Raw genomic sequence first — 55,662 nt, forward strand, 5'->3', positions numbered from 1 at the left:
CAGCGACAGCCTGCAGTCGCGCGTGCGCGACTGGCAGACCGATGGCCACACCCAGGCATCGGACCACCAGCCGGTCGTGCTGACGCTGGGCTGAGGCCATGGAGCAGCTCAAGCGCGCGTGGCGCGCGGCGGCATTGTGGTGCCTGGCGTGCATGGCCGCCCCCGCGGCCTGGGCCGTTCCCAGTTATGACGAAGTGCGCGCTGCCCACCGCCCCTCCGAGACGCTGGTGCTGTCGCGCGAGGGCGAAGTGCTGCAGCGGCTGCGCACCGACGCCAGCGTGCGCCGCGGCGAATGGGTCGCGCTGCAGGATGTTTCGCCGGCGCTGCGCAATGCGCTGGTGCTCAGCGAGGACCACCGCTTCTACGAACACAGCGGCGTCGACTGGTCGGCGGTGTCGTCGGCCGCCTGGGGCCGGCTGTGGCACCAGCGCACGCGCGGCGCAAGCACCATCACGATGCAGCTCGCGGGCCTGGTCGACGGCGACTGGCGCCGCGGCCCGGGCGGGCGCACCCTGGTGCAGAAGGTCGGCCAGACCGTGGCCGCGCAGGTGCTTGACCGGCGCTGGCGCAAGGACCAGATTCTCGAGGCCTATCTGAACATGGTGCCGTTTCGCGGCGAGCTGGTGGGCATAGACGCGCTGGCGCGCACGCTGTTCGGCAAGGCCGCCCATGGGCTGGACGCGCGCGAAGCCGCCGTTGCCGCGGTGCTGGTGCGCGCGCCCAATGCCGCGCCGCAGCGTGTCGCGCAGCGCGCCTGCGATCTGCTCGAAAAGCTGCAGGCGCGCAAGATCGATTGCGCGGCGCTGCAGCTGTTCACCGAAAGCAGCCTGCAGCAGCGCCAATGGCCCGCGGCCGAAGGCGTGGCGCCGCATTTCGCGCGGCGCGTGCTCGCGCAGGCCGTCCAATCTTCGACAGGCTCGGGACGAACCGACGCCGGCCAGGAGCTGCCCGCGCGCCTGCGCAGCACGCTCAGCGCGCCGCTGCAGCGCCAGGCGATGCGCAGCCTGCAGCAGCATCTGCGCGAGCTCCAGGGCCGCAATGTCGAGGACGGCGCGGTGCTGGTGCTCGACAACGCCAGCGGCGAAGTGCTGGCCTGGGTGGGTTCATCTGGCGCGCTGAGCCAGGCGGGCGAAGTCGACGGCGTGCTCGCCCTGCGCCAGCCCGGCTCCACGCTCAAGCCGTTTCTCTATGGCCAGGCGCTGGCCGAGCGCCGGCTCACGGCGGCCTCGCTGATCGAGGACTCCTCGGCCCACATTCCGACGGCCGGCGGCCTCTACATTCCGCAGAACTACGACCGGCGCTTCAAGGGCTGGGTCTCGGTGCGCACGGCGCTCGCGGCCTCGCTCAACGTGCCGGCGGTGCGCACGCTGGCCATGGTCTCGCCCGACGCGTTCTTTGCCCAGATGGGCGCGCTGGGCATGCCGCTGCGCGAAAGCGGCAGCTACTACGGCTACAGCCTGGCGCTGGGCAGCGCCGAAGTGCCGCTGCTGCAGCTGACCAATGCCTATCGCGCGCTGGCCAACGGCGGCTGCTGGCGGCCCGTGGCCGAGGCGACGCTGCCGGCAGCGCCACGGCCTGCGCCGGCCTGCAGGAGCGCGCTCGATGCGCGTGCGGCGTTCATCGTCGGCGACATCCTGTCCGACGGCAACGCGCGCGCGCCCACGTTCGGCACCGACAGCGTGCTGGCCACGCGCTTCTGGACGGCGGTGAAGACCGGCACCAGCAAGGACATGCGCGACAACTGGGCCGTGGGCTGGTCGCAGCATTACACCGTGGGTGTCTGGGTCGGCAACGCGGGCGGCGAAGCCATGCATGGCGTCAGCGGCAGCAGCGGCGCCGCGCCCATCTGGGCCGAGCTGATGGGGCTGCTGCATGCGCAGCGGCCCAGCCGCGCGCCCCAGCCGCCGGCTGCTTCTGCCAGGCAGCCCGCGCTGCTGCGCGCCGATGTGCGCTACGGCCCCGATCCGGCCAGCGGCGAGCCGCTGGCCGCGGCGCGCAGCGAATGGTTTCTGCCGGGAACGCAGCAGGCGCTGTTTGCGCTCGAGCAGGGCGCTGCCCCCTCGCTGGCGGCCGTAGCGCAAGGCCGGATCGCGCGGCCCGCGCCCGGCACCATCATCGCGCTAGACCCCGACATTCCGCCCGATCGCCAGCGCCTGCAGTTCGCCGCCCGGCTCGCGGCCGGCGACACGCGCGCGCTGCGCTGGTGGCTCGACGGCAAGGAGGTCGCGCGCGGCGCGCACTGGGCCTGGCTGCCATGGCCGGGGCGCCACCGCATGGAGTTGCGCGATGCCAAGGGGGTGGTGCTCGACAGCGTGGCATTCGAGGTGCGCGGGGCCGGGGTGCGGTAGGTCTGGCTGAGGGCGGGCCGTTCATGGTTCGACGGGCTCACCACGAACGGGCTGCAGACATTGCGCTCAACGGGCCTCCCCGTTGGGCCTGAGCTTGTGGCCCTTCCCCGTTCGCCCTGAGCTTGTGGCCCTTCCCCGTTCGCCCTGAGCTTGTCGAAGGGTGAACGGCGGACGCAAACAACGGCCGCCGCAAACAACAGTCCCGTCCTTTGTTCGAGCACGGGCCGCTCATGCCGCGATGGGCTCAATACGAAGCTGGCGGCGGAGAAAATTTCACGTCCCCAGAAATCCTTTCAGCACCCCAGCCCCCACGGCGGCGGCGCCGCGCATTACGATGCAGCCTGATTAAAAAAGGGGGCACAGTGGCATCCGATCTTTCCAAAATCACCTGCATAGAAGACCTGCGCGCCGTGGCCCAGCGCCGCGTGCCGCGCATGTTCTACGACTATGCGGATTCAGGCTCGTACACCCAGGGCACCTACCACGCCAACGAAGACGACTTCCGGCGCATCCTGCTGCGCCAGCGCGTCGCCGTGAACCTCAGCGGCCGCAGCACGCGCAGCACCATGCTGGGCCAGGACGTGGCCATGCCGGTGGCGATCGCGCCCACGGGGCTCACGGGCATGCAGCATGCCGACGGCGAGATCCTGGGCGCGCGCGCGGCCAAGGCCTTCGGCATTCCGTTCACGCTGTCGACCATGAGCATCTGCTCGCTCGAGGACGTGGCCCAGGCCACTGACCGCCACCCGTTCTGGTTCCAGCTGTATGTGATGCGCGACCGCGAATACATAGAGAACCTGATCGATCGCGCCAAGGCCGCCAACTGCTCGGCGCTGCAGATCACGCTCGATCTGCAGATCCTGGGCCAGCGCCACAAGGACATCAAGAACGGCCTGTCGACGCCGCCGCGGCCCACGCTGCGCAACCTGATCAATCTCGCGACCAAGCCGCACTGGTGCCTGGGCATGCTGGGCACGCAGCGGCGCACTTTCGGCAACATCGTGGGCCATGCGAAAGGCGTGTCCGACCTGTCGTCGCTGTCGGCGTGGACCGCCGAGCAGTTCGACCCGCAACTGAGCTGGGCCGATGTCGAATGGATCAAGAAGCGCTGGGGCGGCAAGATCATTCTCAAGGGCATCATGGATGCGGAAGACGCGCGCCATGCGGTCGACAGCGGCGCCGACGCGCTGGTGGTGAGCAACCACGGCGGGCGCCAGCTCGACGGCGCGCCCTCGTCGATTGCGGCGCTGCCCTCGATCGTGGAGGCTGTGGGCAGGAACATCGAAGTCTGGCTGGACGGCGGCATTCGCAGCGGCCAGGACGTGCTCAAGGCCCGCGCTCTGGGCGCGCAGGGCACGCTGATCGGGCGCAGCTTTCTCTACGGCCTGGGCGCCTACGGCCAGCCCGGAGTGACGCGCGCGCTGGAGATCATCCAGCGCGAACTCGACATCAGCATGGCGTTCTGCGGCCGCACGCAGATCGACCAGGTGGACCGCTCCATCCTGGTGCCGGGCAGCTATCCCTTGCCCTTTCCCGCGGCTTGATCGGCGCCGTCGCAGCAATCGCTGATCGCTGCGGCGCGCCTCGCCAAAAGCGCAGCCGCGCGCAGGCGGCGGGCGCTATGCTCGGCGCAGGGGCATTCGGCCCCATCTTCTGGTCCGCCGCATGTCCTCCTCTCTGATCGATTTCTCCTGGCTCTGGGTTCCCATGGTGCTGTTCGCGGCCCTGGCCCAGACCGCGCGCAACGCGGCCCAGCGCTCGCTGACCCAGGCCATAGGCACTCTGCCCGCGACGCTGGTGCGCTTTCTCTACGGCCTGCCGTTCGCGCTGCTATGGCTGGGCCTGCTCTATCTGCTGACGCCGCGCGCCTTGCCGCATTTCAGCCTGGCCTATCTGGCCTGGATCGCGCTGGGCGCGCTGTTCCAGGTGGGCGGCACGGCGATGCTGCTGCTGGCAATGAAAGAGCGCAACTTCGCGGTGGCGGTGACGCTGTCCAAGACCGAAGTGCTGCAGGTCGCCTTGTTTGCCAGCGTGTTCCTGCACGAACTGCCGACGACGCTGGCCGTGGTCGCCATGGTCATCGCCACCATAGGCGTGTTCACGCTGTCGCTGCCGGCGCGCGACAAGCGCTGGTCGATGTCGGCCTGGTTCAGCCGCTCGGCGCTCTACGGCCTGGCCTGCGGCGCCTGCTTTGCAATTGCCTCGGTGGGCTTTCGCGGCGCCGCGCTGGCGCTGGGCGAATCGTCGCCCTGGATCAACGGCGCCTGGGGCGTGACGCTGGCCCAGACGCTGCAGTCGCTGGTGCTGGGCGCCTGGGTCGCCTGGCGCCATCCCGGCGGCATTGCGCCCGTGTGGCGCGCCTGGCGCGTGTCGCTGGTCGCGGGCAGCATGGGCGCGGCCGCGTCGCTCGCCTGGTTCAGCGCCTATGCGATGCAGGGCGCGGCCCAGGTGCGCACGCTGGGCATGGTCGAGGTGGTGTTCAGCTACCTGGTCTCGCGCCGCGTGCTGCGCGAGCCGCTGAGCTGGCCGGAAAAGATCGGCATGCTGCTGATGCTTTGCGGATTGGTCATGGTCACGCTGGAGTATTGATGGCCTGCCGGCGCGCCCGCGCCGCTGCCCGCACAATCCCTGGGTGACTGCCGAAACGCCCCTGCCGCGCCGCATTGCCCATCTCGACATGGATGCGTTCTACGCTTCCGTCGAACTGCTGCGCTACCCGCAGCTCAAGGGCCTGCCGCTGGTGATAGGCGGCGGCCGGCGCGCACCCGACAACGCGCTGCTGCAGCGCTATGCCGGCCAGCCGCTGTCGTCCATTCCGGTCGAGGAGTTTCCGCTGCTCAAGGACTACACCGGCCGCGGCGTGATCACCACCGCGACCTATGCGGCGCGCCAGTTCGGCATAGGCTCGGCCATGGGCCTGATGAAGGCCGCGCGCCTGTGCCCGCAGGCCATCCTGCTGCCCGTGGACTTCGCCGAATACCGGCGCTATTCGCGCTGGTTCAAGGAGATCGTGCTGTCGATGGCGCCGCTGATGGAGGACCGCGGCGTCGACGAGGTCTACATCGACTTCACCCACGTGCCCGGCGGCCAGCGCCAGGGCGGGCGTTCGCTGGCCAAACTGATGCAGGGCGCGATCGCCGATGCCACGGGGCTGAGCTGCTCGATCGGCGTCGCGCCCAACAAGCTGCTGGCCAAGATGGCCAGCGAATTCAACAAGCCCCAGGGCATTTCCATTGTCCAGGCCGAAGACCTGCAGGCGCTGATCTGGCCGCTGGCCTGTCGCAAGATCAACGGCATAGGCCCCAAGTCCGAGGCCAAGCTGCAGGCACTGGGCATAGAGACCATCGCCGATCTCGCGGCGCGCCCGCGCGCCTGGCTGCTGCAGCATTTCGGCAAGGCTTATGGCGCCTGGCTGCACGAAGCCGCCTGGGGCCGCGACGACCGCCCCGTGGTCACCGAAAGCGAGCCCGTGAGCATGAGTCGCGAGACCACGTTCGAGCGCGATCTGCATGCGCGCGAAGACCGCGCGGAACTCGCCCAGGTCTTCACCGCGCTGTGCGAACAGGTCGCTGCCGACCTGCAGCGCAAAGGCTATTCGGGCCGCACCATAGGCATCAAGCTGCGCTACGCCGACTTCAAGACCGCGACGCGCGACATGACGCTGGAGCTGCCGATTGCCGATGCCGCGGCGATTCGCCGCGCGGCCGGCCAATGCCTCAAGCGCGTGCCGCTGAGCCAGCGCCTGCGGCTGCTGGGCGTGCGCGTGGGCGCGCTGGTCAAGGCGGGCGAGCAGGCCGCTCCGCTCAAAGCCCCTGCCCGGCGCACGCGCCCGGAAGCCGACCCTTTTACTGCGTCGCTGTTCTAGCCGGGGAAAGCCGGGCGCGCTATGCGATGATCGTGGGTTAGACCCTCGAGAGGGGCTGGGCGCGGCCAGGTCGTGCCTGTACAACACATAAAACAAGTCATCCCGAGGAGTACTGCGCATGCGTGTCAATTTGCCCGTCAGCCAAAACAACCATGATTTTTCTGACGGTGAGCTTTTGGTGTCTACCACCAATACCAAGGGCGAAATCACCCATTGCAACGCCGCTTTCGTGCGCGTCAGCGGTTATTCCTATGAAGAACTGATGGGCCAGCCGCACAACCTGGTGCGCCACCCCGACATGCCGGCCGCGGCTTTCAAGGACATGTGGCGCACCATCGCCCATGGCTATCCCTGGACCGGCCTGGTCAAGAACCGCCGCAAGAACGGCGATCACTACTGGGTGCGCGCCAACGTCACGCCGATCATGCAGAACGGCAAGCCCAACGGCTATATGTCGGTGCGCAGCAAGCCTGGGGCCAACGAAGTGCGCGAAGCCGAGGCGCTGTATGCGCGCATGCGCGCCGAGGAGGCCGCGGGTCAGGCGACACTGCGGCTGCGCGGCGGCGAGGTGCGCTACCTGGGCTGGCGCTCCATTGCGGGTCTGTGGCATGACCTGGGGCTCACGGCGCGCATGGCGCTGATGCTGGCCGTCGTGGCCTTGCTGACGCTGCTGCCCGATGTTCTCGGCTGGTCCGGGCCCCTGGCCTGGGGCACGCGCCTGCTGGTGCTGGCGCTGGGCTCGGCCTGGGTGCTGTGGCGTTTTCAATCGCGCTGTGCCTCGGGCCTCGAAGCCGCGGGGCAGTTTGCCTCCGACCTTGCGGGCTGCAACCTCATGACCGCCCCTGACAACCGCTACGCGGGCGAAATGGGCAACCTGCTGCGGCGCATGCAGCAGATCCAGATCAATCTGCGCGCCGTGCTCGGCGATCTGCTGCACGATGTGCAGAGCTTTGCCCAGACTTCGCAGGAAATTGCCCAGGGCAGCGCCGACCTTGCCAACCGCACCGAATCGCAGGCCACGAGCCTGCAGCAGACCGCGGCGTCGATGGAGGAACTGTCGGGCACCGTGAGCCAGACCGCCGAGACCGCGCAGCGCATGGCCGGTGAAAGCGAGCAGAGCACCCAGGTGGCCAGCCGCAGCGGCGCGGCCATCCAGGAAGTCGGCGCAGCCATGGAGCGCATTCGCGGCTCTTCGACGCGCATGCGAGAAATCATTGGCGTGATCGAAAGCATTGCCTTCCAGACCAATCTGCTGGCGCTCAACGCGGCCGTCGAAGCCGCGCGTGCGGGCGAGCAGGGCCGTGGCTTTGCGGTGGTGGCCGGCGAAGTGCGTGCGCTGGCGCAGCGCAGCGCGGCTTCGGCTAAGGAAATCGGCACGCTGATCAACAGCACCGTCGAAGGCATCAACGACGGCAATGCGCGCATGGCCCAGGCCGGCGACACCATCCAGGGCATGGTCACGGCCGTGGATCGCGTGGGCAGCCTGGTGCACCAGATCAGCATTGCCACGCGCGAGCAGTCGGCGGGCATAGGCCAGGTCAACGAAGCCGTGGCGCGGCTTGACGCGGTGACGCAGCAGAACGCCGCGCTGGTCGAGCAGTCGGCCGCATCGGCCGCTTCGCTGGGCAACCGCGCGCAGATGCTGCGCCGGTCGGTGGCGGTGTTCAGGCTGGATTGAGGTTTTTCACCGGGGGGCTGAGCGCCCCGGAGCGAGCTACGCGTAGTGAGCCAGCGTGGGGGTCAGACAAGCCGCCGCCGGGCCGCCCAGACAAAACGCATCTGGGGGGCTTCGCCCCCCCAGCGCAGCTACGCGAAGCGAGCCAGCGTGGGGGTCATATTCATTGTCTTGCGTTGCGGACGTTCGCCGGCAGCGCCTGCGGATGGCTGGTGCGCAGCGGGTTGATGTCCAGGCCGCCGCGGCGCGTGTAGCGCGCGTAGACCGACAGCTTGAGCGGAGCGCAGCGCCGCCAGATGTCCATGAAGATGCGTTCCACGCACTGCTCGTGGAATTCGTTGTGGTTGCGAAAGCTCACGATGTACTGCAGCAGGCCTTCCTCGTCTATTTTCGCGCCCGTATAGCGGATCTGCACGCTGCCCCAGTCGGGCTGGCCCGTGACCAGGCAATTGCTCTTGAGCAGGTTGCTGGTCAGCGTTTCGGTCACTGCGGGCTGGCTGTCGTCGGCGCGCAGCAGTTCGGGCGCGGGCTGGTAGTGCGTGCATTCGACGTCGAGGCGGTCGAGGCTGATGCCGTCGAATTCATGCACCTGCTGGCGGTCGAACATCTCGGGCGACAACAGCGTCACGCCCACGCTGGAGCCTTGGTCGCTGCCGCGCCAGGCGGCTTCTCCCAGGTCGGCGCGCAGCCGCGCCAGCACTTCCGAGGCATCGGCGAAGCGCGCATTGTTGAAGCTGTTGAGATAGAGCTTGAACGACTTGCTCTCGATGATATTGGGCGTCTCGCAGGGAATGGTCACATGCGCGAGCGCGACCTGGGGCTTGCCGCGCAGGTTGAGCCACGACAGCTCGAACGCGGTCCATAGGTCGGCGCCGAAGAACGGCGGCTGCGCGTCCAGTCCCAGCTCGGCGCGCTTGGTTTGGCGCGGCAGCGGAAACAGCAGGCTGGCGTCGTACTGGTCGATATACGCAGAGGTCTTGCCCAGCTGCGAGTGTTCAGGGGTGTTCATTCGGAAAATCTTTGGAGATGCGGCGCCGAGGCGCCGAAGTGGGCCGGCCAGCCCGGCAGTAGCGGCCAGATCCCGGGCGCAAGGCCCGGCTTAATCAAATCTGCCTTCGCGCAGCCATTTGGTGGCAATCCATTTTTCGCCCTTGATCACGGGCGCGCCGCCGTGCAGCGTGCGCGTGCCGGGATCGGGCTGGTCGTAGCTGAAGAACACCGCATGGCCGCGCTGGGGCACGACCTGCAGCGCCGATTCGGGGAAGATCGTCGCGCCGCCCTGCTCGGGTTCGTTGAGGTAGATGATCAGGGTGCCCACGCGCTGGCCGCCGCGGCGCAGGATGGTCGCCGTGCCGGGCTCGTCGGGCGCGAAATAGTCGTGGTGCGGCTTGTACTCGGCGCCCGGGCCGTAGCGCAGCACCTGCAGGCCTTCGCCATTTTCAATCGGCCAGTTGAGCAGCCGCGCAATGCGCTCCTCGAGCTGCTGCACCAGCGGCAGCTCGCCGCGCTGGAAGAACATGCCGTCGCTGGTGCGGTCAGCGTTGATTTCCTCGCCGCCCGACGTGGTTTCAACGGTCAGCGAGCGCGAAAGCCTGGGCTTGGCGGCATCGATCAGCGCCGCGCATTCGGCATCGGACAGGATCTGGCCGAACAGCACCACGCGCGGCGCCTTCATGCTCATCAGCACGCGCACCTGGCGATCGCCGACATCGATCATGCCGGGCTCGCCCGCGAGGTTGGGTTCGGGCAGGCCCGAGGTGGGCGCGGCGCGCTGGGCCGGCCCCTGCAGGGCTTCACGCGCCACGGCTTCATTCCAGCCCGCGGCGGTCATCGCCGTGAGCATGGTGGCGTCGAGCACGCCGATGCGGCGCTGCTCGTCTATCCATTGGAGCAGTTGCGGGGAGGCGCCGGCAACAGCCTGGCCTTGCGCTGACGAGGAGGAAGTCATGGATTGGGACATGGCAATCAGGGGGGATGCGGCCTGGGCCTGACCGCCTATTTTCACCTGAGCGAAAAAAAGCGGGTCCGGTGTGGATGCGATCAGTCGGCCCGGCGACGGAACACCAGCCGTTCGGGCGTCGAGACCGCATCGGCAAAAGCATAGCCTTCGGCCGCAAAACCCTGCAACTGCGCGGGCCGCGTGAGGCGCTCGCGCACCGCGTGGCGCGCCATCATGCCGCGCGCGCGCTTGGCGTGGAAGCTGATGATCTTGTACTTGCCGGCCTTGAAGTCCTCGAACACGCACTCGACCACGCGCGCGCGCAGGTGCTTGCGGTCCACCGACTTGAAGTATTCCTGCGACGCGAGATTGACGACGACCGGATCGGTCTGGTCCTTCTGGCGCTCGTTCAGGTGCTCGGCAATCTGCCGGCCCCAGAACGCATAGAGGTTGCTGCCCGCGGGCGTCGCCAGGCGCGTGCCCATCTCGAGCCGGTAGGGCTGCATGCGGTCCAGCGGGCGCAGCACCCCATAGAGGCCGCTGAGCATCGCCAGGTGATCCTGGGCCCAGGCGATGTCGGGCTTGGACAGCGTGCCCGCCTGCAGGCCTTCATAGACGTCGCCGTTGAACGCAAACAGCGCCTGGCGCGCGTTCTCGGCGGTGAACTCGGGACTCCAGGCCGCATAGCGCGCCACATTCAAGGCCGCGAGCTTGTCGCTCAGTCCCATCAGTTCGGCCAGCGACTGCGGCGTCTGCAGGCGCAGCACATCGATGAGTTCGCTCGATTGCGCGATGAACGGGGGCAGCGTGTGTTTGAGGCCCGCGGGCAGCGGGGTTTCGTAGTCGAGCGATTTGGCGGGGGACAGCAGCAGCAGCATGGACGGAAAGCGGAATCAATGGAAACAACAGGCCCAGAAACAACCAGGGGCCCTGAAGGCCCCTGGTTTCAGCGCATTTAAGCGTTGCTGGACTGCTCGAACGGCAGAGTCATGTCGCGCAGGTCACGACGGGTCTCGACCAGCACCAGCGGGCCTTCGTCGAGCACCACGGGCGCGGGGCGCTCGCGCGGCACATGCACGGGCTTGGGTTCGGCGGCGATCGCTGCCTGGACGGCGGCAATCTTCGCGGCGTCCGAGTTCACCCATTCCAGGCCCGATTCACGCGCAATGCCATGCAGCGCATCGACGGGCAGCGTGAAGCTGGCGATCTGCGGCAGACCGGCGGCGACGGGCGCTGCAGCCTGAGGAGCTGCTACGGGAGCTGCTACGGGAGCTGCTACGGGAGCTGCGACCGGGGCGATCTCGACCGGCGCGAGCACCGGAGCTTGTGCCACGGGAGCGGCGACCGGTGCGGCCACGTCGGCCTCTACAGGCGCTGGCGCCACGGGCGCGGCTGCGACCGGTGCCGCAACTGCGGGCGCTGCGACCACGGGCGCGACTGCTGGCTGGGCTGCAGGTGCTGCGGTTTCGGCGGGGGTGGCGCTGAAGTAGCTGCGGCGCGCGGGCTCGGCGTCGTTCTGCTCGGGCACAAACACCTGGGCCTGGCCTTCGGCGGGCTCGGCGGCATCGAATGCCGGCTGGGCAGCGGCGTCACGCGCGGGGCGCTCGCCGCGCTCGCGGCGATCACGGCCGTAGCGGTCGCGCGAACGGCGCTGGCGGGGTTCGCCTTCGGCATTCGTGGCCTGGGGCAAGCCTTCGCCTTCGACCACAGCCGCTTCGAGCACGGGAGCGTTCAGGTCCTGGGGCTGGCCTTCGGCCGCTGGGGCCTCGGCAGGGCGGGGAGCGCGTTCACGGCGCTCGCCACGTTCACGGCGGGCGTTGCCTTCGGGGCGCTCTGCGCGCTCGCCGCGTTCGCGACGGGGTGCGCGTTCGCCGCGGCCATCGGCCTCGAGCGAGACTTCGCCGTCCACCGCACCGACTTGCGCCAGATGTGCGGCGGCTTCCAGCGGCTGGCGTGCTTCCTGTTCACGGCCTGTGCGGTCACCACGTTCGCCGCGGTTGCGGCCGTTGCGCTCGCCTTCGGGGCGGCTGTTGCGTTCGCCTTCAGGGCGGTCGTTGCGGCTGTTGCGGCCTTCGGCGCGTTCGCCGTCGCGGCCCGGGCCGTTGCGACCGTCGGCGCGCTCGCCACGGCGACCACGGCCTTCACCGGCGTTGCTGCCATCACGGCCGCCATCGCGGCCACCTTCACGGCCGCCTTCGCGCGGGCCGTTGCGCTCGCCGGGGCGGCCCTCGCCGCGGCGACCGCGGTTCTCGCCAGGGCGACCGTCGCGGCGGGTTTCACGCGCTTCGCGCGCTGCCGGCGTTTCGGGTGCGGGCGTGACCGGCGCGGCTTCCACTGGAGCGGTGCCAAAGCCGAACAGGTTCTTGAGCCAGGCGAAGAAGCCTTGCTCGCGCGGTGCGGCGGCCGTAGCGCGGGGCGCGGCCGCCGGGCGGGCCGCAGCGCCTGCAGGGCGCGCAGCGGCGCCCGCGGGTGCGGCAGCGCGCGGCGCGGCTTCGGGACGCGGCTCGGCGACGGGAGCGGGCGTATCGCGCAGCACGCCCTTGATGAGCGGCGTCTGCTTGTTGGTCGGCTCCTGCGAGCGGCGCGTCACGGCGGTGTTGGCTTCGACTTCGTCGGCGAGCTTGTAGCTGGCGTCGAGGTTCTCGAGGCGCGGGTCGTCGTGCTTGAGGCGCTCGAGCTTGTAGTGCGGGGTTTCCAGCGACTTGTTGGGCACCATCAGCACCGACACGCGCTGCTTGAGTTCGATCTTGGCGATCTCGGTGCGCTTTTCATTGAGCAGGAACGAAGCCACTTCGACCGGCACCTGGCAGTGCACGGCGGCCGTGTTGTCCTTCATGGACTCTTCCTGGATGATGCGCAGGATCTGCAGCGCCGAGCTCTCGGTGTCGCGGATATGGCCCGAACCGCCGCAGCGTGGGCAGTTGATGTGCGCGCCTTCGGATAGCGCGGGCTTGAGCCGCTGGCGGCTCATTTCCATCAGGCCGAACTTGCTGATGCTGCCGAACTGCACGCGGGCGCGGTCCTGGCGCAGCGCATCGCGCAGGCGGTTCTCGACTTCGCGGCGGTTCTTCGACTCTTCCATGTCGATGAAGTCGATCACGATCAGGCCGCCCAGATCGCGCAGGCGCATCTGGCGCGCGACTTCGTCGGCGGCTTCGAGATTGGTGCGCGTGGCCGTTTCCTCGATGTCGCCGCCCTTGATGGCGCGCGCCGAGTTCACGTCCACCGAGACCAGGGCTTCGGTGTGGTCGATCACCACCGCGCCGCCCGAGGGCAGGGTCACGGTGCGCGAGTAGGCCGACTCGATCTGGTGTTCGATCTGGAAGCGGCTGAACAGCGGGGCGTCGTCGCGGTAGCGCTTGACCCGGGCAGTGTGCTCGGGCATCACGTGCGCCATGAACTGCTGGGCCTGTTCGTAGATGTCGTCGGTATCGATGAGGATGTCACCGATCTCGTTGTTGAAGTAATCGCGGATGGCGCGTATCACCAGGCTCGATTCCTGATAGATCAGGAACGCGCCCTTGCCCTTGGTCGCGCTGTCGATGGCGCTCCAGAGCTTGAGCAGATAGTTCAGATCCCATTGCAGTTCGGGAGCGCTGCGGCCTATGCCTGCGGTGCGCGCGATGATGCTCATACCCTTGGGGTATTCGAGCTGGTCCATCGCTTCCTTGAGTTCGGCCCGGTCTTCGCCTTCGATGCGGCGCGAGACGCCACCGCCGCGCGGGTTGTTGGGCATCAGCACCACATAGCGGCCGGCCAGCGAGATGAACGTGGTCAGGGCCGCGCCCTTGTTGCCGCGTTCTTCCTTTTCGACCTGGACCAGCATTTCCTGGCCTTCGCGGATCACGTCATTGATGCGCGCCTGGCTGGCGGGAACGCCTTCGGCGAAATACTGGCGCGAGATTTCCTTGAAGGGCAGGAAACCGTGGCGGTCTTCGCCGTAGTCGACAAAGCAGGCTTCGAGCGATGGCTCGACGCGTGTCACGACTGCCTTGTAGATGTTTCCCTTGCGCTGTTCGCGGCCTTCGATTTCGATTTCGTAGTCGAGGAGTTTTTGACCGTCGACGATGGCCAGGCGGCGTTCTTCGGCCTGCGTAGCGTTGATAAGCATCCGTTTCATGATGCGTTTCCTTTATTCGTTATAAGACGCGCCTATCGGCAGCCATACGCTGTCGTAGCGGCACGTCTGTGACTCTCAATCAAAGACGGGCTCTGTCGGAGCCGATGATGCCGGACTGACGTCTTGAAACGAAAAGGAATGGCCGGGGATGCCGCGGGTTGCTGACCATCATTGAGTTATGTCAGCAAAGGGGGCAAAGGCGCGTGGATGGGAGCGAGTAAATGCGCGCGCAGTTTCACCATGGTGCGTGAAAGTGGCAACGCCGGGGAGGCGGGAGTCCTGAGAGCGCGGACGGCCGAGTGCGGAGGTGAAGACCTCCGACCCATAAAGACCATCCATGCATAAAAGATCCACATGCTCGCTTTGATCCGTTGGCAGGTTGCGAACGCTTGAGGTTCGCCGAAAGCCGCCAACTGTGAGATTCCGTTGTTTCAATTCGTCAGAATGCCCGGTGTGACACAGGCCAATACAGGCATCTGGCCTGCAATCTGCGTGTGCGAAACCGGCTGGCATCGACCTGCCTGCGCAGCGGGAAATGGCTGGGTGGACTAAACTCCATGCAAATCAACCACTTACACTAGTATCGCGCAGGTGAAACACATTATAGAGGGCAAACCGGCGATGGACCGAGCCCAAGGCATTGCAATTCCCGCTGCACGCCTCATCGCAGTCGACGCCGATTCCGCTGGCCAGCGCCTGGACAACTTCCTGATACGGCACCTCAAGGGCGTGCCCAAAACCCATGTCTACCGCATCATTCGCAGCGGCGAAGTGCGCATCAACAAAGGCCGCGCCAGCGCCGACACGCGCGTGGCCGAAGGCGACAGCGTGCGCCTGCCGCCGGTGCGCATTTCCGAGAAAGTCGCTGAAAAGGCGGCCCATCCGGCACCGGCACGCGAATTCCCGCAGCTGCTCGAGGACGACCATGTTCTGGCCATAGACAAGCCCGCGGGCGTCGCCGTGCACGGCGGCAGCGGCGTGAGCTTCGGCGTGATCGAGCAGCTGCGCCAGGCGCGTCCCGAGGCCAAGTTTCTCGAACTCGTGCACCGGCTCGATAGGGAAACCTCGGGTATCTTGCTGGTCGCGAAGAAGCGCTCGGCGCTCACCGGCCTGCAGGACCAGTTCCGCGAGCGCGAGACCGGCAAGACCTATCTGGCGCTGGTGCAGGGCAGTTGGCCCGCGAACAAGAAGGTCATAGACACGCCGCTGCACAAATATCTGCTGCCCGACGGCGAGCGCCGCGTGCGCGTGACCACGCCCGACGACCCCGACGGCATGCGCTCGGTGACGCTGGTCAAGGTGCGCAGCCAGATTGCCGCGCGGCCGCTGCAGGGCCTGCCCGCGATGAGCCTGCTCGAAGTCACGATCAAGACCGGGCGCACGCACCAGATCCGCGTGCACCTGTCGTCGCAGGGCCATGGCATTGTGGGCGACGACAAGTATGGCGATTTCGATCTGAATCGCCGCGTGCAAAAGCACGGGCTCAAGCGCATGTTCCTGCATGCGTGGCGTTTACAGTTCAACCATCCGGCTTCGGGCGAGCGCGTCGAACTGCGCGCCGAGTTGCCCGCCGAGCTCGCCAGCTTTGTGGCCTGAAGGCCTTGTTGATTTCCGACGGAACTGCCATGTCTTTTGTTTCCCCCCGCCGCTTTGACCTGATTGCCTTTGACTGGGACGGCACGCTCTACGACTCGACGGCCGCCATCACCAAGAGCATCCAGGAAGCGGTGCGCGATGTCGGCGGCCAGGTGCCTACCCAGGAGGCCGCTTCCTATGTGATCGGCATGGCGCTGACCCAGGCCCTGGCCCATGCGGCGCCCGATGTACCGCCCGAGAAGTACGCCGAACTGGGCAACCGCTACCGCTACCACTACCTGCAGCACCAGAACGACCTGACGCTGTTCGACGGCGTGGTGCCGCTGCTCGAGACGCTGCGCGAGCGCGGCTATCTGCTCACCGTGGCCACGGGCAAGAGCCGGCGCGGGCTCAATGAAGTGCTGGCCAGCGTCGCGCTCAAGGGCCTGTTTGACGGCTCGCGCACCGCCGAGGAGACCGCGGGCAAGCCGCATCCGCTGATGCTGCAGGAATTGATGGCCGAATTCGGCGTCGAGCCCGAACGCGTGCTGATGATTGGCGACACCACGCACGATCTGCTGATGGCGCGCAACGCGGGCTGCGCGCGCGTGGGCGTGTCGTACGGCGCGCATGCGACCGGCGGCTTTGGCGAGTTCGAGCCGCTGTACGTGGCGGAATCGGTGGCCGGGCTGCACCAGTGGCTGCTGGCCAACGGCTGAGCCTGCAATGCCGGCGGTCTTCCTGTGTCGCAGCGAGGATTTGGCCGAGGGCGGCCTGGCCCAGCCCTTCGATGTGCTTTACGCCGGCCAGCGCTGCCGGGCCTTCGCGGTGCGCTTCCAGGGCGGCGTGCACGCCTATCTGAACCGCTGCACCCATGTGCCCATGGAACTGGACTGGCAGCCCAACCGGATATTCGACGATTCCGGTCAATGGCTGTTGTGCGCAACCCACGGTGCGGCCTACGCGCCCGACACCGGTGCCTGTGCGGGCGGACCCTGCCGCGGCGGTCTGGTGAAAATAGTAGTGTGCGAAGCTCAGGGTGTGGTGCACTGGCATACTTCCCAAGACCTGCACCCTGTCGAGCTCTGACATGACCACCCCTTTGCCTCCTGGAACCCCTGGCTCCGAACCCGTCCACCCCGCAGCCCCCGATCTGTGGGCGCAGGCGCGGCCCGAAAGCGCCGCCCCCGCATCCGCGTCCTCCGCTGCGCAGTCGCCGGGCTGGGAGCGCGAGGTGCTTGAAAACCTGGTCATGGCGACCATTCGCGAGCAGCGCGCCGCGCGCCGCTGGCGGCTGTTCGGCCGCATGTCGTGGCTGCTGGTGCTGCTGGCGCTGGGCTGGATGATGTTTGGCCGCGACGTGGCCACCACAACTGTCAGTGGCCCGCACACGGCCGTGGTCGACATCAAGGGCGAGATCGCCACCGGCGCCGAAGCCAGCGCCGAGTTCGTGGTCGCCGCGATGCGCAGCGCCTTTGAAGACTCGGGATCGCGCGCCGTGGTGCTGCTGATCAACTCGCCGGGCGGCAGCCCGGTGCAGGCCGGCATCATCTACGATGAGATCCAGCGCCTCAAGGCCAAGCACAGCAAGCCGGTCTATGCGGTGGTCGAGGAAACCTGCGCTTCGGCCGCCTATTACATTGCCGCCGCGGCCGACGACATCTTTGTCGACAAGGCCAGCATTGTCGGCAGCATAGGCGTGCTGATGGACGGCTTCGGCTTCACGGGCACGATGGAAAAGCTCGGCGTCGAGCGCCGTCTGCTCACCGCCGGCGAGAACAAGGGCTTTCTCGACCCGTTCAGCCCGCAGACCGAGGCCCAGCGCCTGCACGCGCAGTCGATGCTCAATCAGATCCACCAGCAGTTCATCAACGCCGTGAAGACCGGCCGCGGCGAACGCCTGAAGATCGACTCCGACACCTTCAGCGGTCTGTTCTGGACCGGCCAGCAGGCCGTGGAGATGGGCCTGGCCGACAAGCTCGGCAACCTCGACTACGTGGCGCGCGAAATCGTCAAGGTCGAGGAAGTGATCGACTACACGCGCCGCGACAACGTCGCCGAGCGCCTGGCCAAGAAGTTCGGCGCGGCCATCGGCGGGGGAGCAGTGCAGACCATGCGCTCGGCCCTGCCGGTCTTGCGCTGAGCCTACCCGCCCCCGTTCGCCCTGAGCCTACCCGCTGCGTTCGCCCTGAGCCTACCCCCCCCCGTTCGTGCTGAGCTTGTCGAAGCATGAACGGCCAGCGCTCATGGCATTGGGGCGTGCCCGACCACCACCTCCGCCGCGTCGTGCATCTTGGCGAATTCGCGCGCGGGAATCGGAATCTCCCCGCGCGCCATGCGCATCAGCAGCGCATGCAGCATTTCCGACGACAGCCCGTGCAGCACCAGGCGGTAGGCCGCATACAAGGTGGTCATCGGCACCAGCGGGTGCTTGTTGTTGAGCAGCACCAGGTGCTCGGGTGAAGCCAGGATCTTGGCGCAGTAGATCGCCACGGTCTCGTCGAGCTGCAGCGAATTGCTCGCGCGCCAGAAGTCGTTGTCGGTCAGCAGCAGCTGGTAGACCGGCGTATAGATCTCGATGGCGCTTTGCAGGTCCAGCAGGTTGAACCGGCCGCGCGGCATGTCCTCGAGCCGCAGTTCTGGCTCGTGCAGCATCGAGAAGTCGGGCTCGGGCACGGGCACCAGCTCCTTGTTTTCCGCGCGCAAGGCCTTGTTCAGGCGGATCACGAAATTGAACAGGTTCAGGTCATGGCGCAGGAACAGCTCGTCCTTGACCTCGTCTATGGTCATGGGCTTGAGCGGCGCGGTGCTGACCGGCACGGGCGAATTCGCCGAGACAAAGGACAGCACCTGCGAGCCCAGGTGGAAGTGCCGCATGATCAGCCAGTTGGCCTCGGGCGAGACAAAGCGGTTCATGCTGAACGCCAGCAGCCGGTGCAGCAGCATGGAATGCGACCAGCGCTTGGGCAGGAAGATCTTCAGCAGCTGGATGATGATCATCGACACGCGCGCCATGGGGCGCACCAGCGGCAGGAAGAACTGGCGCGAGCTGCCGCTGCAGTCGCGCAGCCACGCGGCCTTGACGTCGTCGGGAAGGGGCGTGCTCTGGTCGAGGTACAGCGCCAGCCAGGGGCTGGGATCGCGCTCGTCCCAGTGATGATCGGTGTATTCGTTCTTCATGGGATCTTCCTCACTGTTCGAGCACATGCTGGAACTGCATCAGATACATCGCCGCCGTGTGGCGCGCGGTCTGCAATATCGCCTGCTGGGCCGTGCCTGTGCTGTCGAGCTCCAGCGTCATCTGCACCGCCATCAGCCAGCGCTCGAGATGGTGCTCGTCGTTGGCGCCGTGGTATTCGAGGAAGCGAAAGGCGTCGGGCGGCAGGGCCAGCGCGGCGCGCAGCAGCGGCAGCAGGCTGGGAACGATGCGCTGGCCCGTGCCTTCAATGATGTAGATCGCGCCCAGCAGGCCTATGGGGTTGGGTGTCGCCGCCAAGCTGTGCAGATAGGCATTGAGTGCCTCGCCGCCGGGATTGCGTCGCAGCGCGGTGATGTCGGTCTGCGTGCCGCCGGTCTTGAGGTAGTCGCTGTACAGGATCTTGAAGTCGTTCTGTTCCTCGCCCGCATGCAGGTCGATCAGCGAAGCCAGCGCTGCATAGTCGCCGGTCAGCGAGGCCGCGCCTTCGCGCATCCACAGGCTGCCTTCGCGCACCTGCGGAATCCACTGGCTCATCCAGCGCACATAGTCGCCGGTGTGCAGCTGGCGCGTGCGTATGCGCTGCAGCAGCGGCGTGCGCCAGACGCTGGAGCGGTAGTCCTGCCAGATGCTGGCAAGTTCGGTCAGCAGCGGGGCCAGCGCCTTGGGGGCCGCTGCCGGGTCATGCGGCGGCGCAATGGTGCTGACATCGGGCAGGGCGTCATGGGCAATGGCGTCGCCGGCCTGGGCGGGCGGGCACGGATAGGCGGCCAGGGCGGGAGCCGGGGTGTCCGCCTCTACCTCCCACAGCATGTAGCCGGCCGTGAAGCGGCCGGACTCGGGAATGAAGCACAGCACGCTGTCGCCGGCTTTCAGGCTGGAGCCCTTTTGCTGCAGGAACTCCGACAGCATGATGAAGATCGACGCCGCGCCGGTGTTGCCGCGCCAGGCCAGATTGCTCCACCAGCGATCGCGCGGAATGCTCAGCTGGGCCTTGCCCAGCAGGTCATCGACCACGGGTATGAAGCGCTCGGACGAGTAGTGGCACAGGAAGTGGTCTATGCCGCGCTCTGGCACCCAGCCCTTGTGCGCGAGATCGGCGTATTCGTGGATGCAGACGTCGAACAGGTGCGGCAGCAGGCGTATGTCCTGGCGCAGCGCCAGCGCGCCCGCGGCCTCGGCATCGCCCCAGGCAGGGAAATCGAGGTGGCTCTGGCTGCGGTCGGCCGTGAGGCCCAGCTGCATGCACACCGGGTAGTCGCCGGCAAAGCTGCGCAGGTGGGTCCACTTGAGTTTCAGCCGCAGGCCGTTGACCTGCGGCAGGGCCTGGGGGCCGCCCAGCAGCACCGCGCCCGCGCCGTCCGACAGCATCCAGCGCAGGAAGTGGGCGTCGAAGTCGGTGTCGTAGCCCTGGGCCGCGAAGCGCGAGCGCTTGAACAGCCGCGAAGGCATTTCGCTGGCCACCGACAGCGCCAGGGAATGGGCGCCGCTTTCCACGGCCATGGCCGCGGCCTGCAGCGCGCCCACGCTGGCCGCGCAGACGCCGTGCACCGACAGCGTCTCCATCGGCGGCGCGGCCATCTCGCCCTGGATCATGCTCGCAAAGCCGGGCATCAGCGCATCGCCGCCCGACGAACCGCTGGACAGAAAGCCGATATCGGCCAGCGACCGGCCCGCGCCCGCCAGCGTCGCTTCGATCGCGCCGGCGGCCATCTGCGCGTTGCTGAACACGGTCGCGCCCGCGCCGTCGATCGCGTAGTGGCGCGTCAGGATGCCGTTCTCGGCCAGGATGCGGCGCTTGAGGCGCTCGGAGATGCGATTGAGCGGAGCGACAAACGCATCCATGCCCGCGTTGTCCACGGGTGCGCCGGGCAGGAACATTCCCGCGGATTGAAGATAGACGTTGGAATAGGCGACAGGCATGGCGTATTGGTTGTTGATTATTGGATGGCGTTGGCAGGCATCTGCGCCCGGGTGCGCGCCGCGGGCCAGACCAGGCCCAGCACGAACACCCGGCCCATATAGGGCAGCAGGCCGCGTTCGTTGAGATCCGGGTGCACGCGTGTGCGGTAGTGGTCGGCATGCAGCCGCGTCAGCTGCGACCAGTGGGCCTGGGGGTGCTCATGGTGGGCCGTGTGCAGGCCGATGTTGAACAGCAGCGGATTGACCCAGCCTTCGAAATTGCGCGCGTAGTTCAGCGGCGTGCCGGGCATCTTGCGCTGCGCGCGCGTCAGCGGCCGGCCGTCGGCATGCGCATGCTGCAGGTAGTTGGTCGCGAGCAGCCAATGCAGGCCGTGCAGTTGCGGCACGATCACCAGCAGCAGCGCCTTTTGCCAGTCGAGCGCCAAGAGGATGGCCCAGCTTCCCAGCCACAGCGCGTATTGGCCCATGCAGTAGCGGAAGGCGCCGGGCGAATGCCGCCGCAGGCGCGCCAGCCAGCGCAGGAACATCGGGTAGAGCACCAGGCCCGCCTGCAGCGGGTGGATCAGATAGCCCCACAGGTGGTTGGTATCGCCGCCGAATTCGGGCCGGTAGGTGCGCGCGATATCGCGCGGGCCATGGCGAAAACGGTGGTGGTTGCCCACATGCGCGGGCCAGAACACGAACGTCGGGTGGCCTTGCAGCAGCGTGAGCCAGTAATCGGTCAGGCGGTTGGCGCGGCGGCCATGCCACATGCGCAGGTGCGTATGGTTGTGGTGGATCACGCCCGTGCCCAGCGTCAGGAACAGCGTCAGGCCGTAGAGCAGCCAGTGGAAGCCATGGGTCCATTGCCACCAGACCAGCAGCGGCAGCGCAAGCATGTAGGCCACCGATTGCCAGTCGCGCCCATGGCGCAGCCGGGGAAGGCGCCGCGCCATCTAGCGCGCGCCCGGCGCGGTCTTGACCTGGGTGCGCATGAGCCGGTCCATGAATGCGAGTGCAAAGCCGTAGTTGCCGGCCGGGCGCGCATGGTGCAGATGGTGGCGCCGGCTCGCGGCCAGCGGGTGGGTGTCGGAGACTGATGGAAAGAAATCGTAATTAGCGTGACCAATTACATTGAGCAGCAGGCTCAGCACGGGCACGCTGGCCAGCGACCAGAACGAGAAGTCATGCACCAGCATGGGCAGCAGGATGATGTTGCCCAGCATCATGGCTTCTATGGGGTGGAAACTGTAGGTCGACCAGGGCGTGGTGACCACCGAGCGGTGGTGGTCGCCGTGAAAGCGCACCAGCCGGCGCGTGTGCAGCAGCCGGTGGTTGATCCAGAAGTGCACGTCGTTCCATATCAGCAGCACCACGATTTCGAGCGCAATGCGCCCGGCGCTGGCGTCGGGCGTCAGGCGCGCCCAGCCCAGCTGCAGAAAACCCCAGGGCACGATCATTCCCAGACCGAACACCAGCACCGAGTGAAACGACTGGCGCCATTCGCGCCGCAGCTGGTCGGGCTTGAGTGCGCGGGTATCGAGCGGCCGGCCTATGCCCAGCCGGGCCAGGGTGCGCGTCAGCGCCGACATGCCCCAGCCGCCGAGGCAATACAGGCCGCCGAAAAACACCAGCCCCAGCGCCATGACCTGCCAGGCTGAGAGTTGGATGAACCAGGTACCAGTGTCCATGAAGTCTCCGTGACGTGAGCGCCTCCCGGCCGGGCGCGATGAGGGCGGACAGGACGGTCAGCGCGTCAGCGTCCTATCGCGAACACCACGGGAGTGCGGTTGTCGGCGGGCATGGGCAGCTGCTTCCAGTCGCGCACCAGCCGGCTCTCGATGCGCGCCGTCGCCAGCGTCAGGCCCGCGGCCAGCGCCAGGCGGCTGTTGGGCTGCAGCGTCTGCAGCAGCGCCTGCCACAGCGCGGGGTTGCGGTAGGGCGTCTCGATGAACAGCTGGGTCTGGCCCTGGCGCAGCGCCAGCGCCTCGAGCTCGCGAATGCGCTGGCCGCGCGCCGCGCTGTCCTGGGGCAGATAGCCGACAAACGCGAAGTTCTGGCCGTTGAGGCCGCTGGCGGCCAGCGTCAGCAGCAGCGACACCGGACCGACCAGCGGTACCACCGCCAGGCCCAGGTCATGCGCGGCGCGCACGATGGAGCTGCCCGGGTCGGCAATTGCCGGCATGCCGGCTTCGCTGACCAGGCCGATGTCGTGGCCGGCGAGCGCGGGCGCGAGCAGCTGCTTGGCGTCGAACACCGCGCTGCCCTTGTCGCCGTGGTCGCCCTTCTTGTGCGCTTCACGCGGCAGCTCGACGATGGACTGCTCCTGCAGCGTTGCCGCGAGCGGGAAGAGGGGAGCGATGCGGTTCAGGTAGCCGCGCGTGCTCTTGGCGTTCTCGCAGATCCAGTGCGTGAGGCCGGCGGCGCGGCGCAGCGTGGCTTCGGGCAGCACATCGGTCAATGGGGACTGGCTGTCGCAGCCGAAGTCCAGCGGCGCGGGAACGAGGTACAGCGTGCCGCGCCCAGGCTTGGTGGAAGTGTTCATGGCAATTGCATTCCTGCGGCGCGCAGCAGCGCGGTGGTGCGGATCAGCGGCAGGCCGATCAGCGCGGTCGGGTCGTCGTTGAGGATGCGCGTCAGCAGGCTGATGCCCAGGCCTTCGCTTTTGGCGCTGCCCGCGCAGTCGTAGGGCTGCTCGGCGCGCAGATAGCGCTCGATCTCGTCGTCCGTCAGGTCGCGAAACTGCACTTCGACGGTGGCCAGCTCGGTCTGCGCAAAGCCGCTGGCCTGGCACACCACGCTCACGGCGGTCTCGAACAGCACCGTCTGGCCGCGCATGGCCTGCAGCTGGCGCACCGCGCGCTCGTGGGTCAGCGGCTTGCCCAGCGGCTGGCCCGCGAGGTCGGCCACCTGATCGGAGCCGATCACGATGGCTTCAGGGTGCAGCGCGGCCACGGCGCGGGCCTTGGCTTGTGCCAGGCGCAATGCAAGCGCGCGCGGCGCTTCGCCGGGCAGCGGCGTTTCGTCGACTTCGGGCGAAGCGGTCTCGAAAGGCAGGCCCAGACGGGTCAGCAGCTCGCGGCGATAGCGCGAGGTCGAGCCCAGAATCAAGGGACGCTGGCGCAAAGGGTTCGGAGTGGCAGGGGATTCAAGCATGGGCCGATTCTCTTACACTGGCCGCCATGACCAAGGAATTTTCCCCGGAACGGCTCGATGTCAAGGCGTTTGCGCAAGCGCAGGCGCACATCGAAGGCCAGGAACCGCTCTCGCAATTCAATCGCCTGGCGCTCGAAGCCCAGGGCCCGCACGACGGTGTGCAAGTACGCTGGGCCGCCGAGGGCGAGCTGCGCGCCGAAGCCGGCGCCGAGCCCCAGATCTGGCTGCACCTGCAGGGCGAGACCGACCTGCCGATGATCTGCCAGCGCTGCCTCACGCCCGCGCCTATCGCCCTCGACGTGGAGCGGTCTTTCCGCTTTGTCGCCGATGAGGCCACGGCCGAAGCGCTCGACGACGAAAGCGAAGAGGACCTGCTCGCGCTGAGCAAGGAATTCAACCTGCTCGAACTGCTCGAGGACGAACTGTTGATGGAGCTGCCCGTGGTTCCGTTGCATGATGAGTGCCCCGAAGCTGTGCCCCTGGCTTCGAGCGACGAGGATTTCGAGCAGGCCAACAGCGAGAAGCCCAATCCTTTTGCGGCGCTTGCCGGCCTGCGCATTTCCAAGCCCAAGCCATAATTTCCCGCTGCACGCACACCTAAAACAAGACACAGGAGCCGCCTGCGGCGAAGCCGCTTCGGGGGTTATTTACGCTTTCTTCATGTTTGCGTTATACTCTTAGGCTTCTCGCGAATCCCCTCGTGTCTTCAATGGGCTGATCGCGTTTTTTACCAACCCCTTCAAGACTCAGGAGCCATCATGGCTGTTCAGCAAAACAAAAAATCCCCTTCCAAGCGCGGCATGCACCGTTCGCACAACGCTCTGAACGTGCCCGGCATCGCTGTCGAGCCGACAACGGGTGAAACCCACCTGCGTCACCACATCAGCCCTACCGGTGTCTACCGCGGCCGTCAGGTGCTGAAGAACAAGTCTGAAGCCTGATCTTCGACCGCTCCCACAGGGCCCGCGGCTACAAAAAAAGTAGCGCGGGCTTTTGTGTTTTTGAACGCATGATTTTTTCTTTGAGACCTCAATGCAGGTCCGCAAGTCGCCCATGATCACACTGGCTGTTGACTGCATGGGGGGCGATCACGGCCCCCGCGTCACGCTCGCGGCGTGCCGTCAGTTTCTCGACAAACATCCTAAGGCGCGGCTGCTGCTGGTAGGCAAACCTGAAAGCCTGGAGTCGTTCCAGCATGAGCGCGTCACCCTGGTGGCGGCGTCCGAAGTCGTCGGCATGGATGACCCCGTCGAGGTCGCGCTGCGGCGCAAAAAAGACTCTTCCATGCGTGTGGCCATTGAGCAGGTCAAGTCGGGCGCCGCGGCCGCTGCCGTCTCGGCCGGCAATACCGGTGCGCTGATGGCCATCGCGCGCTACGTGCTCAAGACGCTCGACGGCATAGACCGTCCGGCGATTGCCGCCCAGCTGCCCAACAGCAAGGGCCATGCGACCACGGTGCTCGATCTGGGCGCCAATGTCGACTGCACCGCCGAGCATCTGCTGCAATTCGCCTTTATGGGCACGGCCCTGGTCTCGGCGCTCGAGGAAAACTCAAAGGTCTCGGTCGGCCTGCTCAACATCGGCGAGGAAGCCATCAAGGGCAGCGATGTCATCAAGCGCAGCGGCGAGCTGCTGCGCAAGGCCGGCCAGGCGGGTGAAATCAATTTCTTCGGCAATGTCGAAGGCAATGACATCTTCAAGGGCACGGTCGACATCGTGGTCTGTGACGGCTTTGTCGGCAACGTGGCGCTCAAGACCAGCGAAGGCGTGGCCTCGATGATCAGCAACGGACTCAAGCAGGAGTTCAAGCGCAACATCCTCACCAAGCTCGCGGCCGTCGTCGCCTATCCGGTGCTGTCGGCGCTGATGAAACGCATGGACCACCGGCGCTACAACGGTGCCGCGCTGCTGGGCCTGCGCGGCCTGGTTTTCAAGAGCCATGGATCAGCGGATGCGATTGCTTTCGAGTACGCATTGACCCGGGCGTATGATGCGGCCTGCAATAACTTGCTTGACCGCGTTCAGTCCCGGATTGCCCGTGCAGCTCCTTTGCTGGACGCCGTGCCAGCCACTCCGGTTCCGGCAGTGTCGGCGTCTTGAGCTTAAAAACAGATGAGAATTTATTCCCGCATCACCGGCACCGGAAGTTATCTGCCTCCGCGGCGCGTGACCAATCAGGACATGCAGGCCGACCTGGCCACGCGTGGCATTGAAACTTCCGACGAATGGATTGTCGAGCGCACCGGCATCCGGGCACGGCATTTCGCCGAACCCGATGTCACGAGCAGCGACCTGGGTCTGGAGGCCGCGCGCAAGGCGCTGGAGGCCGCGGGCCGCAGGCCCGAGGAAGTCGACCTGATCATCGTCGCGACTTCCACGCCCGACATGGTCTTTCCTTCGGCCGCGACCATCCTGCAGCACAAGCTTGGCGCCAACGGCTGTCCGGCCTTTGACGTGCAGGCCGTGTGCAGCGGCTTCGTCTACGCGATCACGGTGGCCGATGCGCTGATCCAGACCGGTTCGGCCAAGTGCGCGCTGGTCATAGGCGCCGAAGTCTTCAGCCGCATTCTCGATTTCAACGACCGCACGACCTGCGTGCTGTTCGGCGACGGCGCGGGCGCGGTGGTGCTCGAAGCTTCCGAGCAGCCCGGCATCCTGGCCAGCGATCTGCATGCCGACGGCAAGCACAGCGCCATCCTGTGCGTTCCCGGCAACGTCTCGGGCGGCCAGATCCTTGGTGACCCGGTGCTCAAGATGGACGGCCAGGCGGTGTTCAAGCTGGCCGTGGGCGTGCTCGAGAAAGCCGCGCGCGCCACGCTCGACAAGGCCGGCATGACCGATGCCGACATCGACTGGCTGATCCCGCACCAGGCGAACATCCGCATCATGCAGAGCACGGCCAAGAAGCTCAAGCTGCCGATGGAAAAAGTCATCGTCACTGTGGATCAGCATGGCAATACCTCGGCCGCATCGATTCCGCTGGCGCTCGACCATGGCGTGCGCTCCGGCCAGATCAAGCCCGGCCAGAACCTGCTGCTCGAAGGCGTGGGCGGCGGCTTCACCTGGGGCGCGGTGCTGCTGAAGCTGTAAGCCGCTGCAAGCTACCCGGGGCGGCGAGGCCGCCCTTTTTTTCACCAAAATCAAAGCAAGACCATGAGCATGAAGAAATTTGCATTTGTCTTTCCTGGTCAGGGCTCGCAGTCCGTGGGCATGCTGGACGCATGGCAGGACCACCCCGTGGTGGTCCAGACCCTGGCCGAGGCCTCCGATGCGCTCGGCGAGGACGTCGCCCGCCTGATCCATGAAGGCCCCAAGGAAGCGCTGGCGCTGACCACCAACACCCAGCCGGTGATGCTGGTCGCGGCCATCGCCGCCTGGCGCGTGTGGAACGCCGAAGGTGGCGCCCAGCCCGCGGCCCTGGCCGGCCATTCGCTGGGTGAATACTCGGCGCTGGTCGCCTCGGGCGTGCTGACGCTGGCCCAGGCCGCGCCGCTGGTGCGCCTGCGCGCCCAGGCGATGCAGGAGGCCGTGCCCGTGGGCACGGGCGCCATGGCTGCCATCCTGGGCATGAATGCCGATGCCGTGAAGGCCAGCTGCGCCGAAATCACGGCCAGCCTGGGCGGCGCCGAAGTTGTCGAGGCCGTGAATTTCAACGATCCCTCGCAGACCGTGATCGCGGGCAGCAAGCTGGCCGTCGAGAAGGCCTGCGAGGCCCTCAAGGCCGCGGGCGCCAAGCGCGCGCTGCCGCTGCCGGTGTCGGCGCCGTTCCATTCAAGCCTGATGAAGCCCGCGGCCGAAAAGCTGCGCGTCGCGCTCGCGCAGACCACGTTTGCCGCGCCCCAGATTCCCGTGATCAACAACATCGACGTCGCGGTGCAGACCGAGGCCGATGCTGTTCGTGATGCCCTGTACCGCCAGGCCTTCGGCCCGGTGCGCTGGGTCGAGTGCGTGCAGGCCATGAAGGCCCGCGGCATCACCCATCTGGTCGAATGCGGCCCGGGCAAGGTGCTCGCGGGCCTGACACGGCGCATCGACGCCGAACTCGTGGGCGCAGCCCTGTACGATCCGGCCACGTTGGCCGAAGTGAAGGAATTGTTCGCATGACAGAAACCAAGCCCCAAATCGCTCTTGTGACCGGTGCCACGCGTGGCATAGGCGCGGCCATCGCGCTCGAACTGGCCGGTCGCGGCTACCACGTGGTCGGTACGGCCACCTCCGACAGCGGCGCCGAGCACATCACCGAGGCCCTGGCGGCATTTCCCGGTTGCCGCGGCGTCAACCTCAACGTCACCGACGGCGCGGCCGTCGAGGCCTTGGTGGACGGCATCGTCAAGGCCCAGGGCGGCCTGCATGTGCTGGTCAACAACGCGGGCATCACGCGCGACCAGCTGGCCATGCGCATGAAGGACGAAGACTGGGATGCGGTGATTGACACCAATCTCAAAGCGGTCTTCCGCGTGAGCCGCGCCGCGATCCGCCCGATGATGAAGCAGCGCTTTGGCCGTATCATTTCCATCACCAGCGTGGTCGGCGCATCGGGCAACCCCGGTCAGGCCAACTACGCCGCGGCCAAGGCCGGCGTTGCCGGCATGACGCGCGCGCTGGCGCGCGAGCTCGGCAGCCGCAACATCACCGTCAACTGCGTGGCCCCCGGTTTCATTGAAACCGACATGACCGCGCAGCTGCCGCAGGAGCAGCGCCAGGCGCTGCAATCCCAGATTGCCCTGGGGCAACTGGGTCAGCCGTCCGACATCGCACACGCTGTCGCCTACCTCGCATCCACGGGTGCGGGCTATGTGACAGGCCAGGAATTGCATGTCAACGGTGGCATGTACATGTAATTGTCAAGAGTCACGCCGTATGTCCGAGCGGCGAGTTGTGCAGGGGTTTTGCCCTGAGCAGCTAGAATCGCGGATTCATTCACAACCCCCAGAGGGAAACCATGAGCGATATCGAAGCACGTGTCAAAAAAATCATTGCCGAACAACTTGGCGTGGAAGAGTCTCAAGTCACCAGCGAAAAGGCCTTCGTGGCTGATCTGGGTGCAGACTCCCTGGACACCGTGGAACTGGTGATGGCTTTGGAAGACGAGTTCGGCATCGAGATCCCCGACGAAGACGCCGAGAAGATCACGACGGTGCAAAACGCCATCGACTACGCCAATACCCACCAAAAGGCCTAAAGGCCTGCGCACACTGCGCGTTCAGTAGAAAGTTTTACGCATGAGCCGTCGTCGCGTTGTCGTGACCGGCCTGGGTTGCATCAGCCCCGTGGGTAACACGGTGGCGGATGCCTGGGCCAATATTTTGGCCGGCCAGTCCGGAATTGACCTCATCACGAAGTTCGATACTTCGAACTTCTCCTGCAAGATTGCGGGTGAGGTCAAGGGGTTTGATGTCGAGTCCTATATCAGCGCAAAAGATGCGCGGGGAATGGACAGCTTCATCCACTATGGCATTGCGGCTGCGGCGCAAGCCGTGCAGGATGCGGGCTTGCCTACGGGCGAAGCCTTGTCCGACGAACTTGCCACGCGCATTGCGTGCGTGGTCGGTTCAGGCATTGGTGGCCTGCCTCTGATTGAAAACACCCAGATCGAACTGGGTAACCGCGGCCCGCGCCGCATCACGCCGTTTTTCGTGCCCGCGTCCATCATCAACATGGTGGCCGGACATGTGTCCATGCGTTTTGGCTTCAAGGGGCCGAATATCGCTGTGGTCACGGCGTGTACCACCGGTTTGCATTGCATCGGTGAAGCGGGTCGCATGATCGAGTACGGCGACGCCGACGTGGCGATTGCTGGCGGCACGGAAGCGACAGTCTCGCCTTTGGGCGTCGGCGGTTTTGCCGCGATGCGCGCGCTTTCCACGCGCAATGACGATCCAAAGACCGCTTCGCGCCCCTGGGACAAGGACCGTGATGGTTTTGTGCTGGGCGAGGGTGCAGGCATGCTGGTGCTCGAAGAGTACGAACATGCAAAGGCCCGCGGTGCCAAGATTTACGCCGAACTGGCAGGCTTCGGCATGAGTGCCGACGCCGGTCACATGACGGCGCCCAACATGGACGGCCCACGCCGCGCCATGCTCAACGCCATGCGCAATGCAGGAATCAACGCCGACCAGGTGGATTACCTCAATGCCCATGGCACCTCCACGCCTCTGGGCGACCTCAACGAGACCAACGCCATCAAGGCGGCGCTCGGCGACCATGCGAAAAACATGGTGGTGAGTTCGACCAAGTCGATGACCGGCCACCTTCTGGGTGGCGCGGGCGGCATCGAAAGCGTGTTCACCGTGCTCGCGCTGCACCACCAAAAGGTGCCGCCGACGATCAACATCTTCTCGCAGGATCCGGAATGCGATCTTGACTACTGTGCGAACACCGCACGGGACATGAAGATCGACGTGGCGCTGAAGAACAACTTCGGTTTCGGCGGGACCAATGGCTCGCTGATCTTCAAGCGGATCTGATCACTTTTCAGCCGCGCACCATGCCCAGGCGCCGTACTCCCGCAAATTTGCCGGCGAGTCGGCGCTTTTTTCATGGGGCGGCGCGATGACACGCAGCGCACCGGGGCGCCTGCGGTATGCGCTGGTGCGCCCACCGCCGGCGCTTGGCTGGGGGCTGGCGGCCTTGGCAGGCGTGGCCGCGGCCGGGCTGCTGGCCTGGGCGCAGCAGGGCGCAAGTCCCTGGCCTGCGGCCGTCGGCCTGCTGCTGTGGCTGGCGGTCGGCGCGGGCGCGCTGCAATGCTGGCGGCAGTGGTCCGAGGGCTGGCTCGAATGGGATGGCGGCCAGTGGTGGCTGCAGCGCCGGCGCGGCGCGTTGCCCCAGGCATTGCCCGCGGCGCCCTGGGTCTGCTGGGACGGCCGGGACTTCCTGCTGCTGCATGCGAGCGGGCGTCTGCGCGGCGGCGGCTGGCTGTGGCTGCACCGCGCCAGCGCGCCCGCGTCGTGGGGGGATCTCAGGCGTACGGTATATTGGCGCCCCGACCTGTCTGCATGACGCCGCGCATCCGGACTGTCATGCGCGATACTAGGCCGGCCCCGAACGATTCAATGAACCCTTCCGTGACCCCTCCCTCCACCAGCGACAGCGACCTCCAATTGGTGGAGCGGACCAATGCCGGTGACCAGCGGGCCTTCGAGCTGCTGGTGATCAAGTACCAGCGCCGCATCGAACGCCTGATCGCGCGCATGGTGCGCGACACCGATCAGGTCCAGGACATCGCCCAGGAAACGTTCATCCGCGCCTATCGCGCGCTGCACCAGTTCCGCGGCGAGGCCCAGTTCTACACCTGGCTCTACCGGATCGCGGTCAACACCGCGAAGAAGGCGCTGCTCGACATGAAGCGCAATCCGGTGGTATCCGAATCGGCTTTACGCAGTCAGAGCGATGAAGATGAAACTTCTCACCTCGGACAAGAACTAACCACGGACGAGACACCGGAAACCGTTCTTGCGGCACAGGAAATCGCGCAGGCGGTGAATGCCGCGATGCAGGCCTTGCCCGAAGAGTTGCGTCAGGCGGTGACGCTGCGGGAAATCGAAGGTTTGAGCTACGAGGAGATTTCCGCAGCGATGGGGTGTCCGATCGGCACGGTGCGTTCGCGCATCTTTCGTGCACGTGAGGCGATTTCCGCGCGGGTCAAACCCATGCTGGAAAACCAGACGGGCAAGCGTTGGTAGTGGTGGACGTAGCCGGCTCTGAGCAGCGGGCGCAGGTGGATGACATCATGAATGAAGATCTGAACCAAACTCAAAGAGAACAGTTGTCGGCGCTGGCCGACGGAGAGCTCGCGGCCGACGACATCGCGCAGGCGCTGGCGTTCGCCGACAGCGATGAGGGTCGACAGACCTGGCAGCTGTATCAGCTGGTCGGCGATGTGCTGCGTTCGCCCGAACTGGCCCACCATGCCCAGCACGACGTGCTGTCGGGTGTGCGTGCCCAGCTCGCCAAGGAACCGCGGCCCAAGTTGCAGCCCGCGCCGCTGGTGCCTATTGCCGCGGCGCGCGGTCCCGACAGGGCGGCGAACAGCAGCGTGTTCCGCTGGAAGATGGCTGCGGGCATGGCTTCGGTCGCGGCTGTGGCCGCGCTGGGCTGGAGTTCGCTGCTGACCGACGGCGCGGCGTTCTCGGCGGGCGTGCAACTGGTGCAGGGCGGCGCGCCCCAGCAGTCCGTGCCCACCGAGGTCGTGGCCATGCAGGCCGGCGACGGCGCGCCCGTCATGCTGCGCGATCCGCGCCTCGACGAGCTGCTGGCCGCCCACCGCCAGTACAGCAGCGTCGCGGCGCTGCAGATGCCGGCCAACTTCCTGCGCAACGCGAATTTTTCGCAAGCTTCTGCGCGGCGCTGAGCGGCCGCGCGCGCGCTGCAAACGGCGGGCAATCGGTGCATGATGGCGTGCAAGGGCGCCAGCAGTGCTTGCTGCAGGGAACCAAATCGCTGTAACGCTTTCCAAACTGTGTTTGCTTCGAGAATTGTGAAAGGTTGAGAATGTCCCATACCTCCTGGAGATCTGCCCGTTCCTACGTGCTGGCATCGGTGATGACGGTCGCCTCCGTCGGTGCAATCCTGCCTCTGCCCGCGCTCGCACAGGCGCCAGCGGCGGCCGTGCGCGGCCTGCCCGATTTCACCGAGCTGGTCGAGCAGGTCGGGCCTTCGGTGGTCAACATTCGCACCTCGGAAAAAGTCGCGGCCCGCGGTGGCGCGAGCGGCATGGACGAAGACATGCTGGAGTTCTTCCGGCGTTTCGGCGTGCCGATTCCCAATCTGCCGCAGCGTCCCCAGCGCCCCCAGCAGCCGCAGCAGCCCGAAGAAGAGCAGCCGCGCGGTGTCGGTTCGGGCTTCATCCTGACCCAGGACGGCTACGTGATGACCAATGCGCATGTGGTCGAAGGCGCGTCCGAAGTCATCGTGACGCTCACCGACAAGCGTGAATTCAAGGCCAAGATCATCGGTTCGGACAAGCGCACCGACGTGGCCGTGGTGAAGATCGACGCCACGGGCCTGCCCGCGGTCAAGGTCGGCGACGTCAACCGCCTCAAGGTCGGCGAGTGGGTCATGGCCATCGGCTCGCCGTTCGGCCTCGAGAACACCGTCACCGCGGGCATCGTCAGCGCCAAGCAGCGCGACACCGGCGAATACATTCCGTTCATCCAGACCGACGTGGCCATCAACCCCGGCAATTCGGGCGGCCCGCTGATCAACATGCGCGGCGAAGTGGTGGGCATCAACAGCCAGATCTACTCGCGCTCGGGTGGCTTCATGGGCATTTCCTTTGCCATTCCCATGGACGAGGCGATTCGCGTGAGCGACCAGTTGCGCACCACGGGCAAGGTCACGCGCGGGCGCATAGGCGTGCAGATCGGCGCCGTGACCAAGGATGTCGCCGAATCCATAGGCCTGGGCAAGGCCCAGGGCGCGCTGGTCAGCGCCGTGGAAGCCGGCTCGCCCGCCGAGAAGGCCGGCATCGAGCCCGGCGACGTGATCACGCGCTATGAAGGCAAGGCCATCGACAAGTTCGGCGACCTGCCGCGCATGGTCGGCAACACCAAGCCCGGCACCAAGAGCGCCATCACGGTGTTCCGCCGCGGCAGCCAGCGCGATCTGACGATCACCATCGCCGAAGTCGAGCCCGACGAGAAGACCGCTTCTGCGACCGCGCCCAGCGAAGAGAAGGCACCCAAGGCATCGGCCGCGGCCCAGCAGCTGGGCCTGGCGGTCGCCGAGCTGACCGAAGCGCAGAAGAAGGAGCTCAAGATCAAGGGCGGCGTGCGCGTGGTGTCCAGCGAAGGCGCGGCGGCGCGCGCCGGCCTGCGCGAAGGCGATGTGCTGCTGGCCGTGGCCAACACCGAAGTTTCTGGCCTCAAGAGCTTTGAAGCCGCGCTGGCCAAGGCCGACAAGGCCAAGCCCATCAACCTGCTGGTGCGCCGCGGCGAATGGGCACAATACGTGCTGATCCGCCCGACGCGCTGAAATGCCGACGGTGGCCGCAGCCTTTCCCAGGAGAGGCGCTTGCGCCACCAATAGGCGACTCGTGGCGCATTGGGTAGAATCGCCGGTTCCGGCCTTGACGGGCTGCAGCCAGCGCGCGCCGGAAAATTCCCGGGCGCGCAGCGCGGGCGCAGCCGCCCGCACGCATTACCCATGTCGGCATGAGGCAATTCCCTTCGGGGGGCGGCGGCCGGGCTTTTGAAGATGGGCTTTTTGCCTACAATGAAGCCCCAACCATCGCAGTTGCCCTAGATTGTTGGTTCAGGGCGCGTCCTTCAGTCGACGCGCCCTTTTTTCTTGCACGCGCTCTCCTTGTTTTTTTTCTTACCAGACGCCCTTCGTTGATGAAGCACATCAGAAATTTTTCCATCATTGCGCATATCGACCATGGCAAGTCGACTCTTGCGGACCGACTGATCCAACGCTGCGGCGGTCTCGCCGAGCGCCAAATGGAAGCGCAGGTGCTGGACTCGATGGACATCGAGAAAGAGCGCGGCATCACCATCAAGGCCCAGACGGCGGCGCTGCAGTACAAGGCCAAGGACGGCCAGGTCTACAACCTGAACCTGATCGATACGCCCGGCCACGTCGACTTCTCTTATGAAGTCAGCCGTTCGCTGTCGGCCTGCGAAGGCGCGCTGCTGGTGGTCGATGCCTCGCAGGGCGTCGAAGCCCAGACCGTGGCCAACTGCTACACCGCGCTCGATCTGGGCGTGGAAGTGGTGTCCGTGCTCAACAAGATGGATCTGCCCAACGCCGATCCCGACAATGCCAAGGCCGAGATCGAGGATGTGATCGGCATCGACGCGACCGACGCGATTCCCTGCTCGGCCAAGAGCGGCATGGGCATAGACGAGATTCTCGAAGCCATCGTCGCCAAGATTCCGCATCCCAAGGGCGAGCCCGAAGCGCCGCTGCGCGCGATGATCATCGACAGCTGGTTCGACTCCTATGTGGGCGTCGTGATGCTGGTGCGCGTGGTCGACGGCCAGCTCAAGAAGAACGAGCGCATCAAGCTGATGGCCACGGGCGCGGTATTCGAAGCCGGCTCGCTGGGCGTGTTCACGCCGGCCAACGAGCCGCGCGATGCATTGCGCGCGGGCGAAGTGGGCTATGTGATCTGCGGCATCAAGGAATTGAAGGCCGCCAAGGTCGGCGACACCATCACGCTGGAAAAGAAGCTGCCCAACAACCTGGGCCCGGCCACGCAGGCGCTGCCCGGCTTCAAGGAAATCCAGCCCCAGGTGTTTGCCGGTCTGTACCCGACCGAAGCCAGCGAGTACGACTCGCTGCGCGATGCGCTCGAGAAGCTGCAGCTCAACGACGCGTCGCTGCAGTACGAGGCCGAAGTCTCGCAGGCGCTGGGCTTCGGCTTTCGCTGCGGCTTCCTGGGTCTGCTGCACATGGAAATCGTGCAGGAGCGGCTCGAACGCGAGTTCGACCAGGACCTGATCACCACCGCGCCCAGCGTGGTGTATGAAGTGGTCAAGGCCGATGGCGAAGTGATCATGGTCGAGAACCCGTCCAAGATGCCCGACCAGGGCCGGATGGAGGAAATCCGCGAGCCCATAGTGACCGTCCATCTGTACATGCCGCAGGAGTATGTGGGCCCGGTGATGACGCTGGCCAATCAGAAGCGCGGCGTGCAGCTCAACATGGCCTACCACGGCCGCCAGGTCATGCTGACCTATGAGATGCCGCTGGGCGAGATCGTGCTCGACTTCTTCGACAAGCTCAAGAGCGTCTCGCGCGGCTATGCCTCGATGGACTACGAGTTCAAGGAGTTCCGCGCGTCCGACGTGGTCAAGGTCGACATCCTGCTCAACGGCGAGAAGGTCGACGCGCTGTCCATCATCGTGCACCGCTCGCAATCGGCCTACCGCGGCCGCGCCGTGGTCGCGAAGATGCGCGAAATCATCAGCCGTCAGATGTTCGATGTCGCCATCCAGGCGGCCATCGGTGCCAACATCATCGCGCGCGAAACCGTCAAGGCGCTGCGCAAGAACGTGCTGGCCAAGTGCTACGGCGGCGACATCAGCCGCAAGCGCAAGCTGCTTGAAAAGCAGAAGGCCGGCAAGAAGCGCATGAAGCAAATCGGCGCGGTCGAAGTGCCGCAGGAAGCCTTTCTGGCGATTTTGCAAGTGGAGGATTGATGCGAGCAATGCAATGGATCACGGCGGCCGTGCTGGCTGCTTTCTTGGGATACATAGGCGCCTGGTACCTGGGGATTCTGCAGGGCAACTTCTCGCTGCTGCTGTTCCTGGCCACGGTGGTGACCGGCGTCTACTGGATTGCCGAGCGCCTGTACTTCTGGCCGCGCCGGCGCAAGGCCGCGGCCTTGCTGGAAGAGTCCGTCATTGCGCGCCGCGCCGAGCTCGACCGCAAGGGCATTGCCAAGCTCGATCTCGAAGTCAGCCCCGAAGCCCGTGGCCGCGTGCTGATGCAGCCCTGGTGGCTGGACTGGACCGCGGGCCTGTTCCCGGTGATCGCCATCGTGTTCGTGCTGCGCTCCTTCCTGTTCGAGCCGTTCAAGATTCCTTCGGGCTCGATGATTCCCACGCTGATGATCGGTGACCTGATCCTGGTCAACAAGTTCACCTATGGCGTGCGCCTGCCCGTGATCAACAAGAAGATCATCGATGCCGGCAGCCCCGAGCGCGGCGACGTGATGGTGTTCCGCTATCCGCCCCAGCCCAACCTCGACTACATCAAGCGCGTGGTCGGCGTGCCGGGCGACGAAGTCGCTTACCTGAACAAGCGCCTGACGATCAACGGCCAGCCGGTGGAAACCAGCAAGCTGCCCGACTTCTTCGACAAGGACGAAATGCGCTATTTCCAGCAGTTCGAGGAAAAGATCGGCGACAAGCCGCACCGCCTGCTCAACAACGCCAACGTTCCGGCCTTCATTCAGGGCGCGAGCAATTTCGCCTTCCGCGAGAACTGCCGCTACAGCGTCGAAGGCGTGAGCTGCAAGGTGCCTGAAGGTCATTACTTCGTAATGGGCGACAATCGCGACAATTCGCTGGATTCGCGTTACTGGGGTTTCGTGCCTGACGAGAACATCGTCGGCAAGGCATTCTTTGTCTGGATGAACTTCGGTGACCTTCAGCGCATCGGTGGCTTCCACTGAACGCTGCCGCATATATTGGCCTGGGCCGAGGGGGCCCGCGACGAGGAGACGGGAACATGAGAATGCAAAGCATCGCCCGCCGCACGCGCCAGCGTGGGCTGTCCTTTCTGGGGCTGGTGTTTCTGGCGGTGGTCGCCGTCTCGGTGGTCGCGATTGGAGGACAATCCGTTCCCATCTTCATCGAATACCAGGCCGTGATCAAGGCCGCGAAGAAGGCCGCCCGCGAGGGCGCAACGGTGCCGGAAGTACGCGCCATCTTCGATCGGGCCGCCACGATCGACACCATTACTTCCATTCAGGGCAAGGACCTGGAGGTGACCAAGCACAACGAACGGGTGCAGGTTGCCTTCAGCTATTCCCGCGAGATCCATCTCGTCGGGCCCGCCTATCTCGTTTACCGTTTTGAGAAGCAGACTCCCTAGGTGCAACCCGGACTTATCGCATTGCAGCAGCGCCTGCAGTACACATTCAAAGACTCTGCCTTGCTGCAGCGTGCGCTGACGCACCGCAGTTTTTCGGCGGACCATAACGAACGCCTCGAGTTTCTCGGCGACTCGGTGCTCAGCCTGGCGATTTCTAGCCTGCTGTTCGAGCGCCTGCGCTCGCTGCCCGAAGGCGACCTGTCGCGCGTGCGCGCCAACCTCGTCAAGCAGGACACACTGCACCGCATCGCCGTGCGCCTGCAGCTGCCCGACGTGCTGCGGCTGGGCGAAGGCGAGTTCAAGTCGGGCGGCAAGCAGCGCCCGTCCATCCTGGCCGATGCGGTGGAAGCCGTGATCGGCGCCGTCTACCTCGATGCGGGCTACACGCCGGCCGAAGTGCTGGTGCACCACCTGTTCGAGAAGGTGGAAATCAATCCGCAGATGGATGCCGCCGCCAAGGACGCAAAGACCGCACTCCAGGAGTGGCTGCAGGGCCGCAAGATGAAGCTGCCGCAGTACCGTGTGGTGGCGACCACCGGCGCGGCGCACCGCCAGCAGTTTGAAATTGAATGCGCCATCGCCGAGATGGACCTGGTCGAGCGTGGCATGGGTGGATCCCGCCGCGCGGGCGAGCAGGCCGCGGCCGAGGCCATGTTGACCACATTGAAAGCAAAAAACCATGAATGACGCTACCCACGACGTAGCCGGCGACGCAGGCGAAGAGAACCCTGCGCAGGACGATATCGGTGCCATGCTGGCCGCGGCCGGCGCCCCGGTCCATGTCGAAGGCCAGCGCTGCGGCCTGATCGCCATTGTCGGCAAGCCCAACGTCGGCAAGTCGACGCTGATGAATGCCCTGGTCGGCCAGAAGATCAGCATCACTTCGCGCAAGGCCCAGACCACGCGCCACCGCATCACCGGCATCGCCACGCGCGAAGCCACGCAGTTCGTGTTCGTCGACACGCCGGGCTTCCAGACCCAGCATTCGACCGCGCTCAACAAGTCGCTGAACAAGACCGTCATGGGCGCGATCAGCGACGTCGACCTGATCCTGTTCGTCGTCGAAGCCGGCAACTTCACGCTGGCCGACGCCAAGGTGCTGAGCCTGTTCAAGCCCGGCATCCCCACGCTGCTGCTGGCCAACAAGCTCGACCAGGTGCACCGCCGCGCCGACCTCGCGCCCTGGCTCAAGAGCATGCAGGAGCGCCACCCGTTCACCGAATTCGTGCCCATGTCCGCGAAGAAGCGCGACGACATCCAGCGGCTGTTCGGCATCTGCGAGAAGTACCTGCCCGAGCAGGCCTGGTTCTACGGCCCCGACGAACTCACGGACCGCAGCGAGAAGTTCCTGGTCACGGAAACCGTGCGCGAGAAGCTGTTCCGCTTCACCGGCGATGAATTGCCCTACACCTCCACCGTGGTGCTGGACAAGATGACCGAGGAAAAGAGCAAGGAGCACAAGCGCTTCGTGCGCACCGCCGTGACCATCGTGGTCGAGCGCGAAGGCCACAAGGCGATGGTGATCGGCGACAAGGGCGAGCGCCTCAAGCGCATCAGCACCGAAGCGCGCCAGGAACTCGAGCGCCTGCTCGACGCCAAGGTGTTCCTCGAAGTCTGGGTCAAGGTGCGTTCGGGCTGGGCCGACGACGAAGCGCGCGTGCGCTCCTTCGGCTACGAGTGATTCCAGGCCAGCATGGCCGCCAAGCGCGTCTCCGACGAACCCGCGTTCGTGCTCCACAGCTATGACTGGAGCGAATCCAGCCTGATCCTGGAGGTGTTCACACGCCACCGGGGCCGGGTCGCGCTCGCGGCCCGGGGCGCGAAGAAGCCCACTTCGAATTTCCGTCCGGTGCTGCTGCCGCTGCAGCCGCTGCGCGTCACCTATACGCTGGGCGCCGAAGGCAATGCCGAGATCCACACGCTCAAGGGCGCGGAATGGGCCGGCGGCCATGTGATGCCCATGGGCGAGGCCCTGCTGTCGGGCATGTACCTCAACGAACTGCTGCTGCGCCTGCTGGCGCGCGACGATCCCTATGCGGCGCTGTTTGACGTCTACAGCGGCGTGGTGCGCGTGCTGGCCGGCACCCAGGGAGAAGCGCTCGAGCCCGTGCTGCGCGCCTTCGAGCTGGTGCTGCTGCGCGAGCTGGGCCTGCTGCCCGGGCTGGCCGAGGAAACCATGACGCTGTCGACGCTGGCCGTGGGCAAGCGCTACATGCTGGTGCCCGAAGGCGGTCTGCGCCAGGCCGCGGCCGGCGAGCGCGCGGCGCTCACGGGCGCGCAATGGCAGGCGCTGGAGCAGGCCCTGGGCACGGGCCATTCGCCCCAGGCCTATACCGCCACATTGCGCGCCGCCGCGCCCGTGGCGCTGGCCCTCAAATCCCAACTGCGCGCGCTGCTGCAATACCATTGCGGCAGCCCTTTGCTGCGCACCCGCCAGCTGATGATGGATCTGCAAAACCTATGACCACTTCCGCCACCTCTCCAACGACGCGCACCGCGCTGTCGGTCAATGTCAACAAGGTTGCGCTGGTGCGCAATACACGCCACCTGGGCATTCCCAGCGTGACGCGCGCCGCGCAGCTGTGCCTTGAAGCCGGCGCCCAGGGCATCACCGTGCATCCGCGGCCCGACGAGCGCCATATCCGCGCCAGCGACGTGCAGGAACTGCACGACCTGCTGCAGCAGTGGCCGCAGGCCGAATACAACATCGAAGGCAATCCCTTCCACAACCTGATGGACTTCATCCGCGCCCAGCGGCCCCATCAGGCGACCTTCGTGCCCGATGGCGAAGACCAGTTCACCAGCGACCACGGCTGGATCTTTCCCCAGGACGCCGAGCGCCTGGCGCCGCTGATTGCCGAATGCCGGGCCCTGGGCGTGCGCGTGAGCCTGTTCATGGACCCCATCCCCGAGCAGATGGCGGCCGCCAAGGCCGTGGGCGCGGACCGTGTCGAGCTCTACACCGAGCCCTATGCCGCAGCCTGGGGCACGCCGCAGCAGGCGCAGCAGCTTGAAAGCTACCGCGCCGCGGCCCAGGCGGCGCTGGATGCGGGCCTGGGCGTCAATGCGGGCCATGACCTGAGCCTGGACAACCTCGCGGTGTTTGTCGCTGGCGTGCCTGGCCTGCAGGAAGTCTCCATCGGCCATGCCTTGATTGGCGATGCGCTCGAGCGCGGTTATGCGGGCGCGGTCCAGGCGTACCAGCAATGCATTGACGCCGGCATGGCGCAAAAGAACGGCTGACACCATGATCTACGGCATAGGCACCGATATCTGCGATGTGCGGCGCATACGCGCGAGCCTGGAGCGTCTGGGCGATCGCTTTGCCGAGAAGGTGCTGGCCGAAGGCGAGCTCGCGACCTGGCGCGCGCGCAGTGCGCGCTGGCCGGACCGCGGCGTGCGCTACATGGCCACGCGCTTTTCGGCCAAGGAGTCGTTCAGCAAGGCCATAGGCCTGGGAATGCGCATGCCCATGACCTGGCGCCACTGCGAGATCGTCAACCTGCCCAGCGGCCAGCCCAGCATCGTGCTGCATGGCGCGTTGAAAGACTGGTTCGAGGCGCGCGGCCTGCAGGTGCATCTCACGGTGACCGATGAAAGCGACTACGCCGCAAGCTTCTGCGTGGTCGAGAAAAAAGCCGGATAGTTGCCGCCTGCGCCAGCGGTGCTGGCATCATCCGGGGCTTGATTGATTCTTGAAGGCCGGACATGACCGAGCACGCTCCCCTCATCATCGACATCGCGGGCACCGAACTCACGCCTGCCGACCGTACGCGCCTCGCGCACCCGCTGGTCGGGGGCATGATACTGTTCGCGCGCAACTGGCAGGACCGCGCCCAGCTGCTGGCGCTCACGGCCGACATCAAGGCGGTGCGCGCAGACCTGCTGATCTGCGTGGACCATGAAGGCGGGCGCGTGCAGCGCTTTCGCAGCGACGGCTTCACGCACCTGCCGCCCATGCGCGCCTTCGGCAGCATGTGGATGGACGACGGGAAGGGCGCGAAGCAGCGCGCAGGCAGCGGCGCGCTCCATGCCATGGACGCGGCCACGGCCGCGGGCTATGTGCTGGGCAGCGAGCTGCGCGCCTGCGGCGTCGATTTCTCGTTCACGCCCGTGCTGGACCTCGACTGGGGCGAGAGCGGCGTGATCGGCGACCGCGCCTTCCATTCGGATGCGCGCGTGGTCGCGGCGCTGGCCAAGAGCCTGATGCACGGCCTGCTGCAGGCCGGCATGGCCAATTGCGGCAAGCATTTTCCCGGCCATGGTTTCGTCAAGGCCGATTCGCACACCGACATTCCGGTCGACAGCCGCGGTCTGCAGGCCATTTTGGCCGACGACGCCGCGCCCTATCCGTGGCTGGCTTCGGTGCTGACCAGCGTCATGCCCGCGCATGTGATCTATTCCAAGGTCGACAAGCGGCCTGCGGGCTTCTCGGCCAAATGGCTGCAGGACATATTGCGCGGGCGGCTGCGCTTCGACGGCGCGATCTTCAGCGACGACCTGAGCATGGAAGCCGCGCGCCGGCTCGATGGCCGGACCCTGGACTTCACCGCCGCCGCGATCGAAGCCCTCAACGCGGGCTGCGACATGGCGCTGCTGTGCAACCAGAGCCTGGGCGACGGCGCTGCCGTGGATGAGTGGCTCGATGGCATGCAGGCCGCGCGCGACCAGGGCCGCTGGACGCCCAGCCCCGACAGCGAGTCACGCCGCCTGGCGCTGCTGCCCGAAACGCTGCCGCAGAACTGGGACGAACTGATGCTGCAGCCGGCCTACCGCAACGCGCTCGACCGTCTGCCCTGAAATGCGGTGTCAGGCGACGCTGCCATGGCGGCTCATGCGCGGGAGGACGCCATTTCGAAGAATGCGGGCACGCCGGGCGTGGCCTGACCCGACACGATGAAGTCCTGCCAGGCCAGGCCCAGGTCGGCCGTCTTGGCGAGCAGCACGGCCAGCTTTTCGGCATCGAGCGTGTGCAGCGGGCGGCGCACATTGAGGCTCACGGTATCGTCCTCGGGCAGCATGCCCAGGGTGGCGCCGGAGATTTCGGTCCAGAGGTGGTTGGCCTGCATCAGCGCGCGCGCGACCTCGTCCCAGCGGTCTTGGCCCGGCGCCGCCAGCAGGCTGCACAGCACCACTTCCGCGCGCTCGCCTTCGCCCTGAAGCTGCAGACCTATCGCCAGGTCATCGATGATGATTTCCTCGGTGGCAATCAGCGACATGGCCTCCAGCCCTATTTCTTGCGCAAGCATCGTCAAAAGATTCTGGTAGGACTCGGGCATGGGCGTTTCCTGATGGGAAATATGGACCGTGGTGAGTAACCATCGGTCCCCGCGAGTTCCCTTGCCCGGTCGGAATTTCAGGAGCGCGTGGTCAGTGCCAGGGCGGCGGCTTCTTCTTCGGGCGACGGCGGCGCATCTTCGGGAATGTGGGCATGGATTCCGCCTTTCCAGCGGCGCACCACGCGCTGGAAGATCAGCGAATTGGGAATCTGCAGCAGCGCGCCTTCGCGGTGGGCGGCGGATGCATCTTCCAGCGTGGTGTAGAGCATGTTGATGTCTACCACGCGGCCCTTGGCGCCGGGCTTTTCCGCGGTGTCGAGCAGTTCAATGTAGTCGCCCAGCCGGTAAGGGCCCACGGTGACGATCAGCAGCGCGCAAAACAGGTTGGACAGCACGCTCCAGGCCGCAAAGAACGCGACCGCGCCCACGGTCGCAAAGCCCGTGAAGGCCGTCCACAGCACGGTCGCGGAAACGCCCAGGCGTTCGAGTATCAGCAGCACGGTCGCGGCAATGATCAGCCAGCGGATCACGCCGCGCAGCGGCACCAGCAACTCGCGCGGCAGCGCATAGTGGGCTCCGGCGCGATAGATGACGCGCTTGAAGAACAGGTTGATCAGCCAGGCGGCAAACAGGATCAGCAGGATCTGCGAGGCCGGAATGAGTATTTCCAGCCAGTCCTGCAGCCAGCTGGGCAGGTGAATTGAAAGACGACGCATAGCTCCAATGGGGGTCAGCAAACAGAAAAGGTGGCCCCAAGCCTATCAGCTATCGCCTCATGCGTGACTGTTCATGCACCCTTCGGCAGTCTCAGGGTCAACGGCAGCGCCGCTTCACGCACTCTGTGCGGTTCAGGGAGTGCTTCTTTGTTCGATGGTGTCCATCTGCATCTCGAAGCTGAAGAAGCGGTCGCGCCCCTGTGCCTTGGCCGCGTACAGCGCCTGGTCGGCGCGCATCACCATGCTTTCGGCGTTGGTGCTCTCGTCGGGAATGCAGGTGGTGATGCCGCCCGAAAGCGTGAGCACCTCGCCCAGCGGGGAGTCGGGGTGGTGGATGGCGCGCACACGCAGCATCTTGCCCAGCGCGCGCGCGAACGTCATCGCGCCCGAGCGCGGCGTGTTGGGCAATATCATCGCGAACTCCTCGCCGCCATAGCGCGAGGCGACGTCGCGCGGGCGCATGCAGACATCGCGCAGCAGCTTGCCGACGGCGCGCAGGCACTCGTCGCCTTTGACATGGCCGCAGCTGTCGTTGTAGCGCTTGAAGTGGTCGAGATCGCAAAGCATCAGCGTCAGCGGCTTGTTGTCGCGCTGCGCCGAAATGATTTCCGCGTGCAGGATGCGGTCGAAGCCGCGGCGGTTGACCAGCCCGGTCAGCGCATCCATCTCGACCATCTCGTTGAGCCGCTGGTTGGCCAGATGCAGCTCGGCCGACATGGAAATCAGCCGGCGGCGCATGTCGAGCAGGCGGCGCATGGCACGCAGCTTGGCGACCAGCACGATGGGCTTGACCGGTTTGACGAGGTAGTCGTCGCCGCCGGACTCGATGCCGCGCCAGACGTCGAGGTCGGTGTCCAAGCCCGAAAGGAAAATGATCGGAGTCCAGTCGCCGGCCTCGGATTCGCGCATCTGGTGGGCCACGCCATAGCCGTCGAGGCCGGGCAGCCGGATGTCGAGCAGCACCAGGTCGGGACGGCGCAGCTTGAACAGCTGCAGCGCGATCTGGCCGTCGGCAGCTTCCATCACTTCGGTCACGCCCGCGTGCTGCAGTTCATGCACCAGCGAGGCGCGCATGGACGCCTGATCCTCCACGACCAGAACCGAAAATGGTGCGGTGTCCGTGGAGTGCGCGGTGAAACGGGCTGCGTGGGGCTCGATGGCTGGAGGAGGCTGTGTCGGTATCACATCGGTTTCCTGTGACTGGTGCCGGTTCGCAGGGTTTGTGTCCTTGCGAACCGGCCTGACCATTGCATGCAATGGCCCGCCAGCCTGAGTATGCCTGCCTGCAAAATGGCGGGAAGACGATACAAGTGTAAACGGGCGCCGCAACGCCGTCACAAGTTAACCGACAACAGTGCCTCAGTGTTCTCGGCGCAACGCTGGGAACAGGATCACGTCGCGGATGCTGGCGCTGTCCGTGAGCAACATCATCAGGCGGTCCAGGCCCACGCCGCAGCCGCCCGTGGGAGGCATGCCGTATTCGAGCGCGCGCACGAAGTCGTGGTCGAAGAACATGGCTTCGTCATCGCCGCTGTCCTTGGCATCGACCTGGGCGTTGAAGCGCGCGGCCTGGTCTTCGGCGTCGTTCAGTTCGCTGAAGCCGTTGCCGAACTCGCGGCCCGTGATGTAGAGCTCGAAGCGCTCGGTCACTTCGGGGCGCTCGTCGTTGGCGCGCGCCAGCGGCGAGATTTCGGTCGGGTGTTCCATGATGAACGTCGGGTTCCAGAGCTTTTCCTCGACCAGTTCCTCGAAGTACAGCACCTGCAGGCTCGCGAGCGTGCGGCCGGCCAGCTTGTTCTTCTCTTCGGTCAGGCCCAGCTTGCGCAGCGCGGGAATCAGCCAGTCGCGCTGGTCGACGTTGTCGCCGGCTTCGGTGTACTTGAGGATGGCTTCGCGAATGGTCAGGCGCTCGAACGGCTGGGCCAGGTCGACGGGCTTGCCGCCATAGGTCAGCTGCAGGCTGCCGACGGCCTTCTGCGCGGTGTCGCGGATCAGCTTCTCGGTGAAGTCCATCAGGTCGCGGTAGTTCCAGAACGCGGCATAGAACTCCATCATCGTGAATTCGGGGTTGTGCCGCACCGAAATGCCTTCGTTGCGGAAGCTGCGGTTGATTTCGAACACGCGCTCGAAGCCGCCGACGATCAGTCGCTTGAGGTAGAGCTCGGGCGCGATGCGCAGATACATTTCCTGGTCGAGCGCATTGTGGTGCGTGACGAACGGCTTGGCGTTGGCGCCGCCCGGAATGGGGTGCAGCATGGGCGTCTCGACTTCGAGGAAGTTGTGCTCGACCATGAACTCGCGCACACCGCTGATCGCCTTGGAGCGCGCGGTGAAGCGGCGGCGTGCGGCTTCGTCCATCATCAGGTCGACATAGCGCTGGCGGTACTTCTGTTCCTGGTCAGCCATGCCGTGGAACTTGTCGGGCATGGGGCGCAGGCTCTTTGTGAGCAGGCGCAGCGCCGTGACCTTGATCGACAGCTCGCCGGTCTTGGTCTTCATCAACGTGCCGTTGGCACCGATGATGTCGCCCAGGTCCCAGCGCTTGAACTGCGCATACAGCTCCTCGCCGATCGCGTCGCGCGTGATGTACAGCTGGATGCGGCCGCCGGTCGCGCCCAGCGAGCCGTCCTGCACCGTGGCGAAGCTGGCCTTGCCCATGACGCGCTTGAGCATCATGCGGCCGCCCACGCTCACGCTGACCGCAGCGGCTTCGAGGGCTTCGGCATCCTGCTCGGCATGCGCCGCCTGGATGTCGGCCACATGGTGCGTGGGCTGGAAGTCGTTGGGGAAAGCCACACCACCGCCCTGGGCCTGGGCTTCGCGCAGGCTTTTGAGTTTTTCGCGGCGCTCGGCGATCAGTTGGTTTTCGTCCTGCGGGGCGGCGGTATCGGCCGCGGAAGTGGTGTTGTTGTCAGACATGAAAAGAGCGCCAGCGGGCAAGCGCTGGTGGAACGGGGCCAAAACCCTTGATTTTAGTTTTTTTAGCCGGCTTGGGGCGAACCCATGTGCAATGGCCGTGGGGCCATTTGGGTTCGAGCCCGCAACCGTGCGCGTGCGGGCTCAAAAACCTATGCCCGTGCGTTCGAGCACATCGGCCACCAGTTCGAGCCGGACCAGCGGATTTTCAAGCTCCATCAGTTGCTGGCGCAGTGTCGTGGGCAGGGGCAGCAGCTCGCACCAGCGGTTGGCGACCCAGCCGCAGTCGTTCAGATGCAGGACATCGGGCAGGGCCAGGCCGGGATCATCGGCATGCTGGCTGCGCAGCGTGTGCAGCAGCTTGTCCAGCGCCTGGGCCGCGGCCTGCAGGTCTTCGGGCACGGGCACGGCCAGGTCGGCATCGATCATCTCTACATCGGCGACCCACAGGCCATGCGGCAGGCAGCGGCGCTCGCGTATGCGAAAGCGCTGCGTGCCCTGGCACAGCACATGCATCAACCCGGCCTGTGGAAACTGCAGTTGGGCAATCGTGGCCAGCGTTCCCACGGCGTGGAACTGCTCCGGCGGCGCGCCCGCATGGCGCACTTCATGGCCATCGCTGAGCGCCACCACGCCAAACGGCGCGCCGGCGCGCGCGCATTTGCGCACCATGTCCAGGTAGCGCACTTCGAACACGCGCAACGGCAGCCGCCCGCCGGGGAACAGCACGCTGCCCAGGGGGAACAGCGGCAGGGAAGTGAGGGTCAAGGGTAATGTCATGATGATACGCGCTGGCCCACTATCATCCCATGCTGAACCCGTCGCTGTCTTGCAGGCTCAAGCGACTGTCTTAGCCCATTCAATTCCTACATGTTTTTTCAAATCATCACCTTCTTGCTGGACGTCGTCGTCGGCCTGCTCACGGGCCTGTGCCTGCTGCGCCTGTACATGCAGGCCCAGCGCATCCCCTTCTCCAATCCCGTGGGCCGGCTGGTGTTCGCGCTGACCGACTGGATCATCCTGCCGCTGCGCAAGATCGTGCCCGCGTCCGGCCGCTGGGACGCATCCAGCGCAATCGCCGCCTACCTGCTGCAGATGCTGCAGTACGTGCTGCTGTGGCTCATGATGGGCGCGGGCGGCGGGCAAGCCCTGTGGCTGCCCTGGCTCGCGCTGTGCGGCGTGCTGCGCGTGGCGCTTTCGGGCTGCGTGGGCATCGTGCTGATCTACACCATTCTTTCCTGGGTGCAGACGCGTTCGCCCATTGCCATGGTCATGGAGCGCCTGGCCGAGCCGCTGCTGCGCCCGGTGCGCAAGGTGATGCCGCTGATCGGCGGCATCGATCTGTCGCCGCTGGTGCTGCTGGTGTTGCTGCAGATTGCATTGATGGTGCTGGGCTATGTTCAAGCTGGCGTGCTGATGTAACCCTTGTGGGCGTGGTTACAACATGCCTCTGCAGAGGGCAGGAGCCGGGTCTCGGCCCGGCAGCCGACTCACTTTTCTTGCTCGCACAAGAAAAGTAAGCAAAAGAATGCGGCCCTGCTGTCTGCGACCCTCCGCTGCGCTCCGGGCAACCTGCCGTGCTCGGTCCCGGGCTGCACCGCGGAACTCGCTACGCGCCTGCGGCGCTCCGCTCGGACAACCGCGGTGAGTCAGTTTACGTGGCCTCCGTGTCCTTCGGCACTCCGGCTCAGCCCGGGCCCTGCGCGCGGCAGGCGCAGCCAGAAGGGCGGGGAGGTTGGCACGCGCTGTGACGAAGCTGTGCAGCCTCTGAAACTGGCACGGCGCAGCAGGGGGACACCGAGCAAGGGCCGCCCCGCAGCGATGGTGTCGTCCCTGGCCGGGCGCCCCCCTCCACCGAAGGATGAGAGGGGGAAGCGCCGAAGGCGCTCAGGGGGTGCTTTTAAGCTACTGCGTCAGCCGGCAAACGCTGCAGCATCGCCAGGCTGTTGGCGATGGTGTCGCGCAGCTGGCGACGCTCGACGATCATGTCGACCGCGCCCTTTTCCTGCAGGAACTCGGCGCGCTGGAAACCTGGCGGCAGCTTGACGCGCACCGTGGTCTCGATCACGCGCGGGCCGGCAAAGCCGATCAGCGCCTTGGGCTCGGCAATCACGATGTCGCCGACAAACGCAAAGCCGGCCGACACGCCGCCCATGGTCGGGTCGGTCAGCACGCTGATGTAGGGCAGGCCCTTCTTGGCCAGGCGCGTGAGCGCGGCATTGGTCTTGGCCATCTGCATCAGGCTCAGCAGGCCTTCCTGCATGCGCGCGCCGCCGGTGGCGGTGAAGCAGATGAACGGCACCTTCTGCTCGATCGCGGTCTCGACGCCGCGCACGAAGCGCTCGCCGACCACCGAGCCCATGGAGCCGCCCATGAAGTCGAATTCAAAGCAGGCCACGACCACGTTGACGCTTTTCACGGCGCCGCCCATGACGATCAGCGCATCGGTCTCGCCGGTGTTCTCCAGCGCTTCCTTGAGGCGTTCGGGGTACTTGCGGCTGTCCTTGAACTTCAGCGGGTCGACGGGCACGACTTCCTGGCCGATTTCATAACGCCCTTCAGCGTCGAGGAAATGGTTCAGGCGCGCGCGCGCGCCGATGCGGTGGTGGTGGCCGCAGGTCGGGCAGACGTTCTGGTTCTTTTCCAGGTCGGCCTGATACAGCACGGTCTCGCACGATGGGCACTTGATCCACAGACCTTCAGGGATCTGGTGGCGTTCCGTCGGGTCGGTATGCTGGATTTTGGCAGGCAGCAGTTTTTCAAGCCAAGACATAAGTATTTCCTCTTTGCGCACCGCGCCCCCAAAGGGCGCGGTGCGGGGGTGCATTATGCGTCCAGAGCCTTGCGCACGCCGCGCAGGAAGTCAATGGTCAGCGGGACGACTTTTTCATGCGGCTGGTCGTTGAGCATTTCAATGATGCGGCTGCCGATGACCACCGCATCGGAAAACTCGCCTATCGCCTGGGCGGTCTGGGCATCGCGTATGCCAAAGCCCACGCCCACGGGAATGCTCACATGCTTGCGAATGCGCGGCAGCATCGCCTCGACGGCCGCCGGGTCCAGCGCCGACGAGCCGGTCACGCCCTTGAGCGAGACATAGTAGACATAGCCGCTGGCCACGCGCGCGACCTGTTGGATGCGCTCGTCGGTGCTGGTCGGCGCGAGCAGGAAGATCAGGTCCATGTCGCGCGCGCGCAGCGCGGCCGCAAAAGCCTCGCATTCCTCGGGCGGGTAGTCGACGATCAGCATGCCGTCGACGCCGGCGCTGGCGGCGTCGTTGACGAAAGCACCTTCGCCGTGGACCTGGTCATAGCGTTCGACCGGGTTCGCGTAGCCCATCAGCACCACTGGAGTGCTGTCGTTCTTCTGGCGGAATTCGCGCACATAGGCCAGCACCTGGACCAGACCCACGCCCAGCGCCAGCGCCTTGTCGCCGGCCTTCTGGATGGTCGGGCCGTCGGCCATGGGGTCGGAGAACGGAATGCCCAGCTCGATCACATCGGAGCCCGCTTCGACCATGCCGTGCATCAGCGCGGGCGTGATCGCGGCAAACGGGAAGCCGGCCGTGACATAGGGGATCAGGGCTGTGCGGCCTTCGGCCTGGAGTTTTTCAAATGTGGTGGCGATGCGGCTCATGCGGCAGGCCCTCCCTTGACAGTCAGACCGCGCATCGAAGGGCGGTCATAGAAATCTGCGCCCGACAGGTCGGCAACGGTGCCTATGTCCTTGTCGCCGCGGCCCGAAAGATTGACCAGGATGGACTGGTCGGGGCGCATCTGCTTGGCCAGCTTCATCGCATAGGCGACGGCATGGCTGGACTCGAGCGCGGGAATGATGCCTTCGGCGCGGCACAGGTAGTGGAAGGCCTCGAGCGCTTCGGTGTCGGTGATGCCCACATATTCGGCGCGACCGATTTCCTGCAGCCAGGCATGCTCGGGGCCCACGCCCGGATAGTCGAGGCCGGCGCTGATGCTGTGCGTCTCTATGATCTGGCCGTCATCGTTCTGCAGGATGAAAGTGCGGTTGCCGTGCAGCACGCCCGCGCTGCCGCGCTGCAGCGACGCCGAATGCTTGCCCGAATCCAGGCCTTCGCCCGCGGCTTCGACGCCGATCAGGCGCGTGGCCTCGAACGGAATGTAGGGATGGAAGATGCCGATCGCATTGCTGCCGCCGCCCACGCAGGCCACGACCGCGTCGGGCTGGCCGCCGTTCAGGAACTCGGGCATCTGCGTCAGGCACTCGGTGCCGATCACGCTCTGGAAATCGCGCACCATCATGGGGTAGGGGTGGGGGCCCGCTGCCGTGCCGATGATGTAGAACGTGCTGTCGACGTTGGCGACCCAGTCGCGCATGGCTTCGTTGAGCGCGTCCTTGAGCGTCTTGCTGCCCGATTCCACGGGCACGACGGTCGCGCCCAGCAGCTTCATGCGGTAGACGTTGGGGCTCTGGCGGCGGATGTCCTCGGCGCCCATGTAGATGATGCACTCGAGGCCGTAGCGCGCGCAGATGGTGGCCGTGGCCACGCCGTGCTGGCCCGCGCCGGTCTCGGCGATGATGCGATTCTTGCCCATGCGCTTGGCGAGCATCGCCTGGCCGATCACGTTGTTGATCTTGTGCGCGCCGGTGTGGTTCAGGTCTTCGCGCTTCAGGTAGATCTGCGCGCCGCCCATTTCGCGGCTCATGCGATCCGCGTGGTAGACGGGCGAGGGACGGCCCACATAGTGGTTGAGCTCGGACTCGAACTCGGCGACGAATGCGGGATCGTGCTGGTAGCGCGCGTAAGCGTCGCGCAGTTCGATCAGCGCATGGGTCAGGGTTTCACTGGCAAAGCTGCCGCCATAGCGACCGAAATGCCCGGATGCGTCGGGGTGCTGGTATTCAAACATTACAAATTCTGCCGTGGTTGGGCATCGGCCGCACGCACAGCGGCAACGAAGCGGTGGATCTTGTCGGCGTCCTTGACGCCTTTGAGAGGTTGGCCGTCGGGGCCCGTGGCTTCTACGCCAGAGCTGATATCAACGGCAAGCGTCTTGCAACGCGGGCGCACCTGCCGAATGCCATCGGTCACGTTTGCAGGCGTGAGTCCACCAGACAAAACGAGGTGAGAGGCTACGCTTGGAGGAAGGAGTGACCAATTGAATGCCTTGCCGCCGCCGCCATATCCGTCCACGTGGGCATCGAGCAATATGGCTTGGGCATGAGAGTAACGCTGAGCATATTCTACGAGGTCGAAGCCGGCTGCGGCGTCACCAAGGGGAATCCTTGCTGCGCGCAGGAAAGGCCGCTGGCCGCCGCTGGCTTCGAGGCATTGCGCGGGCGTCTCGTCGCCATGGAATTGCAGGCAGGCGCCGGGAATTTCCGCGCAGGCCTGCTGCACGCGTGCCGCGGTCTCGTTGACGAACAGCAGCACGGGCGTGACGAACGGCGGCAGGCGGCGCGCGAGTTCGGCGGCGCGCGCGATGCTCACCGCACGCGGGCTGGGCGCGTAGAGCACGAAGCCGATCGCGTCGGCGCCCGCGGCCACGGCCTGGTCCACATCTTCTTCACGCGTGAGGCCGCAGATCTTGATGCGCGTGCGCAGCGCTGTAGCGATGGTCGTATTCATGGCAGCCAATCGAATGCCGCGGCGCGCGTCGGCAGGCCCCAGGCCGGATCGTAGACCGGACCGAGGAAGTAAAGCCCGTCGGGCGAGAAGGTGGGGGCCGCGGCATCGCGCGAACGCGCCGCGAGCACGGTCTGCATCCAGTCCACGGGCTGTTTGCCCTGGCCGATGGCGATCAGGCAACCCATGATGTTGCGCACCATGTGGTGCAGGAAGGCGCTGCCTTCGAACTCGAAATGCCAGTAGCAGGTTTCCATCGGCGGATCACCGGGACGGCCCAGGCCATGCAGTCGGCTGAGCGCATCGCCCGCGGGTGCGGTGCGGCGCGAGATGTCGAGCCGGTGCAAGGTCTTGATGGGGCTCTTGGCCTGGCAGGCCGACGCCCGGAAAGACGAGAAGTCATGCTCGCCCAGCAGCTGGCGGGCCGCGGCCTGCATGGCCGCGCCATCGAGTTCATGGAACACCCAGCCCACGCGGCCGGCCTCGACGCTGGGGCGCACCGGCGACTGCAGCAGCACATAGGCGTAGCGCCGGCGCGTGGCGCAAAAGCGCGCGTGGAAGTCGTCGCCCACGGGCTGGGCCCATTGCACGGCGATGTCGGCGGGCAGGAAGGTGTTGGTGCCGCGCACCCACGAATAGGGCGTGCGCGAAAGGTCGGTGTCGAAATGCGCGACCTGCATGATGCCGTGCACGCCCGCATCGGTGCGGCCGGCGCAGACCGTGGGCACGGCCTGGGTGGCAAAGCGGCCCAGCGCCGCTTCGAGGTGGTCCTGCACCGTGTTGCCCGAGGTCTGGCTCTGCCAGCCGTTGTAGCGCTGGCCGTTGTAACTCACTCCCAGGGCTATGCGCATGGCAAGTCCTTGCCGCGGGCGCCAGGCGCCGCGTTGATCTGCAGAAAAAACATCAATCGATTTCGGAAAGCAGGCGCTGGGCGCGTTCTTTGAGTTCACCTTGCGATTCTTCGATGACTTCCTCGATCAGCGTGCGCGCGCCGTCGCTGTCGCCTATGGCCGCGAACTCCTGGGCCAGCGCCAGCTTGGTCGCCAGCGGGTCCTCGGCCGCGGCCTGGCTGCTTTGCGACAGCGCCTCGGCGGGAGCGTTATTGCCCAGGTCCAGGGAAAGGCCGCCCAGGTCGAATTCGAGGAAGTCGAAGGCCGGCGCCGCGGCGGGCGCTGCCGCTGTGGGGCCGGGCTTGGCCGCGTCGCTGTCCTCGAGTTCAAACAGCGGGGTGTCGAAGGTCGGTGTCGGTGTCGGTGCAGCGTCGGCAACGGCGGGAGCCTCGGCCGGCGTCAAAGCGGGCTCGGACAGGCTGAAAGGTTGCGGTGCAGGCGCTGGTTCAGGCAGCGGTTCTGCGGCGGCCGGAGCGGCAGCGGCCGCCGCGGCACCGGCCGCCGCGGCACCGGCCGCCGCGGCATCGGCCGGCGACGTTGGTGCCTCCTGGTCGAGCGTGAACTCGAGATCGGGCAGGGCGCTGCCGGCCGCTTCGGGCTGGTCCGGCACGGGCGGCAGATCGGCCAGAGCCTCGAAAGTGATTTCAGGCTCTGCGGGAACTGCGGGCTGCGTCGCGGAGGCGGGCTGCTTCCAGATGGGCTCGATAGGCTCGAAGTCGATGTCGCGCGGCGTTTGCGGCGCAGGTTCCACGGGGGACTGTACAGTGGCGGGCACTGTCGGTTCGGTCGCAGCGGAAGGCAGATCGAGGTCCAGGCTCAGGTCCAGGCCGGGCAGCGCCGTGGGTTCGGCGGGGGCGGATGGCGTCGCTGCAACTGCGGCTGCGGCCAGCGTGCCCGCAAAGGACGCCTGTGCGAGCGCGCGGTCGTCCACCGCGCTGCTGCCGTGCGGCCCATCGGCGGCGGCCTGGTACAGCGCATTGGACGGATCGAGTGCGCGGCCCTGTTCGGCCAGATGCAGCCACTCCGCGCCCTGGCCATTGGTCAGCATGAACACGGTCTGGGCCACGGCTTCGAAAGCCTTGCGATCCTGGCGCTTGGCGTAGATGTCGGCGAGTTTCTGGTGCAGTGCCAGGCGTTCGGGCTGGCTGCGCAGCGCTTCCTTGAGGATTTCTTCGGCTTGCAGGTCGCGACCGTAGGCCAGATAGACATCGGCTTCGGCCACCGGGTCGACTTCGCCGCCGGTATCGAGCTGGCTGTGCGAATAGGCCGTGGAGCTGCCGAATTGCGTCTGCGCCGTGTCGACCTGCTGGCCCTGACCGGCGGCAAACACCGAATCGGGGTGCAGCAGGCTGTCGCCTGCGGCATCCTGCTGGCGGCGCTTCTGTACGCGGCGGTAGCCGGCATAGCCGAGCAGCAGGGCCAGCAGGCCCGCACCCGCGAGCGGCAGCATGGGGTCTTCGCTCAGCGTGTCGATGAAGCCCGGCGGTTCGGGCGTGGCCTGTGCGGGTGCGACGGGAGCTGCAACTGCCGGCGCCGCAGCCGGCGCGGGAACTGGAGCGGGGGCCGCAGCGGCAGCGGCATCCGTGGCAGCGGCTGTGGTATCTGCCGGGGCGGCGTCGGCTGGCGGCGTGGCACCATCGGCTGTCGCCGGAGTGCCCGGCGTCGCAGCGGCGCTTGCCGCGGTGGCCGGTGCAGGAACGACCGCCGCGGGCACAGCCGGCACGCCCGGCGCAGGGGCTGCGCCGGCTGCTGCGGTCGCCGCAGTGCCGGCCGCGGCAGCGCCCGCCGCCGGGGCACCGGCCGCGGGAACGCCCGCCGCCGGGGCGCCGGCCGCCGGGGCGCCGGCCGCAACATTCTGCAGCTCGTTGAGGTTGCGTGAGAGTTCGGAGAGCCGCTCGGACTGGCTCTGCGCCTGTTTTTCCCGGGCCAGGCGTTCGTCGGCGTTCTGGCTGCCCTGGAGCGCGCCCTTGGACAGCGTGAGCTTGTCGGGTGCGGCGGTCGAGGCTTTCTTGTCCTGGACCTGGGCTTCGACGTTGCCGCTGGCGCTGCGCTGGGCCGCGGTCACGGCCGCGAGCGGCGCCGCGCCCGCGAGCCGGCGGCGATATTGGTTGAAGTCCTGGCTTTGCGCGGCGACGATCTGCCGCGCTTCGCTGGCCGATACGGCTTGCGCCGCGGCTTCATCAGGCATTTCGACCACGGCGCCCGCCGTCATGCGGTTGACATTGCCGCTGATGAACGCATGCGGGTTGGCGCGCAGCATCGCGACCAGCATCTGGTCCAGCGACACGCCTGCCGGGCGATAGCCCTGGGCCAGCCGGCTCGCGGTATCGCCCGGGCGTACCGTCAGCGAGGACGGCTTCTGCGTGCTCGCCGGCGCCTTGCGCGCTGCCGCGGTGACCTCGGCCTGCGCCGGCACGCGCGCCGGCGTGCCGCGCGCGGAAGCCGATGGCTGGGAGGCGGGGGCGCTGATTTGCGCTGCCGAGGACATTTCCTGGACGGACTGGCGTCCCGCGGGCGGGTCGAGCAGCAAGGTATAGCTGCGCACCACATGGCCTGCGGCCCAGGAGGCGTCGATCACCAGGTCGACAAAAGGCTCGGCGACGGGCTGGGTGCTGGTCAGGCGCAACAGGGCCGAGCCATCGGGGCGGCGCTGCAGCTGCACCTGGAACTGGCTGGCGGTGGCCGTGTATTCCATGCCCTGGGCGCGGAAAACGGCGGGCGTGGCGATGGTCGCGCGCAGGCTGTCGGCTTCGGCCGCAGTGATCTGCGGCAGCTCCACTTCCGCGCGCAGGGGTTCTCCCAGCGCGGACTGGATGCTGATGCGGCCCAGCGCCAGCGCCCAGGCTTCAGTGGCCGTCAGGCTGACAGAGACGAGGGCCGCTGCGGCCAGCGCAGAGAGTTTCCAACGATGCATGGTGGCGTCGACTTCTGTGGTTGTGCG

53 protein-coding genes (1 of these 53 running past the window's edge) are annotated in these 55,662 nt (G+C 66.3%); 32 read left to right on the forward strand and 21 right to left on the reverse strand.

The window, feature by feature from the left end:
* The 6 genes from ACSVDO_RS04685 to ACSVDO_RS04710 all read left to right on the forward strand — a co-directional run.
* Positions 1–94 carry the final stretch of an endonuclease/exonuclease/phosphatase family protein gene (locus ACSVDO_RS04685; RefSeq protein ID WP_489595128.1) on the forward strand. Its footprint begins 770 nt before the window's first position, so 94 of the gene's 864 nt are visible here — the last part of the coding sequence; its start codon lies beyond the left edge, outside the window; it ends in the stop codon at positions 92–94.
* Positions 95–98: 4 nt separating this feature from the next.
* Positions 99–2,348: a penicillin-binding protein 1C gene (gene pbpC / locus ACSVDO_RS04690; protein ID WP_489595130.1), complete on the forward strand. Its 2,250-nt coding sequence runs from the start codon at positions 99–101 to the stop codon at positions 2,346–2,348.
* A gap of 362 nt (positions 2,349–2,710) precedes the next feature.
* Positions 2,711–3,892 (forward strand): alpha-hydroxy acid oxidase, encoded by a 1,182-nt coding sequence (locus tag ACSVDO_RS04695; protein WP_332539214.1) that lies wholly within the window; start codon positions 2,711–2,713, stop codon positions 3,890–3,892.
* Positions 3,893–4,013: 121 nt separating this feature from the next.
* Entirely contained in the window at positions 4,014–4,937 is a 924-nt protein-coding gene (locus tag ACSVDO_RS04700) for a DMT family transporter (protein ID WP_489595132.1), read from the forward strand.
* An 88-nt stretch (positions 4,938–5,025) separates the two neighbouring features.
* Complete coding sequence (gene dinB / locus ACSVDO_RS04705) at positions 5,026–6,213, forward strand: DNA polymerase IV (RefSeq protein WP_489596333.1); 1,188 nt, start codon at positions 5,026–5,028, stop codon at positions 6,211–6,213.
* Positions 6,214–6,331: 118 nt separating this feature from the next.
* A complete protein-coding gene (locus ACSVDO_RS04710; protein WP_489595134.1) occupies positions 6,332–7,891 on the forward strand; it encodes a methyl-accepting chemotaxis protein in 1,560 nt (519 codons plus the stop codon).
* Between the two features lie 160 nt (positions 7,892–8,051).
* On the opposite strand, the gene queF is transcribed toward ACSVDO_RS04710, so the two are convergent.
* The 4 genes from queF to ACSVDO_RS04730 all read right to left on the reverse strand — a co-directional run bounded on the left by queF (position 8,052) and on the right by ACSVDO_RS04730 (position 13,947).
* The gene (gene queF, locus ACSVDO_RS04715) at positions 8,052–8,897 is read right to left on the reverse strand and encodes an NADPH-dependent 7-cyano-7-deazaguanine reductase QueF (protein ID WP_489595135.1); all 846 of its coding nucleotides are present in this window, start codon (positions 8,895–8,897) and stop codon (positions 8,052–8,054) included.
* A gap of 90 nt (positions 8,898–8,987) precedes the next feature.
* Entirely contained in the window at positions 8,988–9,848 is an 861-nt protein-coding gene (locus ACSVDO_RS04720) for a 2OG-Fe(II) oxygenase (RefSeq protein ID WP_489595137.1), read from the reverse strand.
* 80 nt (positions 9,849–9,928) lie between these two features.
* A complete protein-coding gene (gene yaaA / locus ACSVDO_RS04725) occupies positions 9,929–10,705 on the reverse strand; it encodes a peroxide stress protein YaaA (RefSeq protein WP_332548706.1) in 777 nt (258 codons plus the stop codon).
* 77 nt (positions 10,706–10,782) lie between these two features.
* Positions 10,783–13,947 carry an Rne/Rng family ribonuclease gene (locus ACSVDO_RS04730; protein ID WP_489595139.1) on the reverse strand — a complete coding sequence of 1,055 codons (3,165 nt, stop codon included), beginning with the start codon at positions 13,945–13,947 and terminating at the stop codon, positions 10,783–10,785.
* Between the two features lie 591 nt (positions 13,948–14,538).
* Here ACSVDO_RS04730 and ACSVDO_RS04735 point away from each other — a divergent pair.
* The 4 genes from ACSVDO_RS04735 to ACSVDO_RS04750 are packed head-to-tail and all read left to right on the forward strand — an operon-like array spanning position 14,539 to position 17,665.
* Positions 14,539–15,543 (forward strand): RluA family pseudouridine synthase, encoded by a 1,005-nt coding sequence (locus ACSVDO_RS04735; protein WP_489595141.1) that lies wholly within the window; start codon positions 14,539–14,541, stop codon positions 15,541–15,543.
* Between the two features lie 29 nt (positions 15,544–15,572).
* A complete protein-coding gene (locus ACSVDO_RS04740) occupies positions 15,573–16,241 on the forward strand; it encodes an HAD family hydrolase (protein ID WP_489595143.1) in 669 nt (222 codons plus the stop codon).
* A 7-nt stretch (positions 16,242–16,248) separates the two neighbouring features.
* On the forward strand, positions 16,249–16,611 hold the full coding sequence (locus ACSVDO_RS04745) for a Rieske (2Fe-2S) protein (RefSeq protein ID WP_332539224.1): 363 nt from the start codon (positions 16,249–16,251) through the stop codon (positions 16,609–16,611).
* Between the two features lies 1 nt (position 16,612).
* On the forward strand, positions 16,613–17,665 hold the full coding sequence (locus tag ACSVDO_RS04750; protein WP_332549867.1) for a S49 family peptidase: 1,053 nt from the start codon (positions 16,613–16,615) through the stop codon (positions 17,663–17,665).
* 101 nt (positions 17,666–17,766) lie between these two features.
* On the opposite strand, the gene ACSVDO_RS04755 is transcribed toward ACSVDO_RS04750, so the two are convergent.
* The 6 genes from ACSVDO_RS04755 to ACSVDO_RS04780 form a co-directional block, all read right to left on the reverse strand.
* Positions 17,767–18,702 (reverse strand): DUF6999 family protein, encoded by a 936-nt coding sequence (locus tag ACSVDO_RS04755; protein ID WP_332549453.1) that lies wholly within the window; start codon positions 18,700–18,702, stop codon positions 17,767–17,769.
* Positions 18,703–18,712: 10 nt separating this feature from the next.
* Complete coding sequence (locus ACSVDO_RS04760) at positions 18,713–20,641, reverse strand: beta-ketoacyl-ACP synthase III (RefSeq protein ID WP_489595147.1); 1,929 nt, start codon at positions 20,639–20,641, stop codon at positions 18,713–18,715.
* Positions 20,642–20,658: 17 nt separating this feature from the next.
* Positions 20,659–21,576 carry a fatty acid desaturase gene (locus tag ACSVDO_RS04765; protein ID WP_489595149.1) on the reverse strand — a complete coding sequence of 306 codons (918 nt, stop codon included), beginning with the start codon at positions 21,574–21,576 and terminating at the stop codon, positions 20,659–20,661.
* Entirely contained in the window at positions 21,577–22,311 is a 735-nt protein-coding gene (locus ACSVDO_RS04770) for a sterol desaturase family protein (protein ID WP_489595150.1), read from the reverse strand.
* A 65-nt stretch (positions 22,312–22,376) separates the two neighbouring features.
* Complete coding sequence (locus tag ACSVDO_RS04775) at positions 22,377–23,165, reverse strand: SAM-dependent methyltransferase (RefSeq protein WP_489595152.1); 789 nt, start codon at positions 23,163–23,165, stop codon at positions 22,377–22,379.
* Positions 23,162–23,776, reverse strand: a complete 615-nt coding sequence (locus ACSVDO_RS04780; protein WP_332536732.1) for a Maf family nucleotide pyrophosphatase — start codon at positions 23,774–23,776, stop codon at positions 23,162–23,164. Before ACSVDO_RS04780 ends, ACSVDO_RS04775 begins: the two co-directional genes overlap by 4 nt.
* A 26-nt stretch (positions 23,777–23,802) precedes the next feature.
* Between ACSVDO_RS04780 and ACSVDO_RS04785 the strand changes: the two genes are divergently transcribed.
* From ACSVDO_RS04785 to nagZ, 21 genes are all read left to right on the forward strand, one after another.
* Positions 23,803–24,354, forward strand: a complete 552-nt coding sequence (locus ACSVDO_RS04785) for a YceD family protein (protein WP_332536733.1) — start codon at positions 23,803–23,805, stop codon at positions 24,352–24,354.
* 180 nt (positions 24,355–24,534) lie between these two features.
* Complete coding sequence (rpmF, locus tag ACSVDO_RS04790) at positions 24,535–24,717, forward strand: 50S ribosomal protein L32 (RefSeq protein WP_159917732.1); 183 nt, start codon at positions 24,535–24,537, stop codon at positions 24,715–24,717.
* A 112-nt stretch (positions 24,718–24,829) separates the two neighbouring features.
* Complete coding sequence (plsX, locus tag ACSVDO_RS04795; protein WP_489595154.1) at positions 24,830–25,876, forward strand: phosphate acyltransferase PlsX; 1,047 nt, start codon at positions 24,830–24,832, stop codon at positions 25,874–25,876.
* A 12-nt stretch (positions 25,877–25,888) separates the two neighbouring features.
* Positions 25,889–26,866: a beta-ketoacyl-ACP synthase III gene (locus ACSVDO_RS04800; RefSeq protein ID WP_489595155.1), complete on the forward strand. Its 978-nt coding sequence runs from the start codon at positions 25,889–25,891 to the stop codon at positions 26,864–26,866.
* Between the two features lie 69 nt (positions 26,867–26,935).
* Positions 26,936–27,880, forward strand: coding sequence for an ACP S-malonyltransferase (fabD, locus tag ACSVDO_RS04805; RefSeq protein ID WP_332536738.1), 945 nt, complete (start codon positions 26,936–26,938; stop codon positions 27,878–27,880).
* On the forward strand, positions 27,877–28,617 hold the full coding sequence (gene fabG / locus ACSVDO_RS04810) for a 3-oxoacyl-ACP reductase FabG (protein WP_489595156.1): 741 nt from the start codon (positions 27,877–27,879) through the stop codon (positions 28,615–28,617). Before fabD ends, fabG begins: the two co-directional genes overlap by 4 nt.
* A gap of 101 nt (positions 28,618–28,718) precedes the next feature.
* On the forward strand, positions 28,719–28,958 hold the full coding sequence (acpP, locus tag ACSVDO_RS04815; RefSeq protein ID WP_048441207.1) for an acyl carrier protein: 240 nt from the start codon (positions 28,719–28,721) through the stop codon (positions 28,956–28,958).
* Between the two features lie 40 nt (positions 28,959–28,998).
* Entirely contained in the window at positions 28,999–30,243 is a 1,245-nt protein-coding gene (gene fabF / locus ACSVDO_RS04820; RefSeq protein ID WP_332536742.1) for a beta-ketoacyl-ACP synthase II, read from the forward strand.
* A gap of 85 nt (positions 30,244–30,328) precedes the next feature.
* Positions 30,329–30,775 carry a hypothetical protein gene (locus tag ACSVDO_RS04825; protein ID WP_489595159.1) on the forward strand — a complete coding sequence of 149 codons (447 nt, stop codon included), beginning with the start codon at positions 30,329–30,331 and terminating at the stop codon, positions 30,773–30,775.
* Positions 30,776–30,828: 53 nt separating this feature from the next.
* Positions 30,829–31,458, forward strand: coding sequence for an RNA polymerase sigma factor RpoE (rpoE, locus tag ACSVDO_RS04830; RefSeq protein WP_332536746.1), 630 nt, complete (start codon positions 30,829–30,831; stop codon positions 31,456–31,458).
* Positions 31,459–31,505: 47 nt separating this feature from the next.
* Complete coding sequence (locus ACSVDO_RS04835) at positions 31,506–32,126, forward strand: sigma-E factor negative regulatory protein (RefSeq protein ID WP_489595161.1); 621 nt, start codon at positions 31,506–31,508, stop codon at positions 32,124–32,126.
* Between the two features lie 140 nt (positions 32,127–32,266).
* On the forward strand, positions 32,267–33,748 hold the full coding sequence (locus ACSVDO_RS04840; RefSeq protein WP_332536749.1) for a DegQ family serine endoprotease: 1,482 nt from the start codon (positions 32,267–32,269) through the stop codon (positions 33,746–33,748).
* A gap of 362 nt (positions 33,749–34,110) precedes the next feature.
* On the forward strand, positions 34,111–35,919 hold the full coding sequence (lepA, locus tag ACSVDO_RS04845; protein WP_489595163.1) for a translation elongation factor 4: 1,809 nt from the start codon (positions 34,111–34,113) through the stop codon (positions 35,917–35,919).
* Entirely contained in the window at positions 35,919–36,896 is a 978-nt protein-coding gene (lepB, locus tag ACSVDO_RS04850; RefSeq protein WP_332549800.1) for a signal peptidase I, read from the forward strand. The genes lepA and lepB overlap by 1 nt, the downstream gene beginning before the upstream one ends.
* Before the next feature lie 62 nt (positions 36,897–36,958).
* On the forward strand, positions 36,959–37,318 hold the full coding sequence (locus ACSVDO_RS04855) for a DUF4845 domain-containing protein (RefSeq protein WP_332536753.1): 360 nt from the start codon (positions 36,959–36,961) through the stop codon (positions 37,316–37,318).
* Entirely contained in the window at positions 37,319–38,005 is a 687-nt protein-coding gene (gene rnc / locus ACSVDO_RS04860) for a ribonuclease III (protein WP_119558760.1), read from the forward strand.
* A complete protein-coding gene (era, locus tag ACSVDO_RS04865) occupies positions 37,998–38,999 on the forward strand; it encodes a GTPase Era (RefSeq protein WP_332536756.1) in 1,002 nt (333 codons plus the stop codon). The genes rnc and era overlap by 8 nt, the downstream gene beginning before the upstream one ends.
* A gap of 12 nt (positions 39,000–39,011) precedes the next feature.
* The gene (recO, locus tag ACSVDO_RS04870; RefSeq protein ID WP_489595165.1) at positions 39,012–39,782 is read left to right on the forward strand and encodes a DNA repair protein RecO; all 771 of its coding nucleotides are present in this window, start codon (positions 39,012–39,014) and stop codon (positions 39,780–39,782) included.
* Positions 39,779–40,561 carry a pyridoxine 5'-phosphate synthase gene (locus ACSVDO_RS04875; protein WP_489595167.1) on the forward strand — a complete coding sequence of 261 codons (783 nt, stop codon included), beginning with the start codon at positions 39,779–39,781 and terminating at the stop codon, positions 40,559–40,561. The genes recO and ACSVDO_RS04875 overlap by 4 nt, the downstream gene beginning before the upstream one ends.
* A 4-nt stretch (positions 40,562–40,565) precedes the next feature.
* Complete coding sequence (acpS, locus tag ACSVDO_RS04880; RefSeq protein ID WP_332549798.1) at positions 40,566–40,964, forward strand: holo-ACP synthase; 399 nt, start codon at positions 40,566–40,568, stop codon at positions 40,962–40,964.
* Between the two features lie 62 nt (positions 40,965–41,026).
* On the forward strand, positions 41,027–42,118 hold the full coding sequence (gene nagZ, locus ACSVDO_RS04885; RefSeq protein WP_332536760.1) for a beta-N-acetylhexosaminidase: 1,092 nt from the start codon (positions 41,027–41,029) through the stop codon (positions 42,116–42,118).
* A 32-nt stretch (positions 42,119–42,150) separates the two neighbouring features.
* On the opposite strand, the gene ACSVDO_RS04890 is transcribed toward nagZ, so the two are convergent.
* The 5 genes from ACSVDO_RS04890 to ACSVDO_RS04910 all read right to left on the reverse strand — a co-directional run bounded on the left by ACSVDO_RS04890 (position 42,151) and on the right by ACSVDO_RS04910 (position 47,009).
* Positions 42,151–42,567: a type III secretion system chaperone gene (locus ACSVDO_RS04890; protein WP_332536761.1), complete on the reverse strand. Its 417-nt coding sequence runs from the start codon at positions 42,565–42,567 to the stop codon at positions 42,151–42,153.
* 107 nt (positions 42,568–42,674) lie between these two features.
* Complete coding sequence (locus ACSVDO_RS04895) at positions 42,675–43,313, reverse strand: mechanosensitive ion channel family protein (protein ID WP_332536762.1); 639 nt, start codon at positions 43,311–43,313, stop codon at positions 42,675–42,677.
* Between the two features lie 132 nt (positions 43,314–43,445).
* The gene (locus tag ACSVDO_RS04900; RefSeq protein ID WP_332536788.1) at positions 43,446–44,471 is read right to left on the reverse strand and encodes a GGDEF domain-containing response regulator; all 1,026 of its coding nucleotides are present in this window, start codon (positions 44,469–44,471) and stop codon (positions 43,446–43,448) included.
* A gap of 201 nt (positions 44,472–44,672) precedes the next feature.
* A complete protein-coding gene (gene lysS / locus ACSVDO_RS04905) occupies positions 44,673–46,232 on the reverse strand; it encodes a lysine--tRNA ligase (RefSeq protein WP_489595170.1) in 1,560 nt (519 codons plus the stop codon).
* Between the two features lie 141 nt (positions 46,233–46,373).
* Positions 46,374–47,009 carry an LON peptidase substrate-binding domain-containing protein gene (locus tag ACSVDO_RS04910; RefSeq protein WP_489595172.1) on the reverse strand — a complete coding sequence of 212 codons (636 nt, stop codon included), beginning with the start codon at positions 47,007–47,009 and terminating at the stop codon, positions 46,374–46,376.
* A gap of 90 nt (positions 47,010–47,099) precedes the next feature.
* On the opposite strand from ACSVDO_RS04910, the gene ACSVDO_RS04915 reads away from it, so the two are divergent.
* Positions 47,100–47,651, forward strand: a complete 552-nt coding sequence (locus ACSVDO_RS04915) for a YggT family protein (RefSeq protein WP_489595174.1) — start codon at positions 47,100–47,102, stop codon at positions 47,649–47,651.
* Positions 47,652–48,129: 478 nt separating this feature from the next.
* On the opposite strand, the gene accD is transcribed toward ACSVDO_RS04915, so the two are convergent.
* The 6 genes from accD to ACSVDO_RS04945 are packed head-to-tail and all read right to left on the reverse strand — an operon-like array spanning position 48,130 to position 55,635.
* On the reverse strand, positions 48,130–49,002 hold the full coding sequence (gene accD, locus ACSVDO_RS04920; RefSeq protein WP_332536769.1) for an acetyl-CoA carboxylase, carboxyltransferase subunit beta: 873 nt from the start codon (positions 49,000–49,002) through the stop codon (positions 48,130–48,132).
* Positions 49,003–49,055: 53 nt separating this feature from the next.
* Entirely contained in the window at positions 49,056–49,865 is an 810-nt protein-coding gene (gene trpA / locus ACSVDO_RS04925) for a tryptophan synthase subunit alpha (protein ID WP_332536771.1), read from the reverse strand.
* Positions 49,862–51,115 (reverse strand): tryptophan synthase subunit beta, encoded by a 1,254-nt coding sequence (trpB, locus tag ACSVDO_RS04930; protein WP_332536773.1) that lies wholly within the window; start codon positions 51,113–51,115, stop codon positions 49,862–49,864. The genes trpA and trpB overlap by 4 nt, the downstream gene beginning before the upstream one ends.
* Positions 51,115–51,834, reverse strand: coding sequence for a phosphoribosylanthranilate isomerase (locus ACSVDO_RS04935; protein ID WP_332536774.1), 720 nt, complete (start codon positions 51,832–51,834; stop codon positions 51,115–51,117). Before ACSVDO_RS04935 ends, trpB begins: the two co-directional genes overlap by 1 nt.
* Positions 51,831–52,682 (reverse strand): tRNA pseudouridine(38-40) synthase TruA, encoded by an 852-nt coding sequence (gene truA, locus ACSVDO_RS04940; RefSeq protein WP_489595176.1) that lies wholly within the window; start codon positions 52,680–52,682, stop codon positions 51,831–51,833. Before truA ends, ACSVDO_RS04935 begins: the two co-directional genes overlap by 4 nt.
* A gap of 52 nt (positions 52,683–52,734) precedes the next feature.
* Positions 52,735–55,635, reverse strand: coding sequence for a motility hub landmark protein FimV (locus ACSVDO_RS04945; RefSeq protein WP_489595178.1), 2,901 nt, complete (start codon positions 55,633–55,635; stop codon positions 52,735–52,737).
* Positions 55,636–55,662 lie beyond the last annotated feature (27 nt).

It is taken from the genome of Comamonas sp. DB36 (assembly GCF_057914905.1).

What these genes read in the sequence shown, in the direction of transcription:
- pbpC (WP_489595130.1), top strand. Translation starts at nt 99, where the DNA reads ATGGAGCAGCTCAAGCGCGCGTGGCGCGCGGCGGCATTGTGGTGCCTG.
- ACSVDO_RS04700 (WP_489595132.1), top strand. Translation starts at nt 4,014, where the DNA reads ATGTCCTCCTCTCTGATCGATTTCTCCTGGCTCTGGGTTCCCATGGTG.
- dinB (WP_489596333.1), top strand. Translation starts at nt 5,026, where the DNA reads ATGGATGCGTTCTACGCTTCCGTCGAACTGCTGCGCTACCCGCAGCTC.
- ACSVDO_RS04710 (WP_489595134.1), top strand. Translation starts at nt 6,332, where the DNA reads ATGCGTGTCAATTTGCCCGTCAGCCAAAACAACCATGATTTTTCTGAC.
- queF (WP_489595135.1), bottom strand. Translation starts at nt 8,897, where the DNA reads ATGAACACCCCTGAACACTCGCAGCTGGGCAAGACCTCTGCGTATATC.
- ACSVDO_RS04720 (WP_489595137.1), bottom strand. Translation starts at nt 9,848, where the DNA reads ATGTCCCAATCCATGACTTCCTCCTCGTCAGCGCAAGGCCAGGCTGTT.
- yaaA (WP_332548706.1), bottom strand. Translation starts at nt 10,705, where the DNA reads ATGCTGCTGCTGCTGTCCCCCGCCAAATCGCTCGACTACGAAACCCCG.
- ACSVDO_RS04730 (WP_489595139.1), bottom strand. Translation starts at nt 13,947, where the DNA reads ATGAAACGGATGCTTATCAACGCTACGCAGGCCGAAGAACGCCGCCTG.
- ACSVDO_RS04740 (WP_489595143.1), top strand. Translation starts at nt 15,573, where the DNA reads ATGTCTTTTGTTTCCCCCCGCCGCTTTGACCTGATTGCCTTTGACTGG.
- ACSVDO_RS04745 (WP_332539224.1), top strand. Translation starts at nt 16,249, where the DNA reads ATGCCGGCGGTCTTCCTGTGTCGCAGCGAGGATTTGGCCGAGGGCGGC.
- ACSVDO_RS04750 (WP_332549867.1), top strand. Translation starts at nt 16,613, where the DNA reads ATGACCACCCCTTTGCCTCCTGGAACCCCTGGCTCCGAACCCGTCCAC.
- ACSVDO_RS04755 (WP_332549453.1), bottom strand. Translation starts at nt 18,702, where the DNA reads ATGAAGAACGAATACACCGATCATCACTGGGACGAGCGCGATCCCAGC.
- ACSVDO_RS04760 (WP_489595147.1), bottom strand. Translation starts at nt 20,641, where the DNA reads ATGCCTGTCGCCTATTCCAACGTCTATCTTCAATCCGCGGGAATGTTC.
- ACSVDO_RS04765 (WP_489595149.1), bottom strand. Translation starts at nt 21,576, where the DNA reads ATGGCGCGGCGCCTTCCCCGGCTGCGCCATGGGCGCGACTGGCAATCG.
- ACSVDO_RS04770 (WP_489595150.1), bottom strand. Translation starts at nt 22,311, where the DNA reads ATGGACACTGGTACCTGGTTCATCCAACTCTCAGCCTGGCAGGTCATG.
- ACSVDO_RS04775 (WP_489595152.1), bottom strand. Translation starts at nt 23,165, where the DNA reads ATGAACACTTCCACCAAGCCTGGGCGCGGCACGCTGTACCTCGTTCCC.
- ACSVDO_RS04780 (WP_332536732.1), bottom strand. Translation starts at nt 23,776, where the DNA reads ATGCTTGAATCCCCTGCCACTCCGAACCCTTTGCGCCAGCGTCCCTTG.
- ACSVDO_RS04785 (WP_332536733.1), top strand. Translation starts at nt 23,803, where the DNA reads ATGACCAAGGAATTTTCCCCGGAACGGCTCGATGTCAAGGCGTTTGCG.
- rpmF (WP_159917732.1), top strand. Translation starts at nt 24,535, where the DNA reads ATGGCTGTTCAGCAAAACAAAAAATCCCCTTCCAAGCGCGGCATGCAC.
- plsX (WP_489595154.1), top strand. Translation starts at nt 24,830, where the DNA reads ATGATCACACTGGCTGTTGACTGCATGGGGGGCGATCACGGCCCCCGC.
- ACSVDO_RS04800 (WP_489595155.1), top strand. Translation starts at nt 25,889, where the DNA reads ATGAGAATTTATTCCCGCATCACCGGCACCGGAAGTTATCTGCCTCCG.
- fabD (WP_332536738.1), top strand. Translation starts at nt 26,936, where the DNA reads ATGAAGAAATTTGCATTTGTCTTTCCTGGTCAGGGCTCGCAGTCCGTG.
- fabG (WP_489595156.1), top strand. Translation starts at nt 27,877, where the DNA reads ATGACAGAAACCAAGCCCCAAATCGCTCTTGTGACCGGTGCCACGCGT.
- acpP (WP_048441207.1), top strand. Translation starts at nt 28,719, where the DNA reads ATGAGCGATATCGAAGCACGTGTCAAAAAAATCATTGCCGAACAACTT.
- fabF (WP_332536742.1), top strand. Translation starts at nt 28,999, where the DNA reads ATGAGCCGTCGTCGCGTTGTCGTGACCGGCCTGGGTTGCATCAGCCCC.
- ACSVDO_RS04825 (WP_489595159.1), top strand. Translation starts at nt 30,329, where the DNA reads ATGACACGCAGCGCACCGGGGCGCCTGCGGTATGCGCTGGTGCGCCCA.
- rpoE (WP_332536746.1), top strand. Translation starts at nt 30,829, where the DNA reads ATGAACCCTTCCGTGACCCCTCCCTCCACCAGCGACAGCGACCTCCAA.
- ACSVDO_RS04835 (WP_489595161.1), top strand. Translation starts at nt 31,506, where the DNA reads ATGAATGAAGATCTGAACCAAACTCAAAGAGAACAGTTGTCGGCGCTG.
- ACSVDO_RS04840 (WP_332536749.1), top strand. Translation starts at nt 32,267, where the DNA reads ATGTCCCATACCTCCTGGAGATCTGCCCGTTCCTACGTGCTGGCATCG.
- lepA (WP_489595163.1), top strand. Translation starts at nt 34,111, where the DNA reads ATGAAGCACATCAGAAATTTTTCCATCATTGCGCATATCGACCATGGC.
- lepB (WP_332549800.1), top strand. Translation starts at nt 35,919, where the DNA reads ATGCGAGCAATGCAATGGATCACGGCGGCCGTGCTGGCTGCTTTCTTG.
- ACSVDO_RS04855 (WP_332536753.1), top strand. Translation starts at nt 36,959, where the DNA reads ATGCAAAGCATCGCCCGCCGCACGCGCCAGCGTGGGCTGTCCTTTCTG.
- era (WP_332536756.1), top strand. Translation starts at nt 37,998, where the DNA reads ATGAATGACGCTACCCACGACGTAGCCGGCGACGCAGGCGAAGAGAAC.
- recO (WP_489595165.1), top strand. Translation starts at nt 39,012, where the DNA reads ATGGCCGCCAAGCGCGTCTCCGACGAACCCGCGTTCGTGCTCCACAGC.
- ACSVDO_RS04875 (WP_489595167.1), top strand. Translation starts at nt 39,779, where the DNA reads ATGACCACTTCCGCCACCTCTCCAACGACGCGCACCGCGCTGTCGGTC.
- acpS (WP_332549798.1), top strand. Translation starts at nt 40,566, where the DNA reads ATGATCTACGGCATAGGCACCGATATCTGCGATGTGCGGCGCATACGC.
- nagZ (WP_332536760.1), top strand. Translation starts at nt 41,027, where the DNA reads ATGACCGAGCACGCTCCCCTCATCATCGACATCGCGGGCACCGAACTC.
- ACSVDO_RS04890 (WP_332536761.1), bottom strand. Translation starts at nt 42,567, where the DNA reads ATGCTTGCGCAAGAAATAGGGCTGGAGGCCATGTCGCTGATTGCCACC.
- ACSVDO_RS04895 (WP_332536762.1), bottom strand. Translation starts at nt 43,313, where the DNA reads ATGCGTCGTCTTTCAATTCACCTGCCCAGCTGGCTGCAGGACTGGCTG.
- lysS (WP_489595170.1), bottom strand. Translation starts at nt 46,232, where the DNA reads ATGTCTGACAACAACACCACTTCCGCGGCCGATACCGCCGCCCCGCAG.
- ACSVDO_RS04910 (WP_489595172.1), bottom strand. Translation starts at nt 47,009, where the DNA reads ATGACATTACCCTTGACCCTCACTTCCCTGCCGCTGTTCCCCCTGGGC.
- ACSVDO_RS04915 (WP_489595174.1), top strand. Translation starts at nt 47,100, where the DNA reads ATGTTTTTTCAAATCATCACCTTCTTGCTGGACGTCGTCGTCGGCCTG.
- accD (WP_332536769.1), bottom strand. Translation starts at nt 49,002, where the DNA reads ATGTCTTGGCTTGAAAAACTGCTGCCTGCCAAAATCCAGCATACCGAC.
- trpA (WP_332536771.1), bottom strand. Translation starts at nt 49,865, where the DNA reads ATGAGCCGCATCGCCACCACATTTGAAAAACTCCAGGCCGAAGGCCGC.
- trpB (WP_332536773.1), bottom strand. Translation starts at nt 51,115, where the DNA reads ATGTTTGAATACCAGCACCCCGACGCATCCGGGCATTTCGGTCGCTAT.
- ACSVDO_RS04935 (WP_332536774.1), bottom strand. Translation starts at nt 51,834, where the DNA reads ATGAATACGACCATCGCTACAGCGCTGCGCACGCGCATCAAGATCTGC.
- truA (WP_489595176.1), bottom strand. Translation starts at nt 52,682, where the DNA reads ATGCGCATAGCCCTGGGAGTGAGTTACAACGGCCAGCGCTACAACGGC.
- ACSVDO_RS04945 (WP_489595178.1), bottom strand. Translation starts at nt 55,635, where the DNA reads ATGCATCGTTGGAAACTCTCTGCGCTGGCCGCAGCGGCCCTCGTCTCT.